Annotated in this window: 46 protein-coding genes and 2 pseudogenes (2 of these 48 cut by a window edge); 39 read left to right on the top strand and 9 right to left on the bottom strand. The window is 28.3% G+C overall.

The window, feature by feature from the left end; genetic code table 11:
• Positions 1-1,279: the 3' portion of an AAA domain-containing protein gene (locus tag ACJDTP_RS11585; RefSeq protein WP_406761292.1), read on the top strand. Its footprint begins 3,221 nt before the window's first position; only the last 1,279 of its 4,500 coding nucleotides appear in the window; the start codon falls outside the window, past its left edge; its stop codon occupies positions 1,277-1,279.
• Positions 1,280-1,555: 276 nt separating this feature from the next.
• Here the strand turns inward: ACJDTP_RS11585 and ACJDTP_RS11580 are convergent, their stop codons facing one another.
• A complete protein-coding gene (locus ACJDTP_RS11580) occupies positions 1,556-1,729 on the bottom strand; it encodes a hypothetical protein (protein WP_023976064.1) in 174 nt (57 codons plus the stop codon).
• A 310-nt stretch (positions 1,730-2,039) separates the two neighbouring features.
• Here ACJDTP_RS11580 and hsdR point away from each other — a divergent pair, with 310 nt between their 5' ends.
• The 26 genes and pseudogenes from hsdR to ACJDTP_RS11450 all read left to right on the top strand — a co-directional run bounded on the left by hsdR (position 2,040) and on the right by ACJDTP_RS11450 (position 36,025).
• Positions 2,040-5,312: a type I restriction-modification system endonuclease gene (hsdR, locus tag ACJDTP_RS11575; protein WP_406761291.1), complete on the top strand. Its 3,273-nt coding sequence runs from the start codon at positions 2,040-2,042 to the stop codon at positions 5,310-5,312.
• A gap of 2 nt (positions 5,313-5,314) precedes the next feature.
• A complete protein-coding gene (locus tag ACJDTP_RS11570; protein WP_406761290.1) occupies positions 5,315-6,727 on the top strand; it encodes a class I SAM-dependent DNA methyltransferase in 1,413 nt (470 codons plus the stop codon).
• A 13-nt stretch (positions 6,728-6,740) separates the two neighbouring features.
• The gene (locus tag ACJDTP_RS11565; protein WP_406761289.1) at positions 6,741-8,201 is read left to right on the top strand and encodes a restriction endonuclease subunit S; all 1,461 of its coding nucleotides are present in this window, start codon (positions 6,741-6,743) and stop codon (positions 8,199-8,201) included.
• A gap of 515 nt (positions 8,202-8,716) precedes the next feature.
• A complete protein-coding gene (locus ACJDTP_RS11560) occupies positions 8,717-9,874 on the top strand; it encodes a GmrSD restriction endonuclease domain-containing protein (protein WP_406761288.1) in 1,158 nt (385 codons plus the stop codon).
• Positions 9,864-10,922 carry an AAA family ATPase gene (locus ACJDTP_RS11555; protein ID WP_406761287.1) on the top strand — a complete coding sequence of 353 codons (1,059 nt, stop codon included), beginning with the start codon at positions 9,864-9,866 and terminating at the stop codon, positions 10,920-10,922. The genes ACJDTP_RS11560 and ACJDTP_RS11555 overlap by 11 nt, the downstream gene beginning before the upstream one ends.
• 2 nt (positions 10,923-10,924) lie before the next feature.
• On the top strand, positions 10,925-11,806 hold the full coding sequence (locus ACJDTP_RS11550) for a hypothetical protein (RefSeq protein WP_406761286.1): 882 nt from the start codon (positions 10,925-10,927) through the stop codon (positions 11,804-11,806).
• Positions 11,807-12,059: 253 nt separating this feature from the next.
• Positions 12,060-12,896, top strand: a complete 837-nt coding sequence (locus tag ACJDTP_RS11545; protein ID WP_406761285.1) for a nuclease-related domain-containing protein — start codon at positions 12,060-12,062, stop codon at positions 12,894-12,896.
• A 72-nt stretch (positions 12,897-12,968) separates the two neighbouring features.
• Positions 12,969-13,163, top strand: a pseudogene (locus ACJDTP_RS11540) (HRDC domain-containing protein); the annotation flags it as partial.
• A gap of 21 nt (positions 13,164-13,184) precedes the next feature.
• Entirely contained in the window at positions 13,185-15,368 is a 2,184-nt protein-coding gene (locus ACJDTP_RS11535) for a 3'-5' exonuclease (protein WP_406761284.1), read from the top strand.
• Positions 15,369-15,465: 97 nt separating this feature from the next.
• Complete coding sequence (locus tag ACJDTP_RS11530; protein WP_172462699.1) at positions 15,466-16,587, top strand: IS4 family transposase; 1,122 nt, start codon at positions 15,466-15,468, stop codon at positions 16,585-16,587.
• 26 nt (positions 16,588-16,613) lie between these two features.
• Positions 16,614-16,895 carry a LexA family protein gene (locus tag ACJDTP_RS11525; RefSeq protein WP_406761283.1) on the top strand — a complete coding sequence of 94 codons (282 nt, stop codon included), beginning with the start codon at positions 16,614-16,616 and terminating at the stop codon, positions 16,893-16,895.
• 93 nt (positions 16,896-16,988) lie between these two features.
• Complete coding sequence (locus ACJDTP_RS11520; RefSeq protein ID WP_406761282.1) at positions 16,989-18,236, top strand: PDDEXK-like family protein; 1,248 nt, start codon at positions 16,989-16,991, stop codon at positions 18,234-18,236.
• A gap of 170 nt (positions 18,237-18,406) precedes the next feature.
• A pseudogene (locus ACJDTP_RS11515) lies at positions 18,407-19,234 on the top strand (Rpn family recombination-promoting nuclease/putative transposase).
• 45 nt (positions 19,235-19,279) lie between these two features.
• The gene (locus ACJDTP_RS11510) at positions 19,280-19,441 is read left to right on the top strand and encodes a hypothetical protein (protein ID WP_406761281.1); all 162 of its coding nucleotides are present in this window, start codon (positions 19,280-19,282) and stop codon (positions 19,439-19,441) included.
• A gap of 335 nt (positions 19,442-19,776) precedes the next feature.
• Positions 19,777-20,016, top strand: a complete 240-nt coding sequence (locus ACJDTP_RS11505; RefSeq protein WP_023976876.1) for a hypothetical protein — start codon at positions 19,777-19,779, stop codon at positions 20,014-20,016.
• Between the two features lie 440 nt (positions 20,017-20,456).
• Positions 20,457-22,136: a hypothetical protein gene (locus ACJDTP_RS11500; protein WP_406761280.1), complete on the top strand. Its 1,680-nt coding sequence runs from the start codon at positions 20,457-20,459 to the stop codon at positions 22,134-22,136.
• Positions 22,137-22,149: 13 nt separating this feature from the next.
• Positions 22,150-23,706 (top strand): hypothetical protein, encoded by a 1,557-nt coding sequence (locus tag ACJDTP_RS11495; RefSeq protein WP_406761279.1) that lies wholly within the window; start codon positions 22,150-22,152, stop codon positions 23,704-23,706.
• 127 nt (positions 23,707-23,833) lie between these two features.
• The gene (locus ACJDTP_RS11490; RefSeq protein WP_406761278.1) at positions 23,834-24,685 is read left to right on the top strand and encodes an Rpn family recombination-promoting nuclease/putative transposase; all 852 of its coding nucleotides are present in this window, start codon (positions 23,834-23,836) and stop codon (positions 24,683-24,685) included.
• A 196-nt stretch (positions 24,686-24,881) separates the two neighbouring features.
• Complete coding sequence (locus tag ACJDTP_RS11485) at positions 24,882-26,273, top strand: Wadjet anti-phage system protein JetA family protein (RefSeq protein WP_406761277.1); 1,392 nt, start codon at positions 24,882-24,884, stop codon at positions 26,271-26,273.
• A 2-nt stretch (positions 26,274-26,275) separates the two neighbouring features.
• Positions 26,276-26,881 carry a DUF4194 domain-containing protein gene (locus ACJDTP_RS11480; protein ID WP_077836964.1) on the top strand — a complete coding sequence of 202 codons (606 nt, stop codon included), beginning with the start codon at positions 26,276-26,278 and terminating at the stop codon, positions 26,879-26,881.
• On the top strand, positions 26,856-30,110 hold the full coding sequence (locus ACJDTP_RS11475) for an ATP-binding protein (protein ID WP_406761276.1): 3,255 nt from the start codon (positions 26,856-26,858) through the stop codon (positions 30,108-30,110). The genes ACJDTP_RS11480 and ACJDTP_RS11475 overlap by 26 nt, the downstream gene beginning before the upstream one ends.
• On the top strand, positions 30,097-31,278 hold the full coding sequence (locus ACJDTP_RS11470; RefSeq protein ID WP_406761275.1) for a Wadjet anti-phage system protein JetD domain-containing protein: 1,182 nt from the start codon (positions 30,097-30,099) through the stop codon (positions 31,276-31,278). Before ACJDTP_RS11475 ends, ACJDTP_RS11470 begins: the two co-directional genes overlap by 14 nt.
• Positions 31,279-31,642: 364 nt before the next feature.
• Positions 31,643-32,272, top strand: coding sequence for a histidine phosphatase family protein (locus ACJDTP_RS11465; protein WP_012059003.1), 630 nt, complete (start codon positions 31,643-31,645; stop codon positions 32,270-32,272).
• A 249-nt stretch (positions 32,273-32,521) separates the two neighbouring features.
• Positions 32,522-33,178, top strand: coding sequence for a leucine-rich repeat domain-containing protein (locus ACJDTP_RS11460; RefSeq protein ID WP_012059002.1), 657 nt, complete (start codon positions 32,522-32,524; stop codon positions 33,176-33,178).
• 532 nt (positions 33,179-33,710) lie between these two features.
• On the top strand, positions 33,711-34,193 hold the full coding sequence (locus tag ACJDTP_RS11455) for a DNA-deoxyinosine glycosylase (RefSeq protein ID WP_012059001.1): 483 nt from the start codon (positions 33,711-33,713) through the stop codon (positions 34,191-34,193).
• 290 nt (positions 34,194-34,483) lie between these two features.
• Complete coding sequence (locus ACJDTP_RS11450) at positions 34,484-36,025, top strand: GxxExxY protein (RefSeq protein WP_012059000.1); 1,542 nt, start codon at positions 34,484-34,486, stop codon at positions 36,023-36,025.
• A 255-nt stretch (positions 36,026-36,280) separates the two neighbouring features.
• Here ACJDTP_RS11450 and ACJDTP_RS11445 read toward each other — a convergent pair whose 3' ends face one another.
• Both ACJDTP_RS11445 and ACJDTP_RS11440 read right to left on the bottom strand, forming a co-directional pair.
• A complete protein-coding gene (locus tag ACJDTP_RS11445; RefSeq protein ID WP_406761274.1) occupies positions 36,281-38,050 on the bottom strand; it encodes an ABC transporter ATP-binding protein in 1,770 nt (589 codons plus the stop codon).
• Position 38,051: 1 nt separating this feature from the next.
• Positions 38,052-39,785 carry an ABC transporter ATP-binding protein gene (locus tag ACJDTP_RS11440; RefSeq protein WP_406761273.1) on the bottom strand — a complete coding sequence of 578 codons (1,734 nt, stop codon included), beginning with the start codon at positions 39,783-39,785 and terminating at the stop codon, positions 38,052-38,054.
• Between the two features lie 641 nt (positions 39,786-40,426).
• Between ACJDTP_RS11440 and ACJDTP_RS11435 the strand changes: the two genes are divergently transcribed.
• Entirely contained in the window at positions 40,427-40,744 is a 318-nt protein-coding gene (locus tag ACJDTP_RS11435) for a nucleotide pyrophosphohydrolase (protein ID WP_017210676.1), read from the top strand.
• 101 nt (positions 40,745-40,845) lie between these two features.
• On the opposite strand, the gene ACJDTP_RS11430 is transcribed toward ACJDTP_RS11435, so the two are convergent.
• Positions 40,846-40,992, bottom strand: coding sequence for an AraC family transcriptional regulator (locus ACJDTP_RS11430; protein ID WP_077723666.1), 147 nt, complete (start codon positions 40,990-40,992; stop codon positions 40,846-40,848).
• A 69-nt stretch (positions 40,993-41,061) separates the two neighbouring features.
• Between ACJDTP_RS11430 and ACJDTP_RS11425 the strand changes: the two genes are divergently transcribed.
• From ACJDTP_RS11425 to ACJDTP_RS11405, 5 genes are all read left to right on the top strand, one after another.
• On the top strand, positions 41,062-41,910 hold the full coding sequence (locus tag ACJDTP_RS11425) for a polysaccharide deacetylase family protein (protein WP_406761272.1): 849 nt from the start codon (positions 41,062-41,064) through the stop codon (positions 41,908-41,910).
• Between the two features lie 20 nt (positions 41,911-41,930).
• The gene (locus tag ACJDTP_RS11420) at positions 41,931-42,077 is read left to right on the top strand and encodes a hypothetical protein (RefSeq protein WP_023976499.1); all 147 of its coding nucleotides are present in this window, start codon (positions 41,931-41,933) and stop codon (positions 42,075-42,077) included.
• Positions 42,078-42,302: 225 nt separating this feature from the next.
• On the top strand, positions 42,303-43,004 hold the full coding sequence (locus ACJDTP_RS11415) for a lysoplasmalogenase family protein (RefSeq protein WP_039768625.1): 702 nt from the start codon (positions 42,303-42,305) through the stop codon (positions 43,002-43,004).
• Between the two features lie 176 nt (positions 43,005-43,180).
• Positions 43,181-44,200 carry an ABC transporter substrate-binding protein gene (locus ACJDTP_RS11410; RefSeq protein WP_023976496.1) on the top strand — a complete coding sequence of 340 codons (1,020 nt, stop codon included), beginning with the start codon at positions 43,181-43,183 and terminating at the stop codon, positions 44,198-44,200.
• A 94-nt stretch (positions 44,201-44,294) separates the two neighbouring features.
• Entirely contained in the window at positions 44,295-45,248 is a 954-nt protein-coding gene (locus tag ACJDTP_RS11405) for an L-lactate dehydrogenase (protein ID WP_023976495.1), read from the top strand.
• Positions 45,249-45,411: 163 nt separating this feature from the next.
• On the opposite strand, the gene ACJDTP_RS11400 is transcribed toward ACJDTP_RS11405, so the two are convergent.
• The gene (locus ACJDTP_RS11400; protein WP_023976494.1) at positions 45,412-45,621 is read right to left on the bottom strand and encodes a cold-shock protein; all 210 of its coding nucleotides are present in this window, start codon (positions 45,619-45,621) and stop codon (positions 45,412-45,414) included.
• A gap of 315 nt (positions 45,622-45,936) precedes the next feature.
• Here ACJDTP_RS11400 and ACJDTP_RS11395 point away from each other — a divergent pair, with 315 nt between their 5' ends.
• From ACJDTP_RS11395 to ACJDTP_RS11375, 5 genes are all read left to right on the top strand, one after another.
• On the top strand, positions 45,937-47,658 hold the full coding sequence (locus tag ACJDTP_RS11395) for a methyl-accepting chemotaxis protein (protein WP_406761271.1): 1,722 nt from the start codon (positions 45,937-45,939) through the stop codon (positions 47,656-47,658).
• Between the two features lie 341 nt (positions 47,659-47,999).
• A complete protein-coding gene (locus ACJDTP_RS11390) occupies positions 48,000-49,571 on the top strand; it encodes a PAS domain-containing sensor histidine kinase (protein WP_406761270.1) in 1,572 nt (523 codons plus the stop codon).
• Between the two features lie 991 nt (positions 49,572-50,562).
• Complete coding sequence (locus tag ACJDTP_RS11385) at positions 50,563-51,966, top strand: MATE family efflux transporter (RefSeq protein WP_406761269.1); 1,404 nt, start codon at positions 50,563-50,565, stop codon at positions 51,964-51,966.
• Positions 51,967-52,008: 42 nt separating this feature from the next.
• Positions 52,009-52,878 carry a Cof-type HAD-IIB family hydrolase gene (locus ACJDTP_RS11380; protein WP_406761268.1) on the top strand — a complete coding sequence of 290 codons (870 nt, stop codon included), beginning with the start codon at positions 52,009-52,011 and terminating at the stop codon, positions 52,876-52,878.
• A gap of 226 nt (positions 52,879-53,104) precedes the next feature.
• Positions 53,105-54,550, top strand: a complete 1,446-nt coding sequence (locus ACJDTP_RS11375) for a DEAD/DEAH box helicase (RefSeq protein WP_406761267.1) — start codon at positions 53,105-53,107, stop codon at positions 54,548-54,550.
• A 193-nt stretch (positions 54,551-54,743) separates the two neighbouring features.
• Here the strand turns inward: ACJDTP_RS11375 and ACJDTP_RS11370 are convergent, their stop codons facing one another.
• From ACJDTP_RS11370 to ACJDTP_RS11360, 3 genes are all read right to left on the bottom strand, one after another.
• Positions 54,744-54,923 carry a hypothetical protein gene (locus tag ACJDTP_RS11370; RefSeq protein WP_017210666.1) on the bottom strand — a complete coding sequence of 60 codons (180 nt, stop codon included), beginning with the start codon at positions 54,921-54,923 and terminating at the stop codon, positions 54,744-54,746.
• A 495-nt stretch (positions 54,924-55,418) separates the two neighbouring features.
• Positions 55,419-56,162 (bottom strand): NADPH-dependent oxidoreductase, encoded by a 744-nt coding sequence (locus tag ACJDTP_RS11365; RefSeq protein WP_406761266.1) that lies wholly within the window; start codon positions 56,160-56,162, stop codon positions 55,419-55,421.
• Between the two features lie 30 nt (positions 56,163-56,192).
• Complete coding sequence (locus tag ACJDTP_RS11360; RefSeq protein ID WP_406761265.1) at positions 56,193-56,396, bottom strand: hypothetical protein; 204 nt, start codon at positions 56,394-56,396, stop codon at positions 56,193-56,195.
• 375 nt (positions 56,397-56,771) lie between these two features.
• On the opposite strand from ACJDTP_RS11360, the gene ACJDTP_RS11355 reads away from it, so the two are divergent.
• Positions 56,772-57,446, top strand: coding sequence for a nitrite/sulfite reductase domain-containing protein (locus ACJDTP_RS11355; protein WP_012058982.1), 675 nt, complete (start codon positions 56,772-56,774; stop codon positions 57,444-57,446).
• Positions 57,447-57,550: 104 nt separating this feature from the next.
• Here the strand turns inward: ACJDTP_RS11355 and ACJDTP_RS11350 are convergent, their stop codons facing one another.
• Positions 57,551-57,671 carry the end of a (deoxy)nucleoside triphosphate pyrophosphohydrolase gene (locus tag ACJDTP_RS11350; RefSeq protein ID WP_406761264.1) on the bottom strand. The gene runs 284 nt beyond the window's last position, so only the last 121 of its 405 coding nucleotides appear in the window; its start codon lies off the right edge, out of view — the gene reads right to left on this strand; the stop codon is at positions 57,551-57,553.

The following is a 57,671-nucleotide window of genomic DNA, read 5'->3' as shown; positions in this document are numbered from 1 at the left end:
AGATGAAGCCAGTCAGGCAGATGTAATGGCAATAGTTGCATTATATTTAGGAAAACAAGTAATAATTGTAGGGGATAATGAACAAGTCAGCCCATTGGCTATTGGTGAAAGATCTGATGATGTTGAAAACTTAGCTAAAGAATATCTATTTAATATACCACATCCTTCTCTATATAGTGGGAAGTTTTCAATATATGATTTAGCCCAGGCTGCTGGTTATCAGCCAGTGAGACTTAAAGAACACTTTAGATGTGTTCCCGAAATAATACAATATTCAAATCAGCTTTCATATAATGGCCAGATTAAAGCACTACGTGAAACTAGTCAGATACAAACAAAACCACCTATAGTAATTTATAGGGTTTCAGATGCTGTAACAATAAATAAAACAAATGAAAAGGAAATAGATGCAGTAGTATCTCTAATATTAGCATGCTGTGAACAAAAAGAATATGAAGGTAAAACTTTTGGAGTAATAACATTAAAAGGGGATAAACAGGCTGCATTAATAGATAGAAAGCTACAAAGCAAAATGGATGCTAAAGAATATAATAATAGAAATATCTTATGTGGTAATCCTGCCAATTTTCAAGGTGATGAAAGAGATATAATATTCTTAACTATGGTAGATGCAAATGATAGTGAAGGTCCATTAAAATTACAAGCATTTGGAGCAGATGATTTATTTAAAAAGAGATATAATGTTGCAGTAAGCCGTGCAAGGGATCAGCTGTGGCTAGTACATTCATTAGATTCTGAAAATGATTTAAAGAAAGGTGATATCAGAAAGGGCCTGCTGGATTATTGTAATAATTATAAATCAAGACAAGCAGAATTTGATAAGAAAGTTGTTAATGCTGAATCAGAATTTGAAAAGAGAGTAATGAAATATTTAATAGAAAGAGGATACCATGTAACACCACAATGGGAAGTTGGTGCGTTTAGAATAGATATGGTAGTAACGAGCAAAGATAACAGAGTAGCTATTGAATGCGATGGTGAAAGATGGCATGGAGAAGATAAGCTTGAAGAAGATATGAACAGACAATCTATTTTAGAACGTTTAGGCTGGAGATTTATAAGAATTAGGGGGAGTGAATTTTTTAGTGACGAATCCAAGTCTATGAAAAAAGTCATTGAAAAATTAAATGAACTTGAAATACATCCAGAGGAAAGCGATGATAAAGGGAATGATGATAATATACTTAAAAATACTGTAATATCAAGGGCACAAGAAATTATGGCAGACTGGTATATTGAAGAGGATGAAGTCGAATAAGAATAAATTGATAAATTTATAGTAGAATGTGCAATTGCAATATGACAAAACTAAATTGTTAACAAGGTGTTTTTTATCGTCGTAAAAATATTTAGAAGTGCAGTTAATAAAGTATAAAGTATCAATAAAACTCAATAAATTATTTTCAAAAAATCTGTTTAAATTTTTAAAAGATTTGATATAATATAATAAGAAATGCTTAGTGTTTGTAGCACTAAGCATCCTTAGAACATTTATTTTGTTTTAGGGCTATTAGATTAGATTTTTTAAATAATCTTAGAAAAGGTGCTTATCTTGGTCGGATGGGGCACTTTTTTCTTTGCTTTTAACTTCTATATCAAGGCCAAGTAACTTAACTTTAATTTTTAAATGATATATAAAAAGATTGTGTTTTAAAATTAATTTAATTACATAAACAATACATATACATTTTATAAAAGTATCTAACATATCTAATACCCCCCCCTTTAGCTATAATGAAATAATTCATCAATAGCCCAAGGAGGAAAAAACGTTCAAAACCTCCACAGCCATCCTTCTGTGCTTATTAGATTTACATTGGATATTGTACCACAATTATCTAATTCGTTGTAGAAGCAAATCTTGGTAAAAACCTTCGTTGAAAAATAAATTAATTAGCGATAAATTATTTTCAGAACAAGAAAAATTCTCCCTTTTATGATAAAATGTAATTAAATTGTATATTAGTGAATAAGATCAAAACTTGAGATAAATAACTTATTATAAATGGGGTGGATTTGTGAGTAACTTTACTTTTCTAAAAGAAAAATGGCCAATTCTAGAAAACTTAGGAAGATTAGCAGAAAGAAATCTTTACATAGATTCAAATACTACATTTATTAAATGTGGTATGTTTGGTGAAATTGTAGTTCAATATATGTTTTCAATGGAAGATATGGATACTACTTTAATAGCTCATGATAATAGTCATAATAACAGAATTAAGTTATTAAAAAAGGAAGATTTGATTCCTGAGGATATTGATAATATACTCCATATGCTCAGATTAAAAAGAAATGATGCAGCTCATAATGGATTTGAGGATGTTGAAAAAGCAAAAGTTCAGTTAGAGTTAACTTTTAAATTAGCAATTTGGTTTATGCAGACTTATGGGGATTGGAATTTTGAGCCTAAATCATTTGAAATGCCAAGCAAGCAGGAAAATGAGTATGGGGAAAATGTTAATGATATATCTAAAGAATATGAAGAAAAGTATAAGGCTTTAGAAGCTGAGCTTAATGCATTAAAGGCTCAGGAAAAGGATAAAGAAGAGTTAGAAAAGCGTAGAGAGCAAGGTAAAAAAGCTAGTAGAAGAATCGAGCTTAGTGAAGCTGAAACAAGAAGGATTATTGATGATCAATTAAAATCAGCAGGTTGGGAAGCTGATACTATTAATATTAGATATTCAAAAGGGACAAGACCTCAAAAAGGAAGAAATTTAGCTATAGCTGAATGGCCTACTTATTCAATGGAAAAAGGTAATGGTAAAGTTGATTATGCTTTATTTGTTGGAGAAAAATTAGTTGGATTTGTAGAAGCTAAAAAATATTCTAAAGATGTAGCTGGAACGATGATTGAAGCTAAAAACTATGCTGTAGGAGTAAAAGAAGAACATGATGCTTATGTGATTTCAAAATGGAATGATTATAAAGTACCATTTTTATTTGCAACTAATGGCAGAAAATATATAAAAGAAATTGAAGATAAAAGTGGTGTTCATTTCTTAGATTGTAGAAATGCAAGAAACAATGATAAAGTGCTTCAAGGGTGGTATTCTCCAGAAAAGCTTGAAGCTATGCTTGAAGAGAATATTGAAGATGCCAATAAGAGTTTGGATGAATTAAGCTTTGAATTCTTGAAATCAGAAAATAGCATAGGTCTTAGAGACTATCAAGTTGAAGCTATAAAAGCTGTAGAAAAAGTCATTACAGAAGGAAAAGAAAGATCAGCATTAGTAACTATGGCTACAGGCACAGGAAAGACAAGAACTGTATTAGGTCTTATATATAGGCTTATTAAGACTAATAGATATAAAAGAATTTTATTTTTAGTTGACAGAACTTCATTAGGAGATCAAGCATTTGATACATTTAAAGAAGTAAAGATAGAAGATCTAAAGACTTTAAATCAAATTTACAATATTAATGGTCTTGATGAAAAGCTTATTGATAAAGAAACTAAAATTCATATAGCGACTGTACAAGCTATGGTTAAAAGAATCATGTACAATGAAGATGAAACTAATGTGCCTTCTGTTGGGGATTATGATTGCATAATAGTTGACGAAGCTCATAGAGGTTATACTTTAGATAAAGAAATGACCGATACTGAAGTTGAGTGGAGAGATGATAGGGATTTCTTAAGCAAATATAAAAAGGTAATAGAATATTTTGATGCTTTTAAAGTAGCGCTTACAGCCACACCAGCTCTTCATACAACAATGATCTTTGGAAATCCTGTATATAACTATAGCTATAGAGATGCAGTTATTGATGGATACCTTGTGGACCATGAACCACCTCACCTTATAGAAACTGAACTAACTCGAGATGGAGTTCATTATAATAAGGGTGATAAAGTTGCTAAATATAATAAATATACTGGCGAGCTTATTAATGGAGCAGAACTTGAAGATAATATTGATTTTGAAATAGATCAGTTTAATAAAAAAGTAATTGTAGAAGCTCATACAAGAGCTGCACTTGAAGAAGTTGCAAATTATATAGACCCAGAAAATGATAAGGGTAAGACTTTAATATTTGCTGCTAGTGATGCTCATGCTGATATGATAGTTAGACTATTAAAGGATATTTACAAAGATTCTATTGGTGGAGTTGACGATAATTCGATTTTAAAAATAACAGGAGCTATAAAAGATCCAGATCTTGCTATTAAGAAATTTAAAAATGAAACTTATCCAAACATAGCGGTTACAGTGGATTTATTATCTACAGGAATTGATGTTCCTAAAATTGATAAGATAGTATTTTTAAGAAGAGTAAAATCAAGAATACTTTATGAGCAAATGTTAGGAAGAGCTACAAGATTATGTGATGATATTCAAAAAGCACATTTTGAGATATTTGACTGTGTTAAACTTTATGAAGCCCTTAAAGACATGACAAATATGAAGCCAGTTGCTGCAAATGCTAATGCAAGTTTTAAAGTGTTAAAGGAAACTTTAGAAAGAGCAGAAAGCATAGAAGAAAAAGAAGCTGTAGTTAACAAGGTAATAGCAAAATTACAGAGGAAAAAGAAATTAATAGATGAAAATGAAAGATTAATTTTTAAAAGCCTTTGTAATGATAAGGCACCAGAAGAATTTATTAATGAATTAAGAGGTGTTGATACTGAAACAGCTGCTAAAGAAATAATTAGAAATAACTCATTAGTTGAATATTTAGATGAAAGATACACTAATGAAGAAATAATAATAGTTTCTGATAAAGAAGATAAGGTTGTATCACATACAAGAGGATATGGTAAAGGCAAAAAGCCAGAAGATTATATAGATGGGTTTAAAAAGTATATTGAGGAAAACAAAAACACTATTCAAGCATTAGAAGTAGTTTGCACAAGACCACAAGATTTAACAAAGGAATCTTTAAAACAGCTTAAAGCCATATTAGATAATAAAGGATTTAATGAAGAATACTTAAAGACTGCATGGAAAGACTTAAATAATGAAGAAATTGTTGCTGATATAATTGCTTTTATAAGGCAGCAAGCATTAGGTAGTCCATTAGAATCCAATGAGGAAAGAGTTAAAAGAGCAGTTTCTAAAATAAAGAAAGAATATTATTTCACAAAGCCTCAAGAAAATTGGTTAAGCAGGATAGAAAAAGTAATGTTAAAAGAAGTAGTTATAGATAAAGAAACTTTAGATACAGGAAGCTTTAAAGCTCAAAGCGGTGGGTTTGACAGATTAAATGAAAAGATGTTTAATGGTAACTTGGAAGATATAATAAATAAACTAAAAACATATATGTTTGAAGATAAGGGGATTAGCTAGATATGAATACGCAAGAAATAGTAAGTAAACTTTGGAATCTTTGTAATGTACTAAGAGATGATGGGATAACTTATCATCAATATGTAACAGAATTAACGTACATCCTTTTCTTAAAGATGGCAAAAGAAACAGGATCAGAAGGAAAAATTCCTGAAGGATATAGATGGGATAATTTGAAATCTAAGAGTGGAATAGAACTTAAGACATTTTATAAAGAATTATTAAATCATTTAGGAGAAGAAAGCACAGGAACAGTACAGCAAATATACCAAGGCTCAGCTACTAATATAGATGAACCAAAGAATTTAGAGAAAATAATTACGACTATAGATGGATTAGATTGGTATTCAGCTAAAGAAGAAGGTCTTGGTAATCTTTATGAAGGATTATTAGAAAAAAATGCATCTGAAAAGAAATCAGGTGCAGGACAATACTTTACACCAAGAGTATTAATAGATGTAATGGTTAAATTAATAGATCCAAAACCAGGTGAAAAATGTAATGACCCAGCAGCAGGAACTTTTGGATTTATGATTGGTGCTGATCATTATATGAAAGAAAAAACTGATAATTATTTTGATTTAGATACAGATTTGCAAGAATTTCAAAGAACTAAAGCATTTTCAGGCTGTGAATTAGTTCATGAAACTCATAGATTAGCACTTATGAATGCTATGCTTCATGATATAGAAGGTAACATAATCCTTGGAGATACATTAACTAATGAAGGTAAAAAGATGAAAGATCTAGATGTAGTACTTTCTAACCCTCCATTTGGAACTAAAAAAGGTGGTGAAAGAGCTACAAGAGATGACTTGACTTACATGACATCAAATAAACAATTAAACTTTTTACAACATATATATAGAAGTTTAAAATCGGATGGCAAAGCAAGAGCAGCAGTAGTATTACCTGATAATGTTTTATTCCAAGAAGGTGATGGAACAAAGATAAGAGCTGATTTAATGGATAAATGTAATCTGCATACGATATTAAGACTTCCAACAGGTATCTTCTATGCTCAAGGAGTTAAAACTAATGTATTGTTCTTTACAAGAGGAACTTGTGATAAAGATAATACAAAAGAAGTATGGTTCTATGATTTAAGAACAAACATGCAAAACTTCGGTAAGACAAATCAATTAAAGGAATCACATTTTGATGATTTTGTAAAAGCGTATACTGCTGAAAATAGAGAAGGAGTTCAAGACGAAAGATGGAACAAATTCACTAGAGAAGAAATCAATGAAAAGAATAATAATTTAGATTTGGGACTTATAAAAGATGATTCAATCTTAGATTACGAAGACCTGCCAGATCCAATAGAAAGTGCAGAAGAAGCAGTAGCAAAGCTAGAAGAAGCAACTGACTTACTTATGAGTGTTATTAAAGAATTAAGAAGCTTAGAGAAGTAAGGAGGAGAAAGAGATGGCTAAGAAGAATTTGACGTTGGAAGAAAAGCTGGAAGATGCTATTGTTAAGGATATGCCTTATGAGGTGCCTAAAAGTTGGATGTGGGTAGTTCTTGGTAATTGCATTAATATTAGACGTGGAGCATCTCCAAGACCTATAAATAATTTTATTACAAAAGATGTTAATGGGGTAAATTGGATTAAGATTGGAGATACAGATGGCAGCAGATTTCTAAAAACTACTGAACAAAAAATAACACTAGAAGGTGCAAAGAAGTCTGTATATTTGAAAGCTGGAACATTAATACTCTCTAATAGTATGAGTTTTGGAAGACCATATATATTGAAAACTGATGGATGTATTCATGATGGATGGCTTGCTTTAAGTAATTATGAATCATTATTTAATATTAATTATTTATACTATGGATTGTTAAGCTCAGACTGGTATTTTGAGCAGGTAGCAGTAGGGTCTGGTGTTCGTAATTTAAATATTGATAGGGTTTCAAAATTACCAATTCCATTACCACCATTAAAAGAGCAACAAAGAATTGTTGATAGAATAGAAAGTCTTTTTGGAAAGTTAGATAAGTCTAAGGAATTAATAGAAGAAGCTAGAGCGGGATTTGAGAAGAGGAAGAGTGCTGTTTTGGAGAAGGCTTTTAGGGGAGAGTTGACTGAAAAGTGGAGATGTAAACATAAAGTATTGGAAAATAATCTCTTAATGGATATAGCAGATTACTACATAAATAAATTATCAAAGAGCGATTTCATTAAAATCCAAGAACTGCAAGATATAGCAAAAAAAGAAGATAACGGCCTAGAAAGTAAATGGATAAAATGTACTATTGGTGCAGTTGGAAAAGTTGGGAATGGAAGCACACCATCAAGAAAGATTGAGGAATATTGGAATGGAGATATTCCATGGGTAAGTTCAGGTGAAGTCAGAAATAATAGAATTACTTTTACTAAAGAAAATATAACAAAAGAAGGATTTGAAAATTCTTCAGTAAAATTATTGAATAAAGGTTCAGTTTTGATGGCAATGATTGGTGAAGGAAAGACAAGAGGGCAGAGCTCAATATTGGATATTGAGGCTACAACGAATCAAAATATTGCAGCAATCGATTTATCACATGGATGTGTATTATCTGAATTTATGTGGCATTGGTTACAATTTAATTATAAAAAAAATAGAGATGGTGGAAATGGAACGGGTCCAAAAGCTCTCAATTGCCAAAAAGTTAGAGAATTAGATTTTATATTACCGCCATTAGATGAACAAAAAGAAATTGTAAAAATTTTAGATAAGCTTTTAGAAGAAGAATCTAAAATAGAGGAATTTACTCAATTAGAAGATCAAATTGAATTAATAAAGAAATCAATTTTAGCAAAGGCTTTTAGAGGGGGGCTTGGAACTAATTGTGAAGAGGATGAAAGTGCTTTGGAGTTGATGAGGAAAGTATTAAGTAAATAATAACATATTGTCAAATATGAATAAGAATAACTGCAATAAAATATCGGAAAAACTCGAGATTTTATTAGTATCAGGGATTAGAATCAACTCATAAACAAAAGAAGCTATAAATATAAAAGAGACTAATGAGAAAAAATAGTTAAAACTTTTTTTCTATGGTAAAATATGATTGAAAAGTTAAATATATTTTATTAATTTATGAAAGAATACAATTTCATATTAGTTTGAAATATCTTTTTATTAGTATTATATTTCTATTAGAATTTTATTTGTATAAGTTAACTTAACACAATTTTGAAAGTTACATTTTATGAAAAAATTTGCACATGGAATATTTGGAAGTAAAGTGGGGAAAAATACCTAATAATTAATTGATTTATCAAGTATTTATCACTACATGATGTAACAGCTTAAAATTAGTAATATTGAATTTTGAATAGACAATCTTACTCGTGTTATATATAATTAAGAGCAATCTCAATTGAAAAGAGTGCAAAGCTGTGGAGGGATTATTAATGCTAACATTGCAAAAAGAAAATGAAGAAGTTAAAAAAAAGGAAATAGATGAAATTGAAGATTATGGTACTCTAGATATAGATGAAGATGATCTGAAGATAGAGTATCCAAATTTTTCGATAAAAATTGATAGGGTACAGTATTCAATTTTTGAAATGAAAAGAAGATATGATAGAGATATGATTTGTATTGATCCTTCATTTCAGCGAAATTACGTATGGACTAAACCTAGACAAAAATCTGAATTAATTGAGTCTGTAGTAATGGGAATACCATTACCACTAATTTATTTGGCAGAAAATAAGGATGGACAACTAATAGTTGTTGACGGTAGGCAGAGGTTAACTACATTTTTTGATTTTTTAAATAATAAATTTTCATTGAAAGGTTTAAAAATAATGAAAGCTATCAATGATAAAAAGTTTAAGGATTTAGAAAATGAGAATCCTCAATATGCTACAATGATCGAAGATTTTCAATTAGTGGTTCAGATTATAAAATATCCAACACCAGATAGAGTTAGATTTGACATATTTGATAGAGTGAACCGTGGTGGAACATCGCTAAATAAGCAAGAGATGAGAAATGCTTTATATCAAGGAAAAGCTACAGAACTATTAGATAAATTATCTGAAAGTAATGATTTTAAATACGCAACTGGAAAAGGTGTTAGTTCACAGAGGATGAAGGACAAATATATAATATTAAGAGCTGTTGCATTTTATTTATGGAATGAAGGAATGCTAAAAGATGAAAGAGGAAAACTGATTGAATATAAAAGTGACATGGAGGAGTTCCTTGGAAAAGTCATGCAATATTTAAATGACACATCAGATAAACAAGTAGAAGAAATTGGTGATATCTTCATTAACATAATGAGACGTAGTTTTCGGATTTTAGGTCAAGATGCTTTTAGGATTCCTTCAAATTACAAAAAGAAAAGACCTATAAGTATGACGTTGTTTGAATCAATTTTTTACTTTTTATATTTAAGTAAAAATATTGAAGATAGCTATGTAAAGAAAATAATAGATAAGTTATTAAAAGATGGTGAATTTATAAAAAGCTTAGAACACGCAATTGATAGTTCAAGTCAAATTGAAACAAGGTTCAATATTATAAAGAAAAAGTATAAGGAGGTGCTAAATGATAACTAATATAAAAATATCAGGATTCAAATGTTTTGATAATTGTTTATTGAATATTAATAATTTGAATTTATTTACGGGGATGAATTCTTCTGGGAAATCATCAGCTATCCAAGCAATATTGCTGACTTATCAAAGTGTTAGAAATGATAAAAATACGAATCTATTAAATGGAGAATATATTAAACTAGGAAAGTTTAATGATATTAAGAATTATATAACAGGAAGTAAAAATATTGATTTGGAAATAACTTTCGACAATAGCAAAAATGCTAAAATACAGTTGTTTATTAATGAAGAGAACGAAATGTGTATAGATATTGAAGAAGACTCAAAAGAAATACTAGACAATGAAGATTTGATATATATTTCAGCAGATAGAACTGGTGTACAGGATGTTTATAATATTAATACAGTAGATAATGAAAGAATTGGTATACATTGCGAATATGCGTTTGGATACTTAAGCAAAAATGGTATTTCCACAGGATTAGATGAAGATTTCGTTAAAGATATTGATTACGGAAAGAGCTTGGGGAATCAAGTTGATTACTGGTTAGAATATATACTTGGGTATAGTATTCAAGCAGAAGAAATAGTTGATACTGATTTTATAAAAGTTATGTATAGAAAAAGTTCGAGCGCAAAGATGTTTAGACCTAGACATGTAGGAACAGGAGTTAGTTATGTTGCAAGTATTATTATTGCAACATTATCGTGTAAAAAAGACTCTATAATAATCATAGAAAATCCAGAAATTCATCTTCATCCAGCTGCACAGTCAAAGTTAATTGAGTTCTTTGCTTTTTTAGCATCAAAAGGAATTCAAGTAATTATTGAAACACATAGTGATCATATTTTCAATGGGATGCGTAAATCAATAAAGCGGGGAGAAATAACACCGGAAAATTCCCAAGTTTATTTTTTTAAACAAGATGAGAAAGGAATATGTAATCCAGTTAACATTGAAATAAATAAAACTGGAGCAATAGGAAATCAACAGAATGGTTTGTTTGACCAATTTGATGATGATTTAGATGAATTATTGGGGTTATAATTATGAATGAGTTATTTTTAAATGAAATGTCTTTAGAAGGACAATTTGATACTATTGATGAGTTTTTAGATGCATGTATTCCATTTTTTAAATGTATGAACTTTATAAATAAAGAAAATGAAGGACTTAATGAAAGAAAGTGGGAATTATTAAAACACTCACAATTATATGAAAGGTATATTACTAAGGAATTTAAATTTAATGATATAAGAGGTATGAAAGGTGATAAAATAAGAAAACTTAAATCAGTTCTGTTAAGGACACTTGATTCCCCGCCATTTTGGGATGTGGATTTTAGTAAATTTGCTCAAGATAGTAATAAAAGATATTGTTTTAAGGAAATTGACATATCAATGAGCTCTCTATCTGAAGCAGCGGAAAGAAATGGACAAGTTATTTCTTTTTGTAATGATAAGTATATAGACTGTAATATTCTAGTTAGTAATGGAGAAAAGTTTTTTACAGTAATATCCTCTGTTAATATAAAACATTTGTTAAAGTCACTTTGGAATGATAAGAAGATAGATGTATATACTTTTTTAAAATTTTATTTCGATGAATCAAGGTTGGACTTTAGTAAGTTTGAAAAAAAATATGGTTTTGATGAGTTTGAACTTTCTGAAGTTAATGAATGCTTTGAAGCGTTTGAACTTATGGACGAGCTTGAGAGTTGGGATGATATATATATTCATAATGCATTGCATTACAAAGCGTATAGTCCATCTTCTAAAAAAACAAATTGGTTCGCAGATACACAGTACGAAAAAAAGCATATAGATAAATTTAGATGTGGAAATCCTAAAAGATGCTTTGGATATAAAGAAGGAGAAAAATTTTATGTACTGCGTATGGAAAGGGACCATAAAGTAAGCGATAATGGTTAATACATAATTTATTAAAACTTTATTCAGGTGTTTAGTAAGATCAATTAAACTTCACCTGTCAATTGAGAGGCGTTACGAATTTATCAATTACAATATATGATACAAAACAATTTATCAAAGGCTTAAAGTAAACAATAATATACTTTAAGTCTTTTTCTATTATATTAAATCCTAATATCAAATAACTAAAAAAATGTGTTATAATTATAAATAAAAGAATAATATGGAAAAATAGGCTTGAGGTGTAAGATTAATGTCAATTTTTGATAAACTCTTAAATAAAAGAACAATAACTAATCCAATATTTCTAAAAGAATTTGAAGATAATAACAAACAATTGCAAGATTTAAACGATCTTTTAGAAAAGGTTAGTAGTGATAAGAAGAATTTAATTAATAGAGATATATTTTTTATAAAACAGGAATTATATGGAGAAAAGAATGTTTATAATGAACTTAAAAATTCTTTTATACCTATGTTAGCTGTTCATGATATTAGATTAGAATTTAATGATTATGTAGCTCAATATGATTTTATACTTATAACTGCCAAGTGTATTTTTGTTTTGAAAACTAAACAGTTAAATGGAGATATTGATATAACTGAGGATGGAGATTTTGTAAGGATAATAAAAAATAAGGAAGGTAAATTTTTAAGAAAGCAAGGCATGTATAATCCTATATCAGCAAATGAAAGGGATGCACATATCCTTGAAGAAATTTTACATAGAGAAAAGCTTTTAAATAGTATTACCTTAAAACCTATAGTTGTAATATCTAATCCAAAGGCTATTATAAATAAATCCAAGTGTCCTGAAAATATAAAGAGTAACTTATATAAATATGATCAAATTTCAACTTTAATTAAGAAAGTATTAGATGATAGTAAATATGCTAATGAATTAAGTGAAAAAAATATGTATGAGATTGCAAATTATCTAATAAATAATAATAAAGAAGAAAATATTGATTATATATCTAGATATTCTTTAGATAAGATAGAAACAAAAAACGAGAATTTAGATAAAATTAGAAATTTACAACTAAATAATGTAGAAAAACATGTAGATTTAAACGAAAAAGAGATTTAATTAAGTCAAAATAATGATAATCCTAAGCAAAGTGAAAAAAGCAATAATAATGAACACTCTGAAGTTTATGAACTACTTAGAGAGTACAGATGGAATAAGTCAAAGGAAGAAGGCTTTAAACCTTATATGGTTTTTAATAATGAAGAATTAAATTCTCTTGTTGAAGCTAAGCCAAAGAGTAAGGAAGAGCTTTTAAAAGTAAAAGGATTTGGTACTAAAAAAGTTGAAAAGTATGGAGATGCAATATTAGAAATTTTAAATAAGTAAGGATTGGGAAGGCGTGAGATAATGCAGCTTAATTTAGAACAGAAGAAAATTATTGAGAGCAAGCCAAATGGACATACCTTAATTAAAGGGGTAGCTGGATCTGGAAAGACGACTGTTGCTGTTAATAAAATACCATTACTTATTAGACATTATTGTGTAGAACGTGATGATAAGGTACTTATGGCAACTTATAATAAATCGCTTTCAAAGTATGTAGCATTTATATATGAAAATATTAAAAATGAGGTAAATGATCAAAAGAGTTTATTTGATGAGAATAATGAAGACAAATTAAAAATAAAGACTATAGATTCATTAATGTTTTATTATTTTGTCCAATATAAGAAAAAACATAAATTGAAAATGGAAATTGCGAGTCCTAAAGAAAGTCAGAATGCACTTATAGATGCAATACATTATGTATCAAATAAATATGAAGATATTAAAATAATTGATTCAAGGTTTCTTCAATTTATTAAGGAGGAAATATTATGGATTAAATCTTGTAATTATTTAGAACTTCAAGAATATCAAAATGTAGATAGAGTTAGTAGAGTAAGAAAAATCAATAATGATGGACCTCAAAAGCTTAGAAAAAATTCTAAGCAAAGAAACGCAATTTATGAAGTATTATTGAAATATAATAGTAATTTAGAGAAGATTAATAGGATGGATTTTCAAGACATGTCGTTATTAGCTTTAAAGCAGGCAAGGAAAAATCTAATTAATAAATATACACATATTTTAATAGATGAAAGCCAAGATTTGACAAAGGTTCAGCTTGAATTCTTAAAGACTTTATATAATGAAAAATCATATTCCAGCATAACTTTTATAGCAGATGTAGCCCAAAGCATATACCCACAAGCTTGGCTTATAAAAAATCGCTCATTTACTAGTATTGGCTATGATATGAAAGGTAAATCTAATTCATTAAGTAAAAATTATAGGACAACTACTCAAATAGCCCAAGCTGCATTCAGTCTTATACAGAAGGATGAAGATTTAATTGAAGATGATAATTTTGTTAAGCCAAACTTAATTGATAAGCAAGGAGAATATCCTAGATACAAAAATTTTGATAATAAAGAAGATGAATGCAGTTATATTTCAAGTTTAATATTAAAGGACTTACGAAAAGCTTATGATCTTAAAGATATTGTTATAATTGCAAGAACAAATACTCAGCTTAAGGAAATAGAGAGCTACTTGCAAAAACATAACATACCATGCTTATTATTTGATGGAAAAGATGAATTCGACTTTGCCAAAGAATGTGTAAAGCTTGTAACTATGCATTCTATTAAGGGACTTGAATTTAAAGTTGTAATAATGGCTGGAATGAACTCAAAAGTAATGCCATTATACTTAAGTAAAAATGAATTTGATGACGTTGAAATGTTGGAGTCAAGAGAAAGAAAGTTATTTTATGTTGGTATGACAAGAGCAACTGAAAAATTATTTATAACGTCAGATGGTATTCCTTCTAAATTTATAAAGGATATTGATTATAAATATTTAAGAGTAAAAGAAGACTGCTTAATGAGAAGAATTCATTCAATTAAAATAGAAGATTATTTGTTAAAAGATAGCATTACTGATATGTATTCAGAAGAAGAAAGAGTTAGACAATGGATATTAAAAGAGCTAAATGAAGTGTACAAATATCCATTAAATTTAATTACCATAGAACAAAAAATTAATATAGGTTCAAGTGTTAAGTTTGCAGATATAGCAATAGACATATATAGAAATAAAGTAAAAGGCCCTTACATTTTAGTTGAAGTTAAAAGGTGGGGAAATGGGTCAAAAAATGCATTATCACAACTTAAAAGCTATATGGCAAACTGCCCAAGTGCACAATATGGAATTGCTACAGATGGGAATGAACTTATTATAATAAATAAAGAACTAGAAGAAGTAAATGATATACCAAAATTCAGTTCATCAATGATACCATCGGCTCTTGAAACTATTGAATATATTAATTTAAAACGAAATATTTCTCATAAATTCATCAAAGACTCAGATTCAATAAGTGAAATTTATGTAGAGAATAATGGAATTGAAGAAAAAATTGAAAATATAAGATCTATACCAATATACAATGAAATTGCTGCAGGTAAGCCTATTTTAATAAATGATTCTTTAGAAGGTAAATATTTTTTACCTTCAGATTGGGTTGGAAATTCTCATATGTGTTGATTAACCAAAAAATAGAAGTGAAAATATATAAAAAATGAGGTCATTCTGTAGTAATATTAAAGTGCGAACCAAAATAATACTTAAGGAGAATGCCCTCATGAAAAATACTACCACTATATTTGATATATTTCAAACATTTTTAAGTGAAAAGGAAGTTGAAAAATTTAGTAAAATTTTAGAATATGTTGATACTGCAAGAAAATTCACATTATATGATTTAATAAAATTCTTTATTGCAGCAGCTACGAATGAATATAAGAGTTATAGGGATGGCGTTGAGCATATGGAATCAGTAGGGCTAACACCAGTTGATTATTCAACTATTTCTAAAAAAGCCTCTAAGGTAGATTACAAAATTTCTAAAACTTTATTTGAGATTATTGTTTCTAAATGTAATCGTAGAATGCGAAGAATTCTAAATTTGCCAAAACAATTAATAGCAATTGATTCAACTACCGTGACCGTAGGTGAAAACCGTCTTAAATGGGCAAAATTTAATGGGAAGAAATCTGGAATAAAACTTCATATATCTTTAAATATTAATGACTTTACACCACAAAAAGTTATTGAAACTATTGCTAAAAAGCATGATGGACCGATAGGTGAAGGTTTAATAGATGTACACTCTATTTTAGTTGAAGATAGGGCTTATGAAAATCATGAGAGATTTGATATGTTTAAAGAAATAAAACAATCTTTTGTTATAAGAATAAAAAATAATACAATACTTTCAAAACCAAAGAAATTGAGAAGTTTAGGAGTAGTAGAAAATTCTTCTGTAATTCGAGATGTTACATGTTATTTAGGAAAAGAGACTAAAAAAACTCAAAATAGATTTAGAGTAGTTGAATTTACTGATTATTATGGTAAATCAGTAAAAGTGTGCACTGACCTAATGAACATTACTCCAGAAAAAATAGCAGAAATATACAAGGAACGTTGGAAAATTGAAACCTTCTTTAAATTTATAAAACAAAACTTGAATGTAAAAAGAATATTTGGAACAACTGAAAATGCTGTCTATAATCAACTTTTCATATCATTGATAGCTTATGTTTTGCTTCAATTTACTTATGTTGAAACGACTAAAAATTTAAAATATGTTAAATTATCACTAATTCAATTTGTAAGAAAATTGCTTAAAAAAAGTCTTAAGGTCGAAGTCTATATATCTATTAACTTATTTTTGAAAAATATCAAAAATAAGTTAATAATTTAAAGTAAAAATTTGGTTAATCAACACTTGTGGGAAATTCTAATGATTTATTTATACTGAAAATAAAAGGTGACTCCATGATAAATAAAAATATTAATGATGGAGATTATGTAGTAATAAATAAACAAAGTGTAGCAGATATTGGGGACATAGTAGCAGTCGATATAGAAGGAAATGCAACATTAAAGACTTATAAAACCATGGGCGGTAAAATATTATTGATGCCTGAAAATGATGCTTATGAGCCATTTATGCTGGATGAAGATCAATTTAGTATTATTGGGGTGGCTGTTGGGATTATAAAGAATTAGTAAAGCTGAGGTTTTCTTTAAGTTGGAAAACCTCAGCTTTATTAAAAACATTCTAAGTTAATGAAAGGAATCAAATAAGGGAGTCAAAGAGTTATGCGTAAAGATAATTTACTTAGAGAGGAAACCCTAATAAAAGAGGCGGGCAAATTAATAAAAGCAAATAAAATGACTCAAAAATATCATAATAGTAGCTTTAATATTTTTACGGCACTAAATATTGAGAGAGATGAAGTGTTTACACATTCTAATATGATTTATGCCTTATTAAATCCTAGAGAAAATCATGGAATGGATGATATATATCTTAAGCTATTCTTAAAAGAAATTGGCATTTCTAAAACCTTTTTAAATTATTCCTGGGCTGTTGAAAGGGAATGGGTATTTGAAAATGGCAGAATTGACTTTTTTCTTAAATGCGAAAAGATGTGTGTAGCAATTGAGATGAAAATTGATGCAGGTGATCAAGATAAACAACTATTTAGATATGAGGAATATTCAAAAGGTGTCAACTCTAATTATTTAATATATTATTTGACTTTAGATGGAAAATATCCTTCAGAACAAAGCGCAGAGGGTATGGATAAGAGATATTTAAGATGTGTAAGCTTTAAAGAGCATATATTAAATTGGTTAAAAGCCTGTTTAGGAGCAACTAATCAAGATATGACTCCTCACAGCTTGATAAAACAATATTTATATCTTATTGAAAAGTTAGTAGGTGAAGAAAAAATGGCTGAAGCTATGAAAAGTATTATTAAAAATGCAGATGATTTAATGGCTGCTATTACTATAGCTAATGGTTTAAATGAAATAAAAACTGAAGTACTTGTGAATTTTATGGATGAGTTAAATAAGCAATTCATTAAGAAGAAAGTAGAACCTGTTGAATATAACAGAGAAGAAGCTGAAGCATATTATCAAGGAAGCTATGAGCCAGGCTTAGTATTTAAAATTAAAGAATACACATTAGCTGGAGGTAAAAAAGCCAATTTTTCAGTATGTATAGCAGTTGAGTATAATTTATATTATTATTTCGCTTTTATGGAAAATCATGAATATGGATTTTATCATTGTATGAATAGGGAAGAGTTTCAAAAGAAACATAGTAAAGTATTTAATGAATGTAATAATGCAATAGTAAATATTTTAGGAGCGATAAAACGCAGAGGTCCAGGTAGTCTTTTATGGGAATACGTTCTAGATAATAATGGTCATAATTATGATTTTAAGCATTTTTCAGATAACTGTGTGGAACTTAAAGATAACTATGTAGAAGAGGCAACAAGGATTGCAGATATTATAATTAATTTAAAGAAGACTGTAGAGAATCAATTACTTTAAAATAATGGTTATTAAATTTCTATATATAAATTCCATTATTTTAGCTAGTTTTATTGCCAGCATATTTATAATTTTTTAAAGCTAGTCACATATTGAAAACCTATGATTAATCAGCTATAATGTTGTTAATAATCAGAACAAAAGATAAAAGATAAGGTAAGGTTACTAAGATGAATAAAACTTTAAAAGAGTTAAACCTTGAAGATGATTTCCTATTTGCAAAAGTTATGAGCGATAAAGAAATCTGTAAGGAATTATTATAGAAGATTTTAGAGATTGAAATAGAAAAAGTAGAAATGGTTGAAGAACAGAAAACTATAGATTTGTTACTTGAAAGCAAAGGTATTAGACTTGATGTCTATGTTAAAGATGAAAATAATACAATTTACAATGTTGAAATGCAACGCGGAAAGCATAAGAATTTGCCTAAAAGACTACGATATTATCAAGGAAACATCGACTTAGACCTAATAAGTAAAGGTGAAGATTATAGAAAACTAGCAAAAAGTTATATTATATTTATCTGCACATTTGATTTATTTGATAAAGGACGTCATAAATATACTTTTCAAAATATGTGCTTAGAAGATAATAGTATAATGTTAAACGATGAAGCTCAGAAAATAATATTAAATTCCAAAGGAATTATGAATGATTTAAGTGATGAGCTATTAGAATTCCTTGCTTATGTAGAAGATTCAACAGATTATAAGGTAAAGCATGCTAAAGGAAATCTTGTTAAGAATATACATAGAAGAGTGAAGGAAGTTAAAAGTGATATTTCAGTGGAGGTGCACATCTTGAAAAAGTGCGGAGCACAATTAAGAACTTACATGACTTTATTGGAAAGAGATAGAGAGAAAATTGAAGAGGGAAGAGAAGAAGGGATCCTTTTAACAAAAAAAGTTTTAAAGCTTTCAAATTCGGGATGTACAATAAGCCAAATAGCAAAAGAATGTAATATATCTGAAGAGGAAGTAAGAAGAATACTAGAATAATAGGATGAAGAAAGCTAAGAGTTATTAACTGCAAGGGTGGGGGATATGCAATTCCTAAAAGAGTACGAAGCACAATTTGGAATTTATAAACAATTGGAAAGAGATAGAGAGAAAATTGAAGAAGGAAAAATAGAAGAATTAAAAGAAATTATTCAGGATAATTTGAGGGAACTTGGAAATGTGAATAAAAGTGGATCTGTTTTTTGAAGATACTTTGCACCCAGAAAAAACAATATCTTAAATCCTATAGGGATTTATTATAAAGATTCATGAAATGGAAACTAACATAAAGAACCAATTAAAGTATGATCAACGCACTTTATTTGGTTCTTTTATTATTACAATAAATAAAAAAATGAAGATTATAGTAATTGAGTGAACCTCTATTTCATCTCCCTATGATATTCTAAGTATCAAAGGGGGGATTTACAAATGAACTTTTGAAGAAATAGGTAATTGCATGAATTAGCAAATGTTTTAATTATCTAAATATGGAATACGTTTATTTTGATAAAGTTAATTACTAATGGGAAGATGGATTAGTGGATGAAGTTAGAAGAACATATCCTAATACTTTTGTGAAGATTCAAATATTAGATTCGCATTTAGAAGGAAATAATAAAATTATAGATGATATGGCAATTATTAAAGCTATAGATGATAATAAAAGCGCAACAAAAGAACTTATGAATTGCAGTGAAGGGACAGTAGTGTACCATACAGCTAATGAAAATATAATTATTGAAGTGAAGAATATTAGAGCTTATAGAGGTAGAATATAAAGATGGACTCTTATTTGCAAATATAGAAATTAATTATAATTTAAAGATATGGTTAAAAACTTAGAAGATAAACTTATACCATTGATTTATAATGTGGGATTTTTAAATTAATTCCTGTATTAAATTTTTGATATATTAAAAATTATAGCATTAGAATTTAGCAAGTTGATAGATATATAAATAATAATAATTGGACATTGAATTAGGTAAGCTGATATTTTATTAAATTTAGAGAATCTCAGCTTTTTTCGATAACTATAAATAATTAAGTATTACATATGATAGAGAATTAGAGTGGATTATGCTATAATTTGTTTACAATAAATTCTAATATAGGAATTATTATTAAGGAAAATTACAGAGTTGCAGATGTAGATCATAATTAAGCTTTTATTTTAGATATGCTAGAAAAAGAATTTGAAAAAGGGTAAGGTGGAATAATGTCAGTAGAGAAGTATATTAAAGAAAATGTTAAAATCCTTGGAGATAAGGTTTTTATAGCGCCAGATATACCGGAAAAGAAAATAAATGGTGCGATTTCTGGTATGGCACAAGGATTGAATCCAGATTATGTTTTAGGTATTGTAGACACAACAATATTTGGCAGCGCTAAAGAGGGATGTTTATTTACAGGAGAATATTTATATACAAATGCATTAGGAGCTGGCACTGATAAAATTCAGTTAAGTACAATTTCTAAAGCAGAATATATATGTACTGAAGTAAAAAAAGATAATGGAAAAATCGAAGAAAAGAAGGAAGTTATTTTTCATTTTAAAAATGGAGAAAGCAAGAACATTACTGATAATATTAGAGGTATTTCATATGAAAATTTTACAGAATTAATTAATGGAATAGTTGAACAAGCACAAGATGAGAGTGACTTTGTTAGTACATCTCAAACTTGCCCTTTGTCAATGATGGATATAGGTATAAAGAAAGCTTACATAAAATTAGTTTGTAACTTTACTTTTTCAGATGATAATGAGATAGATGCTGAGGAATACGCAGAAATTATATCACTTATTGTAAGAATTGAAATGGATGCAGATGACCGATTAGAAATAAGAGGATATATGACTGATCATACTAATGTCGAAAGCAATGAAGAGTTATTATCTTATTTATCAGAAAATGTAGAAGAAGTAAGTTATGACGTAGTTAAAAAATCTTTATTAAAGGATATTATCTATATTTTTAGAAAAAAGAATAAGGAACTAAGTTGGAAGGAAAATCAATTTATTGTTAAGTTACATAATGATCTAGAAATTGACGAGGAACAAGTTGAATATATTGTGACAGCAATAAAAAATGATGAAGAGATATTGGCTCAAAGGAAAAATGACACAGAAATTACGAAATCTATGAAGGATTTAGCATCTAAAGCAACTGCTGTTGGTGTTCCATTAGCTGCGGTTTATTTATCAGGATCAGTAATGGGGGTTAGTGCTGCGGGCATCACGTCAGGACTGGCATCACTAGGTATGGGAGGCATACTTGGATTTTCAAGTATGTTTACTGGAATAGGTGTTGCTGTATTACTTGGTGTTGGAACATATAAAGGTGTAAAGAGAATTACTGGATTAAGTGATTTAGAAAATAATAAACAAAGAGAAATGATGCTTCAGGCTATTATAAGAAATTCACAAAGGTCATTGAATTATTTAATTGAAGATGTTAATGAAATTACTAGAAGATTACAAATAGAAATAGAAAAAGGATTAGAATCGGAAGTTAAAATTAAAAAGATTTCTGCAATGATAAGCATGTTAACTAAAGGTGCACAAGTTACTTCAGATAGAATCCAATATGCAGAAACTGAAAAGATCATTAGTAAATTACCTGAAAAATTGGATCTTACACGTGTAACTGAATTAACAGAAGGAGCAACTAAGGAAAAGATACGTGATTTAATTTTATCTTGTTATCTTAAGAAAAAAATAACAAATGAAGAGGGGATTACTTCAGATTATATGGTATTAGATGATACAATTCCATGTAATAAATTACAAGAATTACATGATGCTTTTGAAGGAATTGGCTACTTTAATGTTGGGGATGCAGCAATAGCATCAGTAAAGGGCGCAGCAAAAAGCTTTATGAAAAGTATAATGGGATAATGCTGGAGGATTTATGTCAGATAATATATATAATCAGATGGTGAATGAGGCAGGAAAATCACTATTAGCTCAAAGAAATCAAATGGAAAATGCAGAAAGGCAATTAGTTAAAGCTTCTCAGGAAATTTCAAACTTAGAAGTATTAAATGATGAAAATTTATCAGAGCTTGATAAATTGCTACTGCAGGCAGAAATGCTTTGCTCTACGCAAGGTATAGATACATCTCAAGTATCTGAAAAACATATTGAAGAGGGCGAAAAGTTAGTTGCACTAACTGAGGAAGAAAAGGTAGATATTAAAGTGCCAGCATTTGAAGAATTAGTTACAATTGCAATTGATGATACAATAAGTTGGGACGAGTATCTTTCTAATATTAATAAGTTTGCACTTGAAAATAATATAGACTTAAAAGTTGATCCTTGTGAAAATTTGTTATCACAGAGTCAAAAAGCAGAAATAGCTGAAAGAATATATTCAGATTATACAATGAAAAAAGCTAATTGTGATAAGTATGATTATATGATTGCAGCCTTTTGCGGAGTTGTAGCTGGATTAATTGATAGCTTTTTTGTTGGAATGCCTGATCATAGTAAATTAGGTAAGTGGACAAATGATCAAACAGATGAGTTTGTTAAAAAAATTGCAAAGCTAAAGGGATGGAGCCCACCTGAAGGAGATAGAAATACTATTATTGCATCTGCTATAAAATTTTTAGAGGAAAAACATAAAGTAAACTATGATCAAGCAACTGGTAAAGCGGCAGGTGATTTACTAGGGATGAGCATGTCAAATCATCATATTAAATCATTAGGGCATGCTCCAGATTTAGTAGGATTAATTTTTGCAATTGTAGACCAATTTACTTCTACATCACATTTTGTGGATAATGGAAGGCTAATTGTATTTGATACAGAAACATCAAGATTACAAGGAAAAACATTTGTAGCAAAATTATTCTGCGGTTTTTCTAATTGGCTTGGACATTTGATTTCTGATGTTGCAGGAAGCTCGTCTGGAAGAAGAAGTAATCCTGATGGGTATGGTAGCGGAATACCTATGCCGTTTTTTGAACTATTTCAGTTATGCAATAAAGGCAATTTTAAGATTTATCCGGGTAATGACAAAAGCAATAAACCAACAGAAGTATCACTGGCTGATTTGTCAGTAAAAATATTTGAAAATCATTATGACGCTAGATTTGGTATGGCACAAGCTATTCCAGTTGTTATTAACGAAATATCAATTAGATTGCTATGGGCGATAAAAAGTAGATTTTATTCTAATAAGAGTTGGACGGAATGTATTCCAATTGGAAGTCATCCAGAATTAAGAAGAATGCTGTTAACAGGCCATGGAGTATTATGTTTAGTAGATGGTTTAGATGCTATAGCTCGTTCCAAAGGACAGATTTTATTATTTGCACTGCATCTTAATTTTGTGGCGTGGAAGAGACTCGCATTTTCTGGATTGATGGAAATTAGAGCATTATATAAAGAAAATGCTATTGATATAGCAGCATTAGATGAAGATTTATGGAATGAATGGAATAGTTTATATCAACAAAATTAGAAGCCAAAAGCCAGCACGTTCTCATGGATGAATATGATGACTACAGCAAATTTAAATTAGAAAACGTAATGGTAGGCAACGTAAAAGACAATATGCATTTAAAGATCTATAATGGTACTTCTTATTTTTGGATTATGAAGAAAATGAAGCAGATATTGTATATAAGGCAAATATTGATGATGAAGAAGTTATTTTCTATACACTTTTAGAGTTTCAATCAACTATTGATTATAGAATGCCTTTAAGATTGTTCTTCTATATTAATGAAATACTTAGAGAATACACAAAAAACTTAACAGAAGAAACCAAGAAAAATAGAAAAGGATTTAAAGTTCCATCAGTGGTTCCAATAGTATTATATAATGCTACAAGAAAGTGGAATGTACCGATTTATTTTAAAGATATAGTAAATAAAAATGAATTATTTGGTGAGAACATAGTAAACTTTAAATATTCCATTATTGATGTAAATCATCAATATACTAAAGAGGAATTAATAGAAAATAATAATATTACTTCAGCCATATTTTTATTAGATCAAAAGGTAGATCCATTAGAGTTTTTTGAGAGATTGAAGGCTGTAGCATCAAAATTTAATAAATTAACAAATAGAGAAAAAGAAATATTAAAGCATTGGCTTAGAAATACTGTTGATGAGACTATAAGAGAAAATGTGGTTGAAATATTAGAAGCTAATAGAGAAGGAGTGGAAAATATGGTGGCTAATAATGCATTTATGATTAAAGAGATGAAAGAAAAAGTGGAGAAAGAAGGAATAGAAAAGGGAATAGAAAAAGAAAGAGAAAGTTCTAGATTAAAGGATATAAGAAGAGTTAAAAATTTACTTATTAAAAAATTTGGAGATTTAAATAGTGATTATAATGAAAAAATAGAAAATTTAGATAGTGATAAATTGAATTTAATTATTGAAGATATTTTAGATATTGAAAGTATAAAAGATGTAGAAAAGTATTTTTAAAATAATAGAAATAGAGAGAATGTATTAAAATATTTTAATACATTCTTTTTTTACTAGTGTGCCCATGCTGGGCACACTAGCATAAGTTGAGATTTTCATATATTTAGAAAGTCTAAGCTTTAATTATATTACTGAATATAATTCTAACAAGAAATATGGTAATATATAAGTAAAATAGAGAATTTAAGGAGAAATAATGAAGGAAATTAATATATTTGAAATAGTTCCAGAAAACTTTTTTATTCCACTTTCCAGTCAAGGAAAGACTCTATATATTAAAATTATTTCTTTAATATATAAATTGGTTCAAAACGGTTTGTCTTATGGTATTGATAAAGACATATTAGTTGATGAAATTGAAGAATATTTAGGATTAATTAACTATGATATTGAAAATGAAGAAGATGAACAGTTAAATAATAATAGAGAAAAAGCAAATTATTTGATTAGAAAGCTAATTAATTCTGGATGGATTTATCCAGAACAGACTAATGATTATAAACAAATTATAAATTTTCATGATTATGCAATTGTCATTTTAGAAGCTTTCTTGAAAATCGTAAGTAAAGAATCTTTAGAGTATCAAGGAAATATAATAAGTATTTATTCTATGCTGTATTCAAATGAAAAGGCAGGAATTGTTATTAAGCAAGTTTTTGAAAATACTAAAGGAATTATAAGTGGATTGAAAAACTTGAATTCAAATATAAAAAAGTATATGGATAGATTAACTAAACAAAAAACACCGGAGGAGATTATGCAAGAGTTCTTCGGAAACTATACTAAAGAAGTTATTGACAAAGCATATCATAGATTAAAAACTTCAGAAAATGTCTCAAAGTATAGGCCTCAAATTATTGAAAAGCTTAATGAAAATTTAATTAGTAGTGAATTTTTAAGTGAAGCTGGAGAGTTTTATAGAGAAGATGAAGAATTGGGCTCATTAGATGAGGGAATAGAAAAAGTTAAGGATATAGTTCATAACATAATAAATGCATTTAATGAATTAGACGATATTATGCATGATATTGATAGTAAGAATGCTAAATACATAAGAGCAGCTGTAACTAGGGCTAAATTTCTACTTAACAATTCTAAAGATATGACAGGTATTGTAAAAGGAATTTTAGAGTACATAAGTAATGAATATAAAGAACTTGAATTAAGTTTATCATCAGATTATCTGGAGGAAGTTACAGACTTATTCACTTTGTATTCTTATGGATATATAGATGAAACTTCTTTATATATTGCTAATGAAGGAAAAAAATCCTTTAAGCCAGGTAAGATTTTAAGCGATACACTATCAAATGAAGAACGTCAAAGAAAGATTGACGAATTTAAGAAAAAGCAGGAAAAACAGTATTCTCCTAAGAAGGTAAATGAAATAGTTGATGAACTTTTAGGAGATAAAAAGATGGTTCTTGCAAGTGAAATTGAGATAAATAGTGTAGATGATTTTATTAAGATCATTTATATAAGGTTATATGGTAATCACATTTTGTCTAAATATTCCATTAACAGAAAAGATATTATTGCTTCGAATAATGGATTTACTTTTAAAAACTTTGAGATATGGAGGAAGTAATTTTGATATATGATTCACTGTCCATTAAGGAGAAAGATGAATTTAAACGGGTTTGTAATAAACTACTAAGCTATTGTTTAATTTGTAAGCAAAAGGAAGACACAAAAAAGGATTATTATTTTGCAGAAGGACATAAAGATGCAATTAATGAATATTTTGAACCACTAGGATTTGAACTTGAAATTAATAAATCTATAAAAGCGGCACAGCTTATTAATAAATTTGGAAATAATAAGATTTCATTAAAACTTATTGATAGTATTACTCTTTTAATACTAAGGATTTTATATCAGGAAAAAATGCAGGAATTATCCTTATCTCAAGTTGTGATTGTAGAAATAGAAGAAATACAAAGCAGGTTTATGGCTCTTGGGTTTAAAGATAGGTTAATGGATAAAACATTACTTAGGCATGCATTAAGAACTTTAAAAAAATTTAATATCATCGAGACATTGGATAGAGATATTACTTTGAGTGATGCGAGAATCATAGTTTATCCAACAATTCAAATGATAGTAAGAAGCGAAAATATAACTAGTATTTATGAAAAATTAGAAACTTATAAAAGAAAGGGGGTAAAAGATGATGAAGAGGTTAACGGGGATTAGGCTAGTTAATTGGCATGCATTTAAGGATGAAACAATTGAAATTAAAAATTCAACTCTTTTGTCAGGAGAAAATGGTGCAGGAAAGTCTACAATTTTAGATGCTATTCAATTTGTCTTAACTTGTTCTAAAAATAATTTTAATAAGGCAGCTAATGAAAATTCCAAAAGAAGCTTATCGGGATATGTAAGATTTAAAACAGGAAGAGAAGACAATGAATTTGAAAGAAGTGGAGATGTTTCAGCTCACGTAGCCTTGGAATTTTATGAGGAAAGTAAAAAGAATTATTTTATAATTGGAGCAGTAATTGATTCAGCTTCTGAAACTTCAGAAAAGATTCTGTGGTATAGATTAGAAAAGTGCAGATTTGAAGATGTAACTTTTATAGTTAATAATGAACCTGCTGATATAGCTAATTTTAGATTGTATGGAAAAGAATTAAATATGACATTTTCATCAACAAGGATAGTTGATGCTAAAAAGGATTTTTCTCACAGACTTGGAAGGCTAAATGAAAAATTTTTTGAATTGCTTCCAAAGGCTTTAGCATTTAAACCGATTTCTAATGTTAAAGAGTTTGTATATACTTACATACTAGAAGAAAAATCAGTTAATATTGATGAACTTAGGGAAAATATACGAACTTTTAAAGAATTTGAAGATATTTTAAATGAAGTAAAAGTAAAAATTAAAAAGCTCGAGGAAATAGAAGTTAAGTACTCTTCATATGAAAGTATTTCAAGGACAATAAGTCTTCATGAATTTATAGTATTAAAAGCAGAAGAAGAGCTATTAAAAGAGGAAATTGAACAAAAAGTAAAAGAAATTACTGCTTTGAATGTTAATATTGATACTTTAATTAACAAGAATAATGTTATTTATGATGAAATAACTTATAAAACAAAGATTGCTAATAATATTCAGGCCGATTTGTATTCTAATTCTGAATACAAAGCATTAGAGACTATGAAGAATTCTTTAGAACAAGCTGAAAAAGATTATAGACATGAAAAAGAAGATAAGGATCATTTTTTGAAACAACTGAGTGAACAAAAATCATATATTAAAGAATTAAGCAGACTTCTATTGGATACGGATACTATAGGTGATTTTTACAATAAAATGATTTCACTAGATGAAAATAGTATAGAAGAATATAAAACAACATCAATAAATACTGAAAATGTAATTGATAAAACTAAACAGGATAAGGAAAAGTATAGGGCTGGGAATGAGTATGAATTAAAACAGAAAGAAGATAATAGGAAAGATATAGAAAAACAAATTTCTGAACTTGAAAAGAGAAATCTTCAATATCCTAAGGAAGTTATACTTTTAAAAGAGGAAATTATAAAGGAAACAAGAAAACTAGGAAGAGAAATTGTTCCCAAAATCTTGTGCGAATTATTGGAAGTTACAGATCCAGTTTGGAAAAATGCTGTTGAAGGGTATTTAAATACTCAGAGATTTTATCTTATTGTAGATGAAGAAGATTTTGATTCAGTACTTAAAATTTATGAGAGATTAAGTAAAGCACAAGGATTACATTCAGTTGGAGTAATAAACACCGGAGGTCTTGCAAAATATGATAATCCTCTTGAAAATTCTTTAGCAGAGGTAGTGGTTTCAAAAAGCACTGATGCTAAAAGATATATTAATATGATATTAGGAAATGTAATAAGATGCACTAATGTTTCAGAGTTGAAAGAACATAAGACATCCATTACACCTACATGTATGATGTATAAAAATAATGTCGCAAGAGCTATAAATCCAAAGATATATAAAACTCCTTACATAGGTGAAGATGCTTATAAATATCAATTAGAGCAGGCAAAAGCTAATCTTAATATATTGCTATCTGAAATTAATGTTTTAAAAGAAAATATTAGTATAGTTACAAATATAATTAAAATAATTAATAAGCTTAAGCTTGAAAACTTAAGGGAAAAGTGTGATGTTTTAAAAAGAATAGTGAATATAAGTAATAAGGTTTCAACACTTAAGGAAGAGATTTTTGAATTAGAAAAGAATAACAGCTATATGGCCCTTCAAATAAAACTTAATGAAGTTCAAGAGGAAATTGAAAGTTTAAATTTAAGTAAGAAGAAGATAGAAAATGAATTGATTAATAAAAAAGGAAATTTATCTTCAATTAATAATATTATTGATGACAAAAGAAGAATTCTTTCTATAAAAAAAGTGCAGGTAGAGGAAAATAAAAATAAAATTGGATCTTTAGCTAAAGAGGCCGAGGAGAGATTTATCAAAGAAACTGAAAGTAAATCTTTTGAAGTCATTAAAAATAATTTTAATGTGAGTAAGGAAGGAAATAAAACTAAATTATCAAAAACTGAAGAAGATTTAAAGAATCTTCAGGGATCATATAATATTACTTATGATTTCGGAGCAGAAGTCGGGATAAATGGTATTAATACTTTCTTAGATGAACTTGATAATCTTGTAAAAAGTAAAGTTATCGAATACGAAGAGCAAGTTAAAACTTCAAGGAAAAATGCAGAAGAAGAGTTTAAGGAGCACTTTTTATCTAAAATTCAAGAAAATATTAATACTGCAAAATCCGAATTTAAGGGATTAAATAAGGGGCTTAAAGATGTCAAATTTGGAAATGAAGAATACGAATTTAAAATTGGGAAAAGCAAAGAAAATAAAGAGTATTATGATATGATAATGGATAATGAAAATATAGGTGAGGGGTTCACTTTATTTAGTACATCTTATGAAAATAAGCATAAGGAACTCCTAAATGAATTATTTGATAAGTTAACTTTAGATAATGAGAGTAATGAAGCAGAACTTATTAAATTAACTGATTATAGAAATTATATGAGCTATGATATAGAGATTAAATATAATGATAATACTACATCATTATTTTCTAAAGTATGCAGGGAGAAGAGTGGAGGAGAAACTCAAACTCCATTTTATGTTGCAATGGCAGCATCATTTCTGCAGCTTTACAAAGGGGTATCTTCATCTTCAGAATCTATAGGAATTATATTATTTGATGAAGCCTTTGATAAAATGGATGATGCAAGAATTATGTCTATGATGGAATTTTATGATAAATTTAATTCTCAGCTGCAATTATTAATAGGAGCACCACCACAAAAAATTGAGCCTATAACTCCTTACGTAAATACAGTGCTTCTTGCAATAAAAGCAGATAAATTAAGTATTATAGAGGATATGATAAATGAGAAATTATAAAAAAATACTATTAGATAAGTTAATTGATTCTTATGAAAGCAGTGTCATTTATAAGGGGGATGCGTTAAGAGATACACAGATATACTTGAAATTTAATTTGAAAAGTATAAAGGAATATTTTGATGAACTAAATTACAAATATAAAGAAGAAATTGATGTAGCTTGTAATCAGTTAGAAATTGAAAAACTTATAAAAGTATATAAAGGAAAAGGATACAAAAGCCATATTATAGAAAAGATTCAATTAAATCTTGAGAATATAGAAGCAGCATATTTATATCTCAATAGGAAAGAAAAAAAGCAAAAAGAAGATGAAGTTTCCACATTATTGGAAAGTTATAAAGAAAGGGAAGATGCTCTTGGGAACTTTGCAACATATATTACAGATAAACTTAAGAGTAATGGATCTGTAAAAAAATATTTAGATATTGATAATGTATCGGAATGTAAAGATATATTAAAAGGTATAGATGAAGTGCTAAAGCAAGATGAAGAAATTTTTAGAAGAAATTTTTCAGTTAAAGTTTATGGGGATTCCAAAAGGTATGAAGCTATAGAGGGCAAAATAATTAAGATTATAAAAGACTTTTCTAGTGATGAAGTTCTTAATGATTATAACATTTTGAAGAATTATACCTATGTTTATTTTAAAGGGGATATAAACTTAAAGCTTAAAGAAAGTAAAATAAATGCAAATGATTTTCTTGGAGGTATAGCTGTAAGCTCAAAAGATATAGAAAATATTAAAGAGATTAAAGTTTCAGGAAGTAAACTAGTAACAATTGAAAATTTAACATCATTTAATAATTATACTGGAGATGGAGGTGTAATTTATTTAGGTGGGTATCATAATAGTGTTAGACAAAATTTATTAATTAAAATTTATTCTGAAAATCCTAATATAAATTATTATCATTCTGGTGATATTGATGCCGGGGGTTTTAAAATTTTAGTTCATTTAATAAGAAAGACAAAAATACCATTTAAAAGTCTAAACATGGATAGTGAAACCTTACGTGAAAATATTAATTATGCTAAGGAACTTACAGCTAATGATGTAAATGAGATTAATAGATTGTTAGAAAGTGAAGAATATAAGGACTATACAGACGTTCTATCTACGATAATTAAATTGAATAAAAAATTAGAGCAGGAAATAATTTTTTGACAATTGAATTATTAAAATGAATTAAGAAATTGGATCGAAAGTAGGCATAAAATCCCTGAATATATTGAAGTGGATCTTATTAACCACATTCAAATGAAAAATTTAAAGTTAATTATAGTTTAAAAAGAAGCTCCAAAATAGTATCACAAAGCCATATAATTTAAATTAAACGAGGTATAATATGGGCAAATTTAAAGAAATATCAATAGAGTAAGATAATCACTTAAATATGAGAGATTACAATTAAGAACGCTAGATATAGATTTAGATAAAACTTATATAGAGAATGAAAATGAAAAAATATCTCTAAAAGAATTATTTAAATGATAACTATATAATTAATTATATGAGGAGAAAACAACTAATGAATACTGTAGTATATCTAACAAGGCATGGACAAACAGAATGGAATATTGAAAGAAGATTACAGGGGAGAGGAAACTCGCCTTTAACACAGGCTGGAATTGCTAGAGCGATGGAGCTTCGGGACAGGATTAAAGATATAGATATTGATGTTATATATTCAAGTCCAATAGAAAGAGCATTAGTTACTGCTAACATAATTAAAGGGGAAAAGAAAATAGAAGTTATAACAAATGATGGATTAATGGAAATGTGCTTTGGTGATTATGAAGGTAGAAGAACAGATGAAGTTATGAAAGAAAATCCAGAATGGAATATTGATTTAATTATGAATGGTGATGTTAATTTATGTGCTCCAAATGGTGAAACATTAGGATGTGTTAGAACTAGAATAAGTGAAACTATGGATAAGTTGATAGAGCAAAATAGAGGAAAAACTATTTTTGTAGTAGCTCATGGAATAACACTAAAGGCTTTAATGTATTATTTTAAAGATGAAGAAGTAAATACAGAAGTTATGGGCCAAGCCACTTTAACAAAGATAACTGTAGATAAGAATAATAATTTTAATATAGAATTTAAAAATGATGATAGTCATTTTACAGTAAAAGGGCAAAAATTAGGATGGTAAATAAAGAGGAATTTTTAAAAAGACCAGTTAAATGTATTAAGGCGCTTTTAAGAAGATAAGATTTAAAGCTTGGAAGTACTATTGATAAGGAATTAGCAGAGGATTCAGTGAAAATATTAGAAGCCGGAAGGAAGATATAAAAAATAGATAAAGTGACTGTTTTGTGATACTGATGAATATTATTGGTAATTATGTTAAAATATAATAAAGCATTAATTTAAAATGAAGTGGTAAAAAGTGGGGGAGAATATGAAAAAGTTAAAATTGACAAAAGTAATAGCTAGTGTATTAATAGTAGCTTCAGTATTATTATTAAATCCAATAGGTGCAAGTGCAGAATGGCAACAAAATTCTAATGGCTGGTGGTATTCAGAAGGCGATTCATGGGCTAAAGGTTGGAGATATATTTCTGGAAACTGGTATTATTTCGGTACTTTTGGATATATGGAAAAGAATCAAGATGTAGATGGCTGGTATTTAGATGATAATGGAATTGGGATAGAATGTATTAAAGCTGGAGAGTTTGATATTCTTAAGTCAACTAGCGGAATTGTAAAATTTAATAGAAATGTCCCTTGGGGTCCGGGAAAAACTGGTATTCCACTAGTTATACCAGGAAAAATAGGAGATATTGAGATAAAAAGTATAGGAAATAGAGGATTTTATAATTGTGAGTTTTTAACAGATGTAACAATTCCAGATAGTGTAACTAGTATTGGAGATAGTGCATTTGAAAGGTGTGTTAGTTTAAAGAGGATAATAATTCCAGATAGTGTGGAAAGTATAGGACGTGATGCATTTGACGAGTGTGATGAGGCTGTGTTTTATGTTAATAGTGAAAAAACAAAACAATATTTAATCAAGTATGGGATATCCCCAAGTAAAATTATATTAAATACTAAATGATGCTCATTAACTAAATTTATATTGGAAGGAATTGCTAATTTTAAGCAATTCCTTTTAAAATTTAAACAAAAGATAAAAAAGGTAAAGGTAATAAGATGAATAAAACTTTAAACTAAAAGGTTTCAATATTATCAAGGAAACATTGATTTAGACCTAATAAGTAAAGGTGACGATTATAAAATATTCAAAACTCAGTAAAGAAGAAATATTAAAAATTAAAATTTAAAGTATAATAATGTATACTATAATAGCATATGATTTTAGGCGGTAAATTAGTAAAAACTTGATTTACTGCTTTTTCATATGTACCAATATGATATAATTTTACATAAGTACAATATCAGATAATTACAGAATTCTGTTAAGAGGCAAAAACTTGTATGATCCTAAATGGAGTTAAAAAGTTATATAGAGAAAAAGCTTTTAAAATAAGGGAGAATTTAATAAAAAGACTTATAGGATACTTAAATTCGCAGATATAAAGGGAAAAAGATAAATAGTAACTCTTTTAAGTGGGAAAGGAAGGAATAGTATGTCACAAGTAAAGCAGATGCTTGAACCTATTTATGATGAAAAATCAAGGATATTAATACTTGGTACATTTCCATCAGTTCAATCAAGAGAAGCTCAATTTTATTATGCCAATGCCAGAAATAGATTTTGGAAAGTAATAGCAGGAATTTTTGATTGTAATGAAGCTAATACAACTTTTGACAAGAAAGATATGCTTTTAAATAATGGAATTGCGCTTTGGGACGTAATAGAAAGCTGCGAAATCACAGGATCAAGTGACAGTAGTATTAAGAATGTAGTACCAGCAGATCTATCTATTGTATTGAATAATGCTAGCATTGAAAAGATATATGCAAATGGTGACAAGGCTTTCAAACTTTACATGAAATATACATATCCAATAATAAAAAGAGATATTATAAAGTTACCTTCAACTAGTCCCGCCAACGCTAAATTTACATTAGATACTCTTATAGATTATTGGAAATGCATAAAAGAGTAAAGGCAGTTAAAAATGATATTTCAGTGGAAGTACCCACAGTGCTTTTGTTAAAAACATAGATGAGATAAAAGTTGATAGTATAGGAATCAGTAATATAGATCAATTAAATATTCTTTTAAAGGAATATGGGTTTGAATAAAAACTTTTTACAATTTAACAATGAAAAAAGTTAAGAAGATTAGAATGAAAAAAATTTTAGTTTCTTAATATATGGTATAATAATTACTATATAAGTGGTTCGGGTATCAATGTAAAAGATAGAATACAACTACGGAAAAGAGGTGTTGATTTTGAACAGAAGATTTAATACAACAGGTGTTTGCATTCCTCATTTGCATTATATGGTTGATATAACAAATAAGCTAACTCAAATAAAAAATATGGTTTATAGAGGAGATTATTTTGTTATAAATAGACCAAGGCAATATGGAAAAACTACTACAATGTATATGCTAGAACAAGAATTGAAAGACGAATATTTAGTTTTAAGTATTAGTTTTGAAGGTTTAGGAGATTTAATATTTGAGGAAGAAAAAACTTTTTCTAAAACAATATTAAAAATCTTCGGAGATAGTATCCAGTTTAATTACCAAGAATATTCATCTAAACTTTATGAAATGTCTGAAAATATTAATGATTTAAATGCTGTGTCAAAAGCTATTACAAATTTCTGTAGACTTGTTGACAAAGAGATTGTACTGTTTATTGATGAAGTTGATAAGAGCTCTAATAATCAGTTGTTTATGAGTTTTTTAGGAATGCTTAGAAATAAATTTTTATTAAGGCAACAGGGTAAAGATAAAACCTTTTATTCAGTAATTCTTGCTGGGGTGTATGATATTAAGAATTTGAAGCTTAAAATCAGACAAGATGACGAAAAAAAATATAATAGTCCTTGGAATATAGCAGTAAATTTCAATGTAGATATGAGTTTTAATTCAGATGAGATAAGCACCATGTTAAAAGAATATTCAGAAGATAAAAATGTGACAATTAGTATTAAAGAAATTTCAGAAATAATTTATTTTTATACAAGTGGTTACCCTTTCTTAGTAAGCAGACTTTGTCAGATAATTGATGAAAATCAATTATTATGGAATGAAGAAAATATTAATAGATCAGTAAAGGAATTGCTACAAGAAAATAATACACTTTTTGATGATTTAGTAAAAAATATTGAAAATAATAATGAATTTAAAGATTATATATTTGATTTAATAATTAATGGTACGGAAAAGACTTTTAATATTCATAATCCACTTATTAATTTAGGAGTTATATATGGATATTTAAAAAATATCGATGGAACAGTAAAAATGTCTAACAGAATATTTGAGCAAATGCTTTATAATTATTTCTCTTCCAAGCTTGAAAATAAAACAGATATGTCAACTTATAATTTTAAAGAAAATTTCATAATTGAAAATGGATTAGATTTTGAAAGGATACTTTTAAGATTTCAGCAGTTTATTAAAGAACAATACAGTTCCATTGACTCAAAATTTATAGAACGTGAGGGTAGATTACTATTTTTAGCATTTATAAAACCAATAATAAATGGTGTAGGGTTTGATTTCAAAGAAGTACAGATTTCTGAAGAAAAGAGACTTGATATAGTAGTTAGCTATCTTTCAAGTAAGTACGTAATTGAACTTAAAATATGGAGAGGTGCTGAATACCATAAAAAAGGATTAAATCAGCTTAAAGACTATCTTGATATTCAAGGGTTAGATAAGGGATATCTTGTTGTTTACAATTTTAATAAAGATAAAGAGTATAAAAAAGAAATAATACACTATGAAGGAAAGGAAATATTTGTAGTGTTTGTTTAGATAGTGAATAGTTATTAGTAATTTTTGCAGAGCAGCATAGCATACTATTTAAAGATGAAGGGTGAAGCTATGACAAAAAGGTTTAATACAACAGGCGTATGTGTACCTAAAAAGTATTATATGATAGATATATCAGGAGGAATTGAAAAAAGAGCTTAATTTAATATGTTTTTAACTTAGCTAACTCCTAAATGAGTTAGCTAAGTTATTTATTTTGTTATCTTTTTTAGTTACTCTTTAAATAGCTTGAATTTTTTAAGCATCCTGCTTTAGGAAGCTGTATTGAGCTGAATACAGTTTATAATAATAGCCATGATTTTTAAGAAGTTCATCATGAGTGCCTGACTCAACTATTCTGCCTTTAGAAAGTACAAAAATTTTATCACAATCTCTTATTGTAGAAAGTCTATGAGCTATTACTATTGAAGTCCTTCCTTCCATAAGCTTTTTTATACCTTCTTGAACTAATAATTCAGTTTCAGTATCTATATTTGCAGTTGCTTCATCTAGTATTAGTATTCTTGGATCTGCAATTAAAGCTCTTGCAAAAGCTATTAATTGTCTCTGACCAAGGGAGAGTCTTGAACCTCTTTCATTTACATCAGTATCATATCCCTTTTCTAGTCTTTCGATAAACTCATGAGCATTAACGGCCTTTGCAGCTTGTATTACCTCTTCATCTGTAGCGTTTAATTTACCATAGCGTATATTTTCTTTAATTGAGGTTGAAAATAAAAATGAATCTTGAAGCATTATACCCATTTGACTTCTTAAGCTTTCAACAGTGACGTCTTTTATATCTACACCATCAATTTTTACAGAGCCAAAGGTAGGGTCATAAAATCTGCTAATTAAATTAGTTATGGTTGTTTTTCCTGCACCAGTTTCACCAACTAAAGCTATTTTTTCGCCAGCTTTTAATTTAAAAGAAGTATTCTTAAGGGCTGGAATATCAGCGTTAGTATAGGAAAAAGTAACATGATCAAATTCGATATCTCCTTTAATTTGAGGGAGAGACTTAATTGATGCTTCATCTACAATATCACTTTTGGTATCTAAAATATCAAAAATTCTTTCGCCAGCAGACATACTGGTAACAAAGGCATTATAAAATGAAGAGAGATTTATTATAGGTCTCCAAAGCATTTCAATATACATAAAAAATGCCATTAAAGTACCTAAGCTTAAATTTCCTTGTTTGCTTAACAAATATCCAGAGCCGAGTAGAATTACCATACTTAAACCACGGAAGGAAGTTAAAAATGGCCAAAAGAAATCTTGAGTAAATACAGCAGTCATAAAACCATTTGCATGATTTCCAATATGGCTGTCAAATTTATCTTTAGCGTAATATTTTCTGCTAAAACCTTGAATTACTTTCATTCCTGATAAAGATTCATGAGTGTATCCAATTAAAGAAGAACGATGTTCTCTAAAAATTTTCCATTTATTATCTGCCTTAATCTGAATGTAGAACATTGCAAATAATAATAAAGGCATTGTAATTAAGCAGATACCAGCTAGCATTGGATTTAATATAAGCATTAGGCAAATTACAAGGATAATAGTAAAAACATTAGGAATTAAATTTACAATACTATTATTTAATAAATTTTGAAGAGCATTTACATCTCCAACAACTCTTGAAATAATCTTTCCAACGGGTCTATTATCAAAAAAGTTAAAGCTTAAAGTTTGTATATGAGTATATAAGCTATGCCTAATATCCACTAGAATTTGATTGGTAATCTTAGACATGGCGATAGTTCTGATTCCAGATAAAATCATTGAAAATACATTCATAAGTATTAGTCCACATCCAAGAAGAAATAAAGCCTTAACATTTTTTTCTGCAACAAAAGTATCTATAGATATTTTCATTAAATAAGGGGTAACTGAATTACAAGCCATTACAATAAGCAAAAGTAAAATTACAAAAGTAACTTTCAGTTTATAAGGTTTAACATAGGTTAATAGTCTTTTTACTATTTGAATCTTAGATGATTCATGTAAAATATCATTCATATTAATTCGCCTCCAATGTAAGTGCTTCAAAATCTTGAAATTGGTGAGAATATACACTATGATAGTAACCTTTAGCCTTTACTAAACTTGAATGATCACCTTTTTCTACAATTCGACCATCTTTCATAAATAGAATTATATCAGCGTCTTTTACACCAGATATCCTATGGGCAATTATAAAAGTAGTTGCTTTTTTCTTATCATTTTTTAGATTTTGAAGAACTTTAAATTCAGTTTCCATATCAAGGGCAGAAGTTGAATCATCCAAAATTAAGATAGGTGATTTTCTTAATATTGCTCTTGATATAGCAAGTCTTTGTTTTTGTCCTCCTGATAGGCCAAGACCTCTTTCGCCAATAATGGTATCAAAACCTTCTGGCATTTCTTTAATAAAGGAGTAAGCAGCACTATCTTTAACAGCTTTAATTAAAGCACTTTCAGATTTATCACTTCCAAAGTCTATATTGTTTTTTATTGTATCTGAAAATAAGAAAGTATCTTGAAATACAACAGACATATTAGCTCTTAAAGTTTCTAAGTTCCAGTTCTTGACATTAACATTATCAACTAAAATTTCTCCTTTAGTCACATCGTAATACCTGCCTATTAGAGAAAGTAATGTGCTTTTACCACATCCAGTGGTACCCATTATTGCAACAGTACTTCCGTGAGGAATATTTAAATTTATATCATGAAGTACTTCAACATTGTTATAAGAAAAACTTACATTTTTAAATATAATATCTCCTTTAACTTCAGTAGGGTTATAACCATTTTCTTTGGAAGTAATTTCAGAATTTCTATCTAAAATATCAGTTATCTTTCCCATAGAAGCTTTATTTTGTGAAAGTAAGTTAATAAAAAAACCTAAATTTTTTACACACCAAGAAAGATTAAAAATATAACTGGTAAATGCTACTAAGCTACCAAAACTTAAATTTCCTTGAATACATAAATAACCACCATAAACAATCATTAAAATTGGTGCAGCGTTTGTTAAAAGCTCAATTATAGGACCATAAGTCCCAACTATTTTTGCTTGCTCAACATTTAAATCAAAGAATTTTTTGTTTACTTTCAAAAATTTTGATATTTCATATTTTTCACGAGCAAAAGCTTTTACAAGTCTTATACCAGAAACATCTTGCTGAACTATAGAGTTTATTTCGGCTGTTTGGTCACTAATTTGTGAATATACAGTCCAGAACTTCTTGTCCATAATTGTTCCAATATAAGCAACTGGTAATAGAACAAGTAAGCAGATAATAGTTAAAGTTTTATTTATATTAAACATTATAAAAGCAGAAACTGAAAAAAGTATTATTGCTTCCAATAGCAATCTCAGTCCAAAGGATAGAGTATCCCATACTACATCTACATCTTCAATAATTCTCGAAAGTAATTCACCAGTGTTATTATTATCGAAAAAAGAGAATTCAAAAGATTGAAATTTAGTGTATAAATCTTGTCTTAATTTTTTACATACTATAAGAGCAAATTTATCGAACAAATACTCGTTTAAGTAAGAAAATAAACCATGAATTAGTGCAACAGAAGCAACAATTATTAAAAATATAATTAAATAATTCTCCATATGACCAAGAATTATATTATCAATAAATATCTTTTGAAAGTAAGGATAAGAGCTGTCTGCACAGATGGAAACTATCATAGCAAACATAGGCAAAAGTAATAATTTCCATTGTTTTGCAATGTAATTTTTAAATAAGATCATAAAATTTCCTCCTTTTTGGCATATGATTTTAATAATCTGATAGTTTGATATGCCTAGATATTGTATGATGTTTAAAATTTTAAATTTATAAAGTTTTCAATTAGGTGCATGAAGATAAATAATAAGTTTTGAATATGCCCTAAGTTAAAAGAAGCAACTTTATAAACCCTTAAACGCAAAAAAGACACAGCTATTCAGAGCTGTGTTCAACGCAAAATAATATAAAAGTTAAACGCTAAAAGTTAATCATAAATATCACATAGCGGTTCTTTCGCGAGGTTTCACAGATGAATAAGTACATGTATTTAATTTTATAAAAGTAATAAATAATATAATTGTATTCATAGTGCAACCTCCTTAAAAAATTATTTTTTAAACATCATGTTGCAAATATACTACAAATTAACAAAAAAGGCAAGAGAATAATTTAATTAAAATTAAAATGTATAATACAAGTAAATGCGCATAATGATGCAAAATGGATGTTTATAGAGGATATAGACAGCCTTAACTGGGTGCCAGCAGATATACTAGTAATTGAAAAGCTTAAGACACATGAAGAAAATTATATTTAATCATTTTATCCAAATCTATGCTATAATAAACATAAAAATTGGAAAACCCTAGAAAGAGTGAATGATATGAAAGAAACAATAAATAGAATAAGAAAATTCCGAAATGACAGAGATTGGAATCAATTTCACACCCCAGCCAATCTATCTAAAGCTATATCCATAGAAGCAGGAGAGCTTCTAGAAGAATTTTTATGGGATGAAGAAAACTATAATAAAGAACATGTTTTAGAAGAGCTGGCTGATGTTATGGTTTATTGTATACATATGGCTGATTCATTAGGAGTAGATTTAGAGGAAATTATAAATAGCAAAATGGATAAAAACGAAGAGAAATATCCAGTAGAAAAAGCTAAAGGTAACAGCAAGAAGTACACAGAATTATAAAATCATAAGTACAATTAAATTCAGGAGATAATCCTACTGACCCTAAAGTTGTATATATGCTAAAATTAATAGGCAGTTTATCTTTTTAAGTGATAGACTGCCTATTTTGCAGACTTTCGATAAAGTTCTGGGGTAATACCATAGTGATTTTTAAAGGCCTTTTGAAAGTGGCTTTGGCTGGAATAGTAAAGAAAACTACTTATTTTGCCGATGATTATATTATGGAAAGGATATGCTATAATAAACATAAATAAACCGAAAAATATTCAAACTAAGTAAGGAAAAATATTAAATATGATGGTATAAAGGTGGAGATTATGTTTAGAAAATTATGCATTGGATTAATAATTATAGGAACAATTGCAATAACTGTCTCATGTAGTGGAAAGACAAATGATTTATCAAAGGAAGCTATGGCAAATAACAATGTTTCCTCTGAAAGTTCTAAAATAGAAAATAATAAGACAAATGGAGATGTAGCTCAAAAGGCCAATAAGTCATCGCACCAAAGTTCATATAAAATAATAAGCGAAACTTATGATGATAATCAAGGGACTAAGATAAGCTATCCTCAAATAACAGATTTTAATGATGCTGAAAAACAAAAAAAATTGAATGAGACTATCAAAAATGAAGCATTAAAGGGTAATAATTATTATAAAGATGTGGACGGTAAGGTAACCATTGATATAAAATATGAAATTGTTTGCCAGGAGCCAGAGATTCTTAGCATAATTTACTCTGGGGTAGGGAACGTTTCAGGAGCTGCACATCCAAGCAATCTTTTTTATACCACTAATCTTGATATTATAAATAATAAGAAATTAAGATTAAATGATATTGTAGATGTTAATGATGATTTTGTTAATATGCTTATTATTGGAAAATTTAAGGCAGTAAATAGCGATTACGAAGCTCAATATAAATCTGATATTAATATATCTTCTCTTGATGATTGGAAAAAAAGACTTTTAGCTGCAGATCCATCAGATAATATGGGAAGTGAATTTTGTTATATGACTAAAGATTCCTTAGGTCTTAGCGTAGGCGTTATTCATGCACTTGGTGATCATGCAGAATTTGAAATCAAGTATAAAGATATATGGAAATATATTAAGCTTAAGGATGATGCACATTTTCAAGATTTTTTTAAAACTGCTGATTAAAGAAAGATGGGCTATTTTTTGTGAACTTTCTCACTATAAAAGACCATCGATTTGGCACAGGCATAGCTCTTGGTGAAAATCAATATGAGCAGATGGATGAAGAGGTTACAGTAAAGCTATCCACTATGGATGGCTTTTTTCAATATAAAAACAAAATTACTGCCTAGATTTAATGTACTATAAGTTGGGCATATTTGGAACGCAATGGTTAATTAGTTGTAATATTGTTAATAATAAAAACAACGGATAAAAAGTAACGAGTTCTTCTAATTTTAAAATATGAACCTAAAATTAGAGGAGAGAATTTTGTTATATAGATGATTGACGTTTTAAATTATGAATAAATTATAAGTACTAAAAACAATGAAATATAAATATAGGAAGGAATTTAAATGAATAATGCACAAAGAATTTTAATGGCAATTTATTTTCCAATAACTATTTTGATCTTAATTTTTGATAATATTTATCCTAAAGAAAATATGGTTTTATATCTTAAATATGTTATCATGGTTACTCTTTTTTTATCAGCAATAACAATAAAGAAGAAATTTTTAGAGCAAAAACTAATGGCTTTATCCTTCTTTTTCCTTGTTATTGCTGATTTCTTTTTAGTATTTGCATATACGATGCAAATAAATATAGACTTATCTCTATTTGGAGTTTTTGGATTTCTGTGTGCTTATCTTTGTTTAATTGTAGCTTATCAAAAAAATTTTAAATTAAGAAAGGCAGAAATATCAATTGCAATACTTTTTGTAATTATTTTTATTGCAGTGTTTTGCATTTTGATGCCATACATTAATAATTTAGTAATGAAAGCAGGGATCTTAATATTTGGTGCTGTTTTATCTTATATGACTTGGACATCCGTCTGTACTATTTTTAGAAATTATTTTACTAAAAAGGCTTCATGTATAATAGCTGTTTCTAGTTCTTTAATGTTTGTCTGTGATGTTGGCGTAGCATTTTCAGTATTTTATCCTCCTTTTGTGCAGCAGACTACATGGCTTACTAATATTATATGGATAGCATATATTCCAGGATGGACACTTTTAGCTGTATTAATTTGTGAGAAAGATTTACTCTATTAGCCAAACGCCTCCTTAACTTTACAACAATTATAAATTATGATATTATAACAAAAAGATTGGTAAAATGTTATCAAATCATTATGAAAATATGAAATAAATTATCATAATGATATTAAAATTAGTAGTACAGTAGGAATGTGTTAATTATGAAAGTGAAAAATTAGGAGGACAGTAATATGGTAGGAAAAAGAAAATTGGCAATGTTATTATGTACAGTTTTAGTAGGTGGAGTGCTTTCGGGATGTGGACAAGATACAACAGGTTCTAGTAAAGAGAAAACTACTTCATCAGAAGTAAAAAATATTGGAATTATACAATTAGTACAACATGACGCATTAGATTTAACTAATAAAGGTTTTATTGATGGACTGAAAGAAAAAGGATATGAAGAAGGAAAAAACATAAAAATTGAGCAGCAAAATGCTCAAGGTGATCAATCAAATGCACAAACCATATCTAAACAATTTACAGATAGTAAGAAGGATTTAATCTTTGCAATTGCAACACCAGCAGTTCAAGCGGCGTACAATTCTACTAAAGATATACCAATAGTATGTTCTGCAGTAGTAGATCCAGTAAAAGCAGGAGTTGCAAAGGATTGGAAGAGTTCAGGTACTAATGTTACAGGTACATCAAATAAGACTCCAGTAGATAAACAAATGGAATTATTAGTAAAGTTAATTCCAAATGCTAAAACTGTAGGGGTAATTTATAATTCATCAGAAACTAATGCTGTAATTCAAGTTAATGAATTTAAGGCTGAAGCAGAAAAACATGGAATTACAGTAAAGGAAATAGCAGTCACTAATACAAATGAAATAAATCAAAACTTATCAAGTGCTCTTGGTGAAATTGATGCACTATACACACCAACAGATAATACAGTAGCTTCAAGCTATACATTAGTAGGTAAGCTTTGTTTAGAAAAAAATATTCCTGTAATTGGTGCAGAAGACGCTGCGATTAGTAAGGGCGCTCTTGCAACATTAGGTATAGATTACTATGAATTAGGAAAAGAAGCAGGCTTTGAAGCTGCAGAAATATTTGAGGGAAAGAAGCCTTCAGAAATTGAAATAACAAAATTAAGTGAAATAAAAGTAGTTATAAATACAGATGTTGCAAAGAAATTGAATATTAAGATTCCATCAGATATAGAAGCTAATGCTGAAAAAGCAACAGGTGGTATTGTTGAATAGTAGTGACTAATTTACTAATGCACAATCAAAAAAATTGAACTTGTTATTTTATTTCATGTCCCTAATTATTAATGGAAGTAGATGGTGATTAAAAATGAGTATAAAAACTAGGAAAATAGTAATAGTTGGAAGTGGAAATGTAGGTTCACATTGTGCATTTTCTCTAGCAATACAGGGTATATGTGATGAAATTGTAATGATTGATAAAATAGAAAATAAAGCAAATGCAGAAGCAGTTGATTTAAGTGATACAATTTCATATTTACCTCATTATGTAAAGAGTAAAAAAGGAACTTTTAAAGATTGCGAAGATGCAGATATTGTAGTAGTAAGTCTTGGAGTTCCACCAGAGGATAATAAATCACGTTTAGATTACTTAGAAGATACAATAAACGAAGTAAATACTATAATAGATCCAATACTAGAATCAGGATTTAATGGTATATTTATAGTTATATCAAATCCAGTAGACGTAATAGCTCATTATATATGGAAAAAAACAGGTTTTCCGAAAAACAAAGTGTTTGGAACTGGAACAACGTTAGATTCATCAAGGCTTAGAAGAATATTATCAGATGAAGCAGGCATAGATCAAAAATCTATACAAGCATATTGCATGGGAGAACATGGGGATTCACAAATGGTACCATGGTCACATGTGTATTTTGGTGGAAAACCATTATTTGATTTGATGAAGGAAAAACCAGAAACTTATGGAAATCTTAATTTAGATGAGTTAGCTAGTAGAACAGCAAATGCAGCATATGAGATAATAGCTGGAAAAGGATGTACAGAGTTTGGAATAGGCGTAGGTTTAAGTGAAATAGTTAAAGCAATACTTCATGATGAAAAGAGAATACTTCCTGCATCTACATTATTAGAAGGACAATATGGTGAAGAAAATGTTTTTGCAAGTGTACCTGTTATATTAGGCAAAAATGGAGTAGAAGAAATTGTTGAAATAAACTTAACGGAAAAAGAAAAATCACAATTTAATCATACATGTGGAATTTTAAGAGAATATATAGAGAAAGCCAATACACTTTAAAGTTGAAAGAACCCTAAAACAAGGGTTCTTTTTTTGCAATTAAATTAGATATTTTATATTAATAAATTTAGCTATTTGGACTTAAGAATCACCTTTCTAAGAAAATTGGGTTTTCAAAAGTAGATGATACAATTCATTTAATCCATATATATATAATCTTATATTATAATCTTTGAACATTTGTAGCCATAGGTCCCTTTTCGCCACTTTCAATGTCGAAGGTAACACTTTCATCTTCATGCAGATCTTTATCAGGCCCTTTATCTTTAATTTGTGAATGATGTACAAAAACATCATCTCCTTTGTCACAAGATATAAATCCATAGCCTCTTTCTGTATCAAACCATTTAACTACGCCAGTAACTTTAGCCATGAAAAATTCCTCCTTTTGCAATAATTATATTTTATAGTCTTTGTTAAAAGAATGGATTTTAAACATTAAAATAATATAATAAATCAAAAGTTTAAAGTAAAAAATAATCTACTTTAAGCTTTTTTTGATTTATATTAAATTCTAATATAAAATTAGAAAAAATGTGTTATAATTATAAACAAAAGAATATTATGGGAAAATAGGTTTAAAGTGCGAGTTTATTTGTCGAATTTGGCAATAAAACAGTGCAACAATATTTTTGCAGAGAGTAATGGTATAAAAAATAGCGAAAATGAATTTGGAGGTGATTTTATTTTGAAATTAAGTAATATCAAAATAAAAAGTAAATTACAATTATTAAGTTCAATACTATTGATTTTTACAGTATTTGTTGGTGTTTTCGGTTACATTCAACTAAAAATAAGCAATGATAATATGGAATCAATGTATAATAATAAATTAAATGCAATTAATTGGTTGAATGATAACAGAAATCAGGCAAGGGCAATTGAAGCAGATATGTATTACATAATATTATATCCAGATGATAAAGATAAACAAAATGAAAAAATGAAGGACATTAAACAAAGAACTCAAATGTTTGATGATAACTTTCAAAACTATAAAAAAGTAGAGTTAGATACGTATGAAGAAGATATGATTACAACTATAGAAAACGATTTGTCAAAATATAGGGAAGGAAGGAATGAGATATTAAAACTTGCTTTAGAGGGAAAGCAAAAGGAAGCATTAGAAAAGAATGAAGATATTAAAGATGTGGCCAACAATTTTCAAGCAAATTTAAAAGAGTTAGCTCTGCATACTGTAAAAGAAGCCGATGAGATTAATGAGTTAAACAATGAGAATTATAAAAAGATAACATTAATCTTTCTTATATCTATAGCTGTTTCTATTATAGTAGGATATTTGATGTCTAAGATTATCACAAAAAATATAGTTAAACCTTTAGATATTTCAGTTAACTATTTGGACATACTATCAAGTGGAGATTTTACAAGTGAAGTACCTGTAGAATTTAAAAAGAGAAAAGATGAAATAGGAACAATGGCAAAAGCTTTAGATAATATAAATGTAAGCTTAAAATCCTTAATTAAAAATATTGTAGAAGAATCAGATAAAATAGAAGAGGTTGTTAACACAGTAAATAATGAAGTGAAAATTCTTAATGGAAATATAGAGGATGTTTCAGCAACTACGCAGGAACTTTCAGCGACTATTGAGGAAACCTCAGCTTCAGCAGAAGAAACTTCAGCAACTTCTCAAGAAATAGGTAAGGCAGTACAATCAATAGCTGAAAAATCACAAGAGGGAGCGATTCAAGCAGGAGAAATAAATAAAAGAGCACAACAAACTAAAGAAAATATTGAAAATTCTCAAAAGACAGCTCATAATACATTTGTAAATACAAAAGATGGACTTGAAAAAGCTTTAGAAAAGTCAAAAGTAGTTGAAGAAATTAATGTACTATCTGATTCAATTATGCAGATAACAGAACAGACAAACCTATTGGCATTAAATGCAGCGATAGAAGCAGCAAGAGCTGGGGAAGCTGGGCGTGGATTTTCTGTAGTTGCAGACGAGGTAAGAAAACTTGCAGAACAGTCAAAAGATACTGTATCAGAAATACAGAAAGTAACAAATAAGGTTAGAGAAGCTGTTAACGATCTTTCATATAATTCAAATAATCTTTTAGAATTTGTGTCTAAAGATGTAAAGAGAGACTATAGTAATATGCTTGAAGTAGCAGGAAAATATAGTGAAGATGCAAAATTTGTAGATGACCTTGTTATGGACTTTAGTTCAACATCAGAGGAACTTTTAGCATCAATTAATGATATTTTAAAAACTATAGATGGGGTAGCAGAAGCAACAAGCGAAGGAGCAAGTGGAACGGTAGATATAGCAAATAAAGTTTCAGAAATTAGTCATAAATCAAATGAAGTATTAGAACAGGTTACACAAACAAAAGAAAGTGCAGAAAAGTTAAAGACTGAAATGTCTAAGTTTAAAGTTTAAGTTATATATATGAAGAAAACTCAAATAAGTAATACAATAAATATTAATATTGGGCCTGTAACAAGGCTCTTTTTTTATTCTTTAGGAATTTATATTCTCTCGACTACAACCTCTGAGGGCCATAAATTATATACTTATAACTGCTAAATGTATTTGTGTAAAAATTTTCATCTGTAATCAAAGTTAAAACAAAAAATTAAGATGTCTTTGTGATTATATGTTATAATTATTTTTTAGTGAGAAATTATGTAAATATATGAAGGGGATCGAATTAAGTCTCTTCAATGTTTAATACTAGCTTTTGAATTTAGTATACATATATTGTTAGGAGAATAGAAAAAATGAACTTAGATATTGATTTAGACAATTTTGAAATAAAGAGAGAGTTACTTATTAAAGTGGATACAAATGGAGTAATTAAATCTATTTCTAAAAACTGTTATAGGATTTTAGGATTTATGCAAAATGAAATTCTAAATACTAATATTGATAAATTTTTAGGTTATAAATTTAATGATTTATTATCACGTGAAAGTTTTGAGACTTTAGTTTTAAAAAAAGATGGTAATCAGTTACTTTTTGAGGTTGTCTCTAAACCTGTTCTTGATGATGGTTCTAAAATAGTTGGAGCATACCTATCTCTTATAGATATAAGCAAATATCTTCACATTGAAGAGAGGTATAATCAGCTAATCAAAACGTGTGAAAAAACTCAGGACATTTTTTTTGCATTTCAAATTTTACCTGAGTTCAAATTTATATATCTTACTTCTTCAATTGAAGAGATTTTAGGATATGATCTAGAAATACATTATACTAATGCCAATTTGCCATTTGAAATTATTCATCCTGATGATCTTCATATACAAAAATCTAAAATAGATAAAAACTCGGATTTTTCCAAAGCTTTTTGTGCAAGATTTAAACATAAAGATGGACATTATGTCTGGATAGAGGATTTTTTAGTTCCTACATATAATGAAAATGGGGATTTGGTATCTGTATCAGGATTTAGCAGGGATATTACAGAAAGAAAAAAATTAGAAAAAATGCTAGAAGAACAAAATAAATTATTGGAAATGGATGTTACTGCTGAAATAAAGGCGAATAAAATCATGGAAAATACATTAAAAAAGCAGGAAGAGTTATTAGTTAATATATCTCACGAACTTAAAACTCCATTAAACGTAATTTCGGCAACGGCTCAGTTATTAGAAATGTATTATATGGATGATTCAATAATAAATAAAAAGGATATATTTATTAAATATTTTAAATCAATAAAGCTAAATACTTATAGGTTATCAATGCTTATTAACAATATAGTGGACTCATCAAAAATAGAAGCAGGATTTTTTCAACTTAACCTAGTAAATGTGAATATAGTTAATGTCGTAGAAGAAATAGTTATGTCAGTAACAAGTTTTGTTAAAATTAAAGGCTTAAATATTATTTTTGACACGGATACGGAAGAGAAAATTATTGCGTGTGATCCAGAAAAAATCGAGAGAATAATGCTAAACCTTATTTCTAATGCTACAAAATTTTCAAATGATAATGGTGAAATATTTGTAAAGGTTAAGGATATGAATGAATGGGTTGAAATATCAGTAAAGGATAATGGGATTGGTATTGAAGAGAAAAAATTGGATATTATATTTGATAGATTTGAACAAGCGGATAAATCTTTGTCTAGAAATGCGGAAGGTACTGGTATTGGATTGAGTCTAGTGAAATCTATTGCTCTATTGCATGGTGGCAGTATAAATGTTGAAAGTGAATATAGAAAAGGGAGTAAGTTTACTGTGACCCTTCCAGCTGGAGCAGTAGCTAAGGAAAATATGATATATGATAGAAATATTAAAAATAAGGATGAACGTATAAGAATAGAATTTTCAGATGTTTATTTTTAACTTTTAAAATTATGAATTACTAAAAATTCAAAAATATATTTTAGTACATAAAAGAAAATAACAGATCCAAATATGCTGATGAATTAACTTGGTATTTTCTTAATAGTGCCTTAATTGGTACAAACAAGATTAAAAAACCGCACTTAGCATAGATATATACTAAATACGGTTTTTTAAAGAGCATAACAATCTTCACTAGCACAATAATAGATAGCTTATCATCATATTATAATCTTTCGACTATAATACAACAAATCACAACCAATTACCATGTTTCGCTCCACCACACAACATATTTATTCAACTTAATATAACCTCACGGCTGTATTAAATCAATTCAACACATTGAATAATGTTAACTCGACCTTATATAATAAGTTGGAGTACTATTATAATAGATATAATCAACTATAATAAAACTTTTCCCCACCAGATAAAATCTTATCGCCGACTATCATAACAACTATATGTTATAACCATTATAAAATCTTTGTTCGACTTATATACACCCTTATATCAAGAGCATATATAAATCTTTGCTCGACTGTTATGTTCCTTATGATATTAGCATGTGTAGTTTTGTTTTGAATATACATGATACGAAAAATAAATTTAAAAATATTTAATGGAAATTGTATTGCAAAATTGTTTCAAGGATATTAAAAGAGTATTTCTTATATTTGGAAAATCTTAGCTTTCATAATTTTATAAAGTTTATGCTATGTTCTTTAGAACAAGTTATATATTCTTTAGCAACTTCAGCCCTTCCGACTTCAGAAGAACGCCTGGAGGAAACAAGGTTTTCCATATGCAAGCATTGCACTAATTTATATATTTCGTGCAGTGCTTTTTTGCTAAGGACGATATAGAAAAAACAATATGTTTCTAAAAAAAATAAATACCTAAAAAGTATTTTTTGTTCCTAAATTCTCGGATAATATAAGTTTTTATTATATTGTGATATAGTAAAATTAAAAAAGATTTTGATGGAATGTTTAAATTACATAGAAAGCAAGATGGAGAGGAAAAAACTACAATGGAAAAAAATAAAATCACGGATTTAACAACAGGAAATCCTGGTAAACAAATTTTTTATTTTGCATTACCTATATTTCTTGGGAGTGTGTTTCAACAAATGTACAATTTGGCGGACACAGTGATTGTTGGACATACACTAGGAGAAAATGCCTTAGCAGCTATAGGGGCTACAACCCCACTATTTGGACTTATTGTTGGTATGGCGGTTGGCATAAATAATGGATTTGCTATTGTGATTGCAAGATATTTTGGAGCAAAAGAGATGCATAACATGAGACAGGCTGTGGCAATGACAGTAATTCTTGACCTTATAATATCAATAGTATTTACGGTTGTTGGAGTAGGTACAATAATGTATCTTCTTAAATTTTTAAATACTCCAGAAGAAATAATAAACGATGCATATGGATATATTGTAATCATTTTAATGTTTATGATTGTTACTATAATGTACAATATGATAGCAGGGGTTCTAAGAGCATTGGGCGATAGCCGTAGTCCACTTATATATTTAATTTATGCTTCAATTTTAAATGTAGTGTTGGTTTTTACATTTATTTTAGTATTTAAATGGGGTGTTAGAGGTTCTGCTTATGCAACTGTCATATCACAGATTGTAGCTGTAATCTTAGGATTTAATCATATTATAAAAAAATGTCCGGAGCTAAAATTATCCAAAGGAGATTTTAAATATGATGGTACTATGGTAATGGAATTAATTACTTCGGGATTGTCTATGGGATTTATGCTATCACTTGTTTCAATTGGTTCAGTTGCACTTCAAGGTGCAATTAACAGTTTTGGTAAGGAAATAATAACTGCACATATGGCGGCAAGAAAAGTTAGTGAAATTTACATGATGCCACTTGGAACATTGGCAACAGCATCAGCAACGTTTGTAAGTCAAAATTATGGGGCAAAGAAATATGACCGGATAAATATTGGACTTAAAAAAACAGTTATCATGGGTGCAATATGGTCAACAATAGTTGTTATAACTGCCTTTGCCTTTGGAACATATATAATAAAATTTTTAACTGGATCAAATGATACTTTAATTATAGATACAGCAGTAAAATATTTAAGAATTAATACTCCTTTTTATTATGTATTATCCACACTTCTTATATATAGAAGTACGCTTCAGGGAATCGGAAAGAAATTTACGCCACTAGTTTCTAGTTCAATTGAACTTTTTGGGAAATTTGCAGTTGTAGGATTTTTAGCTCCATCAATGGGTTATTTAGGCGTATGTATATCAGAACCACTTATTTGGATTACATGTGCAATTTTTGTACTTATAGTTTTTTACTCAGATAAAAATTTTAGAGTTGAAGCAAAACAAGAGAAAAACTAAAAGCCATGAGATAAAAATTATAGAAAAGGAAGAAGAAGATAAATGATTAAGTTAATAGCAGCAGATATGGATGGAACATTGATTGGGAAAAATCACGATATACCAAAAGAGAATATAGAAGCAATTAAGGCTGCACAAAAAAATGGAATTAAGTTTGCAATTGCTACAGGAAGAGCATATTCTGATGTAGAGCCGTTTATACATAAATATGACTTACAATGTGATTGTGTTGTACTAAATGGAGCAGAATATAGAGATATTAATGGAGATATAGTTGAACATACTTATATTGAAAAAAAGCGAGCAATAGAAATTTTAGAGGTAATGAAATGTACAGATCTGGCTATAGAAATATACACAGATGATGGAGTTTATACAACAAATACAAAAGAAGAAACTTTAGCTGGAATGGTAAAAAGATCTCTTACATTCCATCCAGAATTAAAAGATGAAGAAGAGATATTAAAATATGCTAATAATAATCCGCATTTTAAAAATATGCAATATATTACTGATATGAATGAGTTTTTAAATAGACACAATAATATAGCAAAGTTTGTATCTTTTGCGCAATCAGAAGAAATTATAAATAAGCTTCGTAAAAAGATGGAAGCATTAGAAGGACTAGCTGTATCAGCAAGTTTTGGAACTAACATTGAAGTAAATCATATGGATGCTGAGAAGGGAAAAATTCTTGCAAAAGTAGCACAAAAATTGAATATAAAAAAAGATGAGGTAGTAGTGCTTGGAGATGGCTTAAATGATTATTCTATGTTTACAGAATTTGAAAATTCTTTTGCAATGGGTAATGCAGTTGATGAAATAAAAGAAGTAGCTAAATATATTACAGATAAAAATGTAAATTTTGGAGTAGCTAAAGCAATATATCGAATATTAAACGGGGAATTATAAAAATATTAAATTCTACAATTAGAAGGATTAAGTATTGAAGAAGTTGCTAAAATAAGAGTAAAGAAAAGGAAGTTCTTCATTGATTGCAAATGAAATACATGGGTATGATATAATAAAAAGGTTAGTATGGATATTGTTATATGGATTGTAATGATAAAGAGGAAATATTGTATAAAAAGGTATGTTTGTAGCAATAATACTGAAAATGTAGAAAAGAGATGATCAAATGATAAAAGCAAATTTTAATGATTATAAGTTATGCAATGAGTTATTAAAAGCAATTAGTATGTTGAATTTCAAGGAGTTAACAAAAGTTCAAGAACAGGTTATACCGATTGCGTTAGAAGAAAAGGATATAGTAGTAAAGTCTAAAACTGGAAGTGGTAAGACTGCATCGTATGCTATTCCTATTTGCCAATTAGTGGATTGGGAAGAAAATAAACCTCAAGCATTAGTGATTACACCAACAAGAGAACTTGCTATCCAAGTCAAAGAGGATTTTTTTAATATAGGTAGATTTAAAAGAATTAAAGCAGCTGCAATTTATGGTAAGTCACCTTTCTATGATCAAGAAAAGGAACTTAAACAAAAAACACATATAGTAGTTGGGACACCTGGTCGTATTATAGATCATATAGAAAAAGGTACATTTGATCTATCAAAGATAAAGTATCTTATAATAGATGAAGCTGATGAAATGCTTAATATGGGATTTGTAGAGCAAATAGAAACAATAATAAAAAACTTATCAAAAGAACGTGTGACCATGTTATTGTCAGCCACAATGCCAAAAGACATAGAGACTTTATGCAATAAATATATGAAAGATCCTATACATATTGAAATAGAGGAGCAAAATAAATCTGCAGATAATATATGTCAAGAAAGATATAATGTAAATGAATCGAATAAAATAGAACTCTTAAGAGATATAACTATATTAGAAAATCCAGATAGCTGTATGATATTCTGCAATACAAAACAAAAGGTAGATGAAGTTTATAAGGAGCTAGCAAATCTAAATTATACTTGTAGAAAAATACATGGTGGAATGGAACAAAGTGATAGATTAAGAGTAATGAATAATTTTAAGCTGGGTTATTTTAGATATCTAATAGCCACAGATGTTGCAGCTAGAGGGATAGATATAGATAATATCACCCATGTAATTAATTATGATATACCTGAAGACAAAGAAAGCTATGTTCATAGGATAGGAAGAACTGGACGTGCAGGCAAGATGGGTAAAGCAATTACTTTTGTAACACAAAATGAAAGTAAGTTTTTAAATGATATACATGAATATGTCGGTAAAGAAATTCTTTTGAAAGAAAGACCTAAAGTGGAAACTGTAAATAATCTCAAAGAAGAATTTGCTTTGAAAATGAATACAAGACCTGAAATTAAAGAAACAAAGGGTGCGAAGTTAAGTAAAGAGATTATGAAATTACATATTAATGCAGGTAAGAAAACAAAGATGAGGGCAGTTGATATTGTAGGCACGCTTTGTAATATTGAAGGCATGACAAAAGACGATATAGGAATCATCAATATAGTTGATATATCTACCTTTGTAGAAATATTAAATAATAAAGGAGAGTGGGTGTTCCAGCAGTTACAAAAAACACCTATCAAAGGCAGGCTTCGTACCGTAAGTAAAGTTGATATATAAGAATAAACAAGGTATTATTATGAATTTGAAAATAATATTTTACCTGCTGACGTTTTAATATAATCTGTAACATGGTAACTTTTCTATTTCTAAGATAAAAACCCCCGACATAAGTCGAGGGTTTTATGTAGTTTTCATACCTAATATTTTAAGTGTAATAGTTTTCAATCGTTTGAATTTACTTATACTACAGTTAAATTATATTTTTAGATTTTAACTTATTAATGCTTTGCTTAACTAAATCAATTGCTTCAGACTTACTCTGCCCTTTATGCTTTATCTCATTATCACCTATTTTTGCAATTGCCTTATATGGGTATTGATTTTCATTATTCTGTATTACGATTATTTCATGATCTCCATATTTCTCCATAAAGCATACCACCTCTATATATTTTTATCTTATTATATCATATTCTAAATATTTTGAATATTCCTTCTTTTAAAATTTTTCTGAAAAAATACTCAAAACTAAATAAGGAAGAAATATTAAGAATTAAGATTTGAATAACTGGATGATATGGGGGATTAGTTTGAATAATGTAAAACATTAAATTGCAAAAAAAATTAAAAATGCAAAGAGAGTACTAATCATAAGGGGAATATGATTGGTACTCATTTATTTATTAGGGAAATATATATGAAAAAAACTATTATCAACTTTATAGATTTATTATAGCTTAAAATTGTGTCAGAATTATGGCTAGCCTATATTTAGCTATGTTAATTATACGTAAATTTAATAAAGAGTAGCCCTAATATAGTTATATGAATTTTTTTGAAATTCATATATAACTAGTCATAAGCTATTTATAAATCATATGCGTTAAATAAACAGCTAATATAAAAACACATAATTTATAGAAATTTATTTTGCAGTGGTAAATCCTTGTTTCTTCATTGCATCCTTTACTTTTGGATAATATATATTTTGATAAACACTTGAAGTTAAAGTACTCCAATTTTTTTCTTTATCATATCTACCGATGTCTTTTAAGTAAGCTTCCATTTCTTTATCGTAGCTATCAATAGAATTTTCTATGGCTTCTTTGTTATAAGTATCATTGTGCCTAAAGCTTTCAAAAGGAATTCTTGGCTTTTGGTGTGATTCATCTGAAGGATATCCAATTGCAAGGCCTACAAGTGGGAATGTATATTTAGGCAAATCTAAGAGTTCTATAACTTCTTCTGGATTTTTTCTTATTCCACCAATTGGAACAGTTCCAAGTCCAAGAGATTCAGCTGCAATTATTGCTGCACCTAAAGTAATTCCACTATCTACAGCACCAACTAGAGCACTTTCAATGTTTTCATGTATTATTTGCTTATAACCAGTTTTTTCGCCAGCTAAATAAGTTCTATAAAAATCCATTACGAAAACTAAGAAAACAGGAGCTTTAGCTACATATTCTTGATTTCCAACAAGTTCTGCAAGTTTTTCTTTTTTTGCCTTATCTCTTATGGCTATGACAGTTGTTTGCTGACCATTTATTGAATTAGGCATAGCTTGAGACGATTTTATTATTTCATCTATGATTTCGTCTGAAATATCCTTATCTAAATATTGTCTAATTGATCTATGATTTTTTATATTTTCTATTGTATTATTCATTTTATTCAATCCTTTCAATTTTACTATTTATTACAATTTCATTATAGTCTTATTTTTAATAAGGGAAGTTACAGCTTCTGGAGTATGAGTTGATAAATAAACTGTATCATTTTCTTTTATAAAAGTTCTGACTTTATTTAATGTTTCACTTGCTTGTCCTTTATCTTCAAAGACAACAGATAATTGGTTTTGCCTTAAAGCTTCGTCTGTGTAAGTAACATCACCATGAATCATGTAGTGAATACCGTTATTATAAACAACAATTAATGAATTTCCAGTAGTATGTCAATAAGCTGGCAGCCCAATATGATTAATCTCTATACGATATTCGATATGAATAAATTATATTTAATAAAATTGAATTTGTCAATCGGTATTTTGGTTTAAATAATTTAAAACACGAACTTAAAGTACATAAATATTGGCATCTAATGAATAGAATTTAATCTAAATATATACCATATATTATATATTCTCTATATGTTCAGAATATTTCGAATATCATGTTTTTGCTAGAGATTGGATTATAAATATGATACAATAACTAATAGAAATTATTACATAACATTAATACTTTATTTTGAGAATTAGAATTAGGAGAGATACGCGATGAAAACTGATTTATTAGAAAAAGGGGCAATATTACAAAGGGATAAGGAAACATATGCAATTGCTCCACATTTAACTGCTGGACTTGTAACTCCAGAGATTTTAAGAAATATTGCAGATGTAGCTGAAAAATATAATGCAGCAGCTATTAAAGTTACAGGAGCTCAAAGAATTGCATTAGTTGGATTAAAAGAAGAAGATTTAGATAATGCTTGGGATGATCTAGGGATGGACCCAGGTGCAGCAGTAGGTCTATGTGTAAGAAGTATAAAAGTATGTCCAGGAACTACTTTTTGTAAAAGGGGGCTTCAAAATTCAGTAGCAGTTGGTTCAAAATTGGACAGCTTATATCATGGAAAAGAATTACCTAATAAATTAAAAATGGGAGTAAGTGGTTGCCCTCATAGCTGTGCAGATAGTGCATTTAAGGATATAGGATTAATAGGAAGCGGAAAAGGATGGATGTTCTATGTTGGCGGAAAAGGTGGAGCAAGGCCAAGAATAGCAGATAGAATAGCACTTTCTGTATCAGAAGAAAAGGTATATGATTTAATAGAAAAAGTTATTGAAGTATATAGAGAAAATGCAACTAACAGAGAAAGATTAGGAGATTACATAGACAGAGTAGGATTAGATGAGTTCAAAGAACAAATAAATCTTAATAGTTATCTATAAAGTGAAAATTTTAAGACAGTATTTTATCTGAATAGAAGATTTTCAAATTAATCAACAAATCAATTAGTTTCAATTTAATATATCTAATAGTGTAAAAAATCATGCTAAATAATGGCATGATTTTTTATTATTTCAAGCACAGCAGGAATATCTGCAGGAGCCCATTTCAAAGAAAGCAGACTTTCTGGTTTAAGCCATAATAAGGCTGCATGTTCATTAGCTTTA

The sequence above is a fragment of the Candidatus Clostridium helianthi genome (assembly GCF_045310795.1).
GTDB classification, from domain to species: Bacteria; Bacillota; Clostridia; order Clostridiales; family Clostridiaceae; genus Clostridium; species Clostridium helianthi.
Note: the sequence above shows the minus strand (reverse complement) of the source record. Positions and strands in the feature narration are given on the sequence as shown.

Bases quoted from the DNA above. Each gene is read 5' to 3' on its own strand.
- ACJDTP_RS11580 (WP_023976064.1), bottom strand. From the start codon at position 1,729: ATGTTAGATACTTTTATAAAATGTATATGTATTGTTTATGTAATTAAA.
- ACJDTP_RS11570 (WP_406761290.1), top strand. From the start codon at position 5,315: ATGAATACGCAAGAAATAGTAAGTAAACTTTGGAATCTTTGTAATGTA.
- ACJDTP_RS11565 (WP_406761289.1), top strand. From the start codon at position 6,741: ATGGCTAAGAAGAATTTGACGTTGGAAGAAAAGCTGGAAGATGCTATT.
- ACJDTP_RS11560 (WP_406761288.1), top strand. From the start codon at position 8,717: ATGCTAACATTGCAAAAAGAAAATGAAGAAGTTAAAAAAAAGGAAATA.
- ACJDTP_RS11555 (WP_406761287.1), top strand. From the start codon at position 9,864: ATGATAACTAATATAAAAATATCAGGATTCAAATGTTTTGATAATTGT.
- ACJDTP_RS11550 (WP_406761286.1), top strand. From the start codon at position 10,925: ATGAATGAGTTATTTTTAAATGAAATGTCTTTAGAAGGACAATTTGAT.
- ACJDTP_RS11545 (WP_406761285.1), top strand. From the start codon at position 12,060: ATGTCAATTTTTGATAAACTCTTAAATAAAAGAACAATAACTAATCCA.
- ACJDTP_RS11535 (WP_406761284.1), top strand. From the start codon at position 13,185: ATGCAGCTTAATTTAGAACAGAAGAAAATTATTGAGAGCAAGCCAAAT.
- ACJDTP_RS11530 (WP_172462699.1), top strand. From the start codon at position 15,466: ATGAAAAATACTACCACTATATTTGATATATTTCAAACATTTTTAAGT.
- ACJDTP_RS11520 (WP_406761282.1), top strand. From the start codon at position 16,989: ATGCGTAAAGATAATTTACTTAGAGAGGAAACCCTAATAAAAGAGGCG.
- ACJDTP_RS11510 (WP_406761281.1), top strand. From the start codon at position 19,280: ATGCAATTCCTAAAAGAGTACGAAGCACAATTTGGAATTTATAAACAA.
- ACJDTP_RS11500 (WP_406761280.1), top strand. From the start codon at position 20,457: ATGTCAGTAGAGAAGTATATTAAAGAAAATGTTAAAATCCTTGGAGAT.
- ACJDTP_RS11495 (WP_406761279.1), top strand. From the start codon at position 22,150: ATGTCAGATAATATATATAATCAGATGGTGAATGAGGCAGGAAAATCA.
- ACJDTP_RS11485 (WP_406761277.1), top strand. From the start codon at position 24,882: ATGAAGGAAATTAATATATTTGAAATAGTTCCAGAAAACTTTTTTATT.
- ACJDTP_RS11475 (WP_406761276.1), top strand. From the start codon at position 26,856: ATGATGAAGAGGTTAACGGGGATTAGGCTAGTTAATTGGCATGCATTT.
- ACJDTP_RS11470 (WP_406761275.1), top strand. From the start codon at position 30,097: ATGAGAAATTATAAAAAAATACTATTAGATAAGTTAATTGATTCTTAT.
- ACJDTP_RS11465 (WP_012059003.1), top strand. From the start codon at position 31,643: ATGAATACTGTAGTATATCTAACAAGGCATGGACAAACAGAATGGAAT.
- ACJDTP_RS11460 (WP_012059002.1), top strand. From the start codon at position 32,522: ATGAAAAAGTTAAAATTGACAAAAGTAATAGCTAGTGTATTAATAGTA.
- ACJDTP_RS11455 (WP_012059001.1), top strand. From the start codon at position 33,711: ATGTCACAAGTAAAGCAGATGCTTGAACCTATTTATGATGAAAAATCA.
- ACJDTP_RS11445 (WP_406761274.1), bottom strand. From the start codon at position 38,050: ATGAATGATATTTTACATGAATCATCTAAGATTCAAATAGTAAAAAGA.
- ACJDTP_RS11440 (WP_406761273.1), bottom strand. From the start codon at position 39,785: ATGATCTTATTTAAAAATTACATTGCAAAACAATGGAAATTATTACTT.
- ACJDTP_RS11435 (WP_017210676.1), top strand. From the start codon at position 40,427: ATGAAAGAAACAATAAATAGAATAAGAAAATTCCGAAATGACAGAGAT.
- ACJDTP_RS11430 (WP_077723666.1), bottom strand. From the start codon at position 40,992: ATGTTTATTATAGCATATCCTTTCCATAATATAATCATCGGCAAAATA.
- ACJDTP_RS11425 (WP_406761272.1), top strand. From the start codon at position 41,062: ATGTTTAGAAAATTATGCATTGGATTAATAATTATAGGAACAATTGCA.
- ACJDTP_RS11415 (WP_039768625.1), top strand. From the start codon at position 42,303: ATGAATAATGCACAAAGAATTTTAATGGCAATTTATTTTCCAATAACT.
- ACJDTP_RS11410 (WP_023976496.1), top strand. From the start codon at position 43,181: ATGGTAGGAAAAAGAAAATTGGCAATGTTATTATGTACAGTTTTAGTA.
- ACJDTP_RS11405 (WP_023976495.1), top strand. From the start codon at position 44,295: ATGAGTATAAAAACTAGGAAAATAGTAATAGTTGGAAGTGGAAATGTA.
- ACJDTP_RS11400 (WP_023976494.1), bottom strand. From the start codon at position 45,621: ATGGCTAAAGTTACTGGCGTAGTTAAATGGTTTGATACAGAAAGAGGC.
- ACJDTP_RS11390 (WP_406761270.1), top strand. From the start codon at position 48,000: ATGAACTTAGATATTGATTTAGACAATTTTGAAATAAAGAGAGAGTTA.
- ACJDTP_RS11385 (WP_406761269.1), top strand. From the start codon at position 50,563: ATGTTTAAATTACATAGAAAGCAAGATGGAGAGGAAAAAACTACAATG.
- ACJDTP_RS11380 (WP_406761268.1), top strand. From the start codon at position 52,009: ATGATTAAGTTAATAGCAGCAGATATGGATGGAACATTGATTGGGAAA.
- ACJDTP_RS11375 (WP_406761267.1), top strand. From the start codon at position 53,105: ATGATAAAAGCAAATTTTAATGATTATAAGTTATGCAATGAGTTATTA.
- ACJDTP_RS11370 (WP_017210666.1), bottom strand. From the start codon at position 54,923: ATGGAGAAATATGGAGATCATGAAATAATCGTAATACAGAATAATGAA.
- ACJDTP_RS11365 (WP_406761266.1), bottom strand. From the start codon at position 56,162: ATGAATAATACAATAGAAAATATAAAAAATCATAGATCAATTAGACAA.
- ACJDTP_RS11360 (WP_406761265.1), bottom strand. From the start codon at position 56,396: ATGATTCATGGTGATGTTACTTACACAGACGAAGCTTTAAGGCAAAAC.
- ACJDTP_RS11355 (WP_012058982.1), top strand. From the start codon at position 56,772: ATGAAAACTGATTTATTAGAAAAAGGGGCAATATTACAAAGGGATAAG.